Origin of the sequence: Sinorhizobium garamanticum (assembly GCF_029892065.1) — a bacterium.
Taxonomy (GTDB): Bacteria; Pseudomonadota; Alphaproteobacteria; order Rhizobiales; family Rhizobiaceae; genus Sinorhizobium; species Sinorhizobium garamanticum.
Genome location: NZ_CP120373.1, coordinates 4,029,660 through 4,087,330, shown reverse-complemented (window position 1 = coordinate 4,087,330; position 57,671 = coordinate 4,029,660). Strand labels below are relative to the sequence as shown.

Sequence of the window (57,671 nt, the reverse complement as noted above, 5' to 3'; positions counted from 1 at the left end):
GCGGCAAGAGCCAGCATGAGGTTCGCAAGCTGATCGCAGGGCCGACCGTGTTCATCTGCGATGAATGCGTGGAACTGTGCATGGACATCATCCGCGAAGAGAACAAGACCTCGATGGTCAAGTCGCGCGATGGCGTTCCCACCCCACAGGAAATCATCAAGGTTCTCGACGAATATGTCATCGGCCAGCAGCAGGCCAAGCGTATCCTGTCGGTCGCCGTGCACAACCACTACAAGCGCCTCGCGCATGCCGCGAAGAGCAGCGACGTGGAACTGGCGAAATCGAACATCATGCTCGTCGGACCGACCGGCTGCGGCAAAACCTACCTGGCGCAGACTCTCGCCCGGATCATCGACGTTCCCTTCACCATGGCCGACGCAACGACGTTGACGGAAGCGGGCTACGTCGGGGAGGACGTCGAGAACATCATTCTGAAGCTGCTGCAGGCGGCAGACTACAACGTCGAGCGCGCCCAGCGCGGCATCGTCTATATCGACGAGGTCGACAAGATTTCGCGCAAGTCGGACAATCCTTCGATCACCCGCGACGTTTCGGGCGAAGGCGTGCAGCAGGCCCTCCTGAAGATCATGGAAGGCACCGTGGCGTCTGTTCCGCCGCAAGGCGGCCGCAAGCATCCGCAGCAGGAATTCCTGCAGGTGGACACGACGAACATCCTCTTTATCTGCGGTGGGGCGTTCGCGGGCCTCGACAAGATCATTTCGGCCCGTGGTGAAAAGACGTCGATCGGCTTCGGCGCCACCGTCCGCGCTCCGGAAGATCGCCGCGTCGGCGAGGTATTGCGGGAGCTTGAGCCGGAAGATCTCGTCAAGTTTGGCCTGATCCCCGAGTTCATCGGCCGTCTGCCGGTTCTGGCGACGCTCGAAGATCTCGATGAGGATGCATTGATCCAGATTCTTTCGGAGCCGAAGAACGCCTTGGTCAAGCAGTATCAGCGTCTGTTCGAAATGGAGGACGTCGAGTTGACCTTCCACGAGGACGCTCTGCGCGAAATCGCTAAACGCGCCATCGTGCGCAAGACCGGTGCTCGCGGTCTGCGCTCGATCATGGAAAAGATCCTGCTCGACACGATGTTCGAACTGCCGACGCTCGAAGGCGTTCGCGAGGTTGTAATATCGGACGAGGTGGTCAAGGGCACCGCACGGCCGCTCTACATCTACTCGGAACGGTCCGAAGAGAAGACCAACGTTTCGGCCTAGTCTGCACATCTGATTAAGACGCGCGGCGGTGTAGTCGCTCTCTTTCACGATTGTTTGAAAAGCCCGCCGCGCGCGGGCTTTTCCGTATCGTGCACATAGCTGTTGAGATGAGGCGGCTGCCCGCTCGATTTAATGAAACGCTTGTTGCTAAACCGCGGCAACAACGCGATGATGCGACGATTCAGTGAAGGCTCGTTTGCTGCCTGTCGTTGATGTTTCAGCGTCCCCGCGCAAGGTACGCAACAGCGTCCGGGCATAGGGATCGGGAACTATCCGTGAAGGGGGAGGCTGCGCCGTACCTTGAAAAGGCCGCTCTTGCACTCCACCTTCATGAAGAAAAAATGACAGCCGGGAGTGCCTTAGAGGCTCTCGGGAACGGGCCCGAATTCGGGACGGAAAGGAAATGATATGACGAATAAAACGTCCTCGGCGACTGAAAGCGCGACCTATCCGGTTCTGCCGCTGCGTGACATCGTAGTCTTCCCGCACATGATCGTGCCGCTCTTCGTCGGGCGGGAGAAGTCGATCCGTGCGCTGGAAGAGGTCATGGGCACCGACAAGCAGATCATGCTTGCCACCCAGATCAACGCCACCGACGACGATCCGGAACCTTCCGCCATCTATCATGTCGGAACCATCGCCAATGTGTTGCAGCTGCTGAAGCTTCCCGACGGAACGGTCAAGGTTCTCGTCGAAGGCCGCGCGCGTGCGGACATCGATCGCTATACGCAGCGCGAAGAGTTCTATGAAGCGCAAGCCCATGTGCTCCACGAACCGGAAGAAGATCCGGTCGAGATTGAAGCGCTGAGCCGTTCGGTGGTGTCCGAGTTCGAGAGCTACGTAAAGCTCAACAAGAAGATTTCTCCTGAGGTCGTCGGCGTCGCAAGCCAGATTGAAGATTATTCGAAGCTTGCCGACACGGTTGCATCGCACCTCTCCATCAAGATCGTCGAAAAGCAGGAGATGCTGGAGACGACGAGCGTGAAGATGCGCCTCGAGAAGGCGCTTGGCTTCATGGAAGGCGAGATTTCGGTCCTGCAGGTCGAAAAGCGCATCCGTTCGCGCGTCAAGCGCCAGATGGAGAAGACCCAGCGCGAGTACTACCTCAATGAACAGATGAAGGCGATCCAGAAGGAGCTTGGCGACAGCGAGGACGGCCGCGACGAGATGGCCGAAATCGAAGAGCGCATTGCCAAGACCAAGCTCTCCAAGGAAGCGCGCGAGAAGGCTGATGCAGAACTGAAGAAGCTGCGGCAGATGAGCCCGATGTCGGCGGAAGCGACCGTCGTGCGCAATTATCTGGACTGGCTGCTCGGTATGCCGTGGGGCAAGAAGTCCAAGATCAAGACCGACCTTAACCACGCCGAGAAGGTGCTCGATACCGACCACTTCGGCTTGGACAAGGTCAAGGAACGCATCGTCGAGTACCTGGCGGTACAGGCGCGCTCCACAAAGATCAAGGGACCGATCCTGTGCCTCGTCGGTCCTCCCGGCGTCGGTAAGACTTCGCTCGCCAAGTCGATCGCGAAGGCAACGGGCCGCGAATATATTCGCATGGCGCTCGGTGGCGTTCGCGACGAGGCCGAGATCCGCGGCCACCGCCGCACCTATATCGGCTCGATGCCCGGCAAGATCGTCCAGTCGATGAAGAAGGCGAAGAAGTCCAACCCGCTCTTCCTGCTCGACGAGGTCGACAAGATGGGCCAGGACTTCCGCGGCGACCCGTCTTCGGCGCTTCTCGAAGTGCTCGATCCGGAACAGAACTCGACCTTCATGGATCACTACCTGGAAGTCGAATATGACCTCTCGAATGTGATGTTCATTACCACCGCGAATACGCTGAATATTCCGGCGCCGCTGATGGACCGCATGGAGGTGATCCGGATCGCCGGTTACACCGAAGAGGAAAAGCTGGAGATCGCAAAGCGGCACCTGCTGCCGAAGGCGATACGCGACCACGCGTTGCAGCCGAAGGAATTTTCGGTGACCGACGATGCGCTGATGGCTGTCATCCAGACCTATACGCGTGAGGCCGGCGTCCGTAACTTCGAGCGCGAACTGATGAAGCTCGCCCGCAAGGCTGTGACCGAGATCCTCAAGGGCAAGTCCAAGAAGGTCGAAGTGACGGCGCAAAACATCGCCGACTATCTCGGCGTGCCGCGGTTCCGCCACGGCGAAGCCGAGCGGGACGATCAGGTCGGCGTGGTCACGGGATTGGCCTGGACCGAGGTTGGCGGCGAATTGCTGACGATCGAAGGCGTCATGATGCCCGGCAAGGGCCGCATGACGGTGACCGGCAACCTGCGCGACGTGATGAAGGAATCGATTTCGGCGGCAGCGTCCTATGTCCGTTCGCGTGCGATCGATTTCGGCATCGAACCGCCGCTTTTCGACAAGCGTGACATCCACGTGCACTTGCCCGAGGGTGCGACGCCGAAGGACGGCCCGTCGGCGGGTGTCGCGATGGCGACTGCCATCGTCTCGGTGATGACCGGCATCCCGATCTCCAAGGATGTGGCGATGACCGGCGAAATCACCTTGCGCGGTCGCGTATTGCCGATCGGTGGCCTGAAGGAAAAGCTGTTGGCAGCTCTGCGCGGCGGCATCAAGAAGGTGCTGATCCCCGAGGAGAACGCCAAGGATCTCGCCGAGATCCCGGACAATGTGAAGAACAACCTCGAAATCATCCCGGTTTCGCGGATGGGCGAGGTGCTCGAACATGCCCTGACGCGTCGCCCCGAACCGATCGAATGGGACCCGGCGAACCAGCCGGCGCCGGTCGCGGCGGTCGATTCGCAGGACGAAGCGGGCGCTTCGATCGCGCACTGATCAAGTCCCGGAAGGGGCGCGGGACTGTGTCCCGCTTGCGCCCCTCGCCAGAAAAACAAGGAAGACCGGCACTTTGCCGGTCTTTTTTGTTGTAAAAACTCTCCGCAAGCCTTGCATTCCAAGGGATTAGGCGCAATTGGGAATGGCAAGACGTGGGCGATGCGCAAGCCGCCCCGGCTTAACAAGACAGTCGTTTCGAACCAATTGAAAGGGGTGGAAACATGAACAAAAATGAGCTCGTGTCTGCCGTTGCTGAGAAGGCCGGACTTTCCAAGACCGATGCGTCTTCTGCAGTTGATGCAGTTTTCGAGACCATCCAGGCTGAACTGAAGAACGGTGGCGACATCCGCCTCGTCGGTTTCGGCAACTTCTCCGTGACCCGCCGCGAAGCCTCGAAGGGCCGCAACCCGTCCACGGGCGCGGAAGTTGATATCCCGGCCCGCAACGTGCCGAAGTTCACGGCCGGCAAGGGCCTCAAGGACGCTGTCAACTAATCAGGTGTTTGCGGGTTCCAGAACCCGAGCGAACATCGCATTGCACCCTGTCTTGCCGTTCCCCTTGTGAGAACATAGGCAGCAGAGAGGTTCATGTTTCATCTGCCGCGGCGCCGCTTGATGGCGGAAGCAAGCAAGCAGATCAATTGAGGCCCGGTCCGTCCGGGCCTCTTTTCGTTTCTATCGCCGTGTCATTGAGCTGTTACACGACGGTTGCAAAAGCCTCCCATCCGGCGCGTGAAACGATCCAGCGATTCCGGATGCCAACAGCGGCACAGCGCAGGGGCTATTTGCCATGTGTCGCGACACGGAGGGACACATGAAGACATTTTCAATCACCACAGCATTGGCGGCAGCGCTCGCCGCATCGACGGCATCAGCCGTGCATGCAGAACAGGTTTTCAACCGCGTCGCATCCTTTGCCGTCATGGACAATCTGCCGGAAGGCGCAGATCGCAAGGCCGCGACCTCGGCCGAAATCATAACGGCAAGCGAAGATGGCAACACGCTCATCTATTCCGACAGCCCCGGAAAGCGCGTCGGCTTCGTCGACATCACCGATGCCAAAGCACCGAAGGCGGGCGGCATTGTGTCTTTCGATGGTGAGCCGACTTCGGTTGCAGTTGCTGGCGCGAAGGCGCTTGTTGCTGTCAACACGCGCGAAAGCTTTGCCAAGCCCTCCGGTCTCGTTGCTGTGGTCGATCTCGCGACGAAAAAGATTGACGCGACTTGCGACCTTGGCGGCCAGCCGGACTCGATTGCGATCAACAAGGACAAGACGCTCGCCACGATCGCGATCGAAAACGAGCGTGACGAGGAGGTGAACGACGGGCAGATTCCGCAAATGCCGGCCGGCGATCTGGTGATCCTCTCGTTGAAGGATGGTGTCGCCGATTGCTCGAGCATCAAGCGCGTGGCGCTGACTGGTCTCGCCGAGATAGCCGGGGAAGACCCGGAGCCGGAATTCGTCGCCTTCAACGGCAAGGACGAAATTGCGCTGACGCTGCAGGAAAATAACCACATCGTCATCATCGACGGCAAATCCGGTGCCGTGAAGACGCATTTCTCGGCCGGCACGGTCGATCTCAAGAACATAGATGTCAAGCGCGACGGTGCAATCTCGTTTACCGGCGAGCAGGCCGGCCGCAAGCGTGAACCGGATGCAGTGAAATGGCTCGACGATAACCGTCTGGTCGTCGCCAACGAGGGCGACTACGAGGGCGGCGCGCGCGGCTTCACGATCTTCGATACGACGGGCAAGGTACTGTTCGAATCCGGTGCAGCCTTCGAACATGCGATCGCGGCGATCGGCCACTATCCGGACAAAAGATCGTCTGCGAAAGGCGTCGAGCCGGAAGGCCTCGAAGCGGCACGCTTCGGTGACGACAATCTCTTCTTCGTGCTCTCGGAACGCGCCTCGATCGTTGGCGTCTACAAGGACACCGGCACGGAACCCGAGCCGCTCCAGCTTCTCCCGTCCGGCGTATCTCCCGAAGGCGCAGTCGCGATTCCGGGTCGTAACCTGTTCGCGACGGCGAACGAAGTCGATCTCGTCGAGGACGGTGGTGCGCGCGCCCATGTCATGATCTATGAACGGGCGGACGGCGACGCCGTCTATCCGCAGATCCGCTCCGCTCAGAAGGATGGGCTGCCCATCGGCTTCGGCGCGCTCTCAGGGCTCGCTGCGGTCGAAGACAAGCCCGGTTTCCTGCGTGCGGTCAACGACTCGGTCTTTGCCTCCCGGCCGACGATCTACACGATCGACGCCTCGCAGAAACCGGCCGTGATCACCGAAGCACTGCCGATCACCCGTGACGGTTCGTCGGCCCAGAAGCTCGACATCGAAGGCATCGCTAATGACGGCGAAGGCGGCTTCTGGCTCGCCTCCGAAGGCAACTCGGACAAGCTTTACAGCCACGCGATCTTCCACGTGAACAAGAAGGGCGAGATCAAGGAAGAGATCGCGCTGCCGGAAGAACTGCGCGCGAACGAGATTCGCTATGGCTTCGAAGGCATTGCGGCGGTCGGCGAGGGCGATAACCAAGTCCTTTGGATGGCAGTCCAGCGTGAATGGAAGGATGACGAGAAAGGTTTCGTCAAACTCGTCTCCTACAAGCCGGCGAGCAAGGAGTGGGGCGCCGTGCGCTATCCGCTCGACAAGGCGGAAGAAGGTTGGGTCGGTCTTTCGGAAATCACCGTCCATGGCGACTATGTCTATGTCATCGAGCGCGACAACCTGATCGGGCAAGCGGCCAAGCTGAAGAAGCTCTACCGCATTGCGCTTGCCGACCTGAAGCCGGCTGCACTCGGCGGCGAACTGCCGGTCGTCAAGAAGGAAGAGGTGCGTGATCTCATTCCGGAACTCAAGGCGCTGAACGGCTACGTCGTCGACAAGGTCGAGGGCTTCACGGTTGACGCGGCTGGAAACGGTTATGTCGTCACGGACAACGATGGCGTCGACGACTCCTCCGGCGAGACCCTGTTCTTCTCCATCGGCGCGATCAACGCAATGTAAGCGCAAACGCCTGGAGAAACGCAAGGGGCCAGGACATGACGTCCCGGCCCCTTCTGATTCTTCAAGCTTTTCAGTGTCGCTTGCCGCCGAGTCTAGGGCTGGATGAGGAAAAGTGTGCGCGGCTTTTCGCCCGGATCCCACTCTAGCGCGCGACGGCCACCTCTGCCTCTTCGGCCTCTTCCTTGCGTTTGCGGATTTCGTCGGTCTTTTCCACGAGCTTGCTGACGATGTCGTAAAGCTGGTCGAGTTGCTCGTCATCGAGCGCCGAGAAGATTTCCTCGATGAGTTGCTTGCGCGGATGTTCGGCCGCTTCGAGCACGATCCGGCCGGTCTCTGTGATCGAGACGATTTTCGCGCGGCGGTCCTCGGGGTCAGGCTTCCTCATCACCAGACGGTCGCGCTCAAGTCCGTCAATCGCCTCGGTGACGGTCCTCGGCGCGAAGTTGAGCGCACAGGCGATATCCGTGGATCGGCAAGGCCCCAGCTTGCTCAGAAAGAACAGGAACTTGCTTCGGGCAAGCGATACGCCTTCCTCCGTCATCGACTCGTTCACCAGGCGATGAACGCGATGATAAAGTTCGAACAGCTTGTCGGAAACTTCGAATGTCTTCTTCATGACCTTCATAGGTATATGTTGAGGTGCCATGTCAAATGGCAGTAACACTATTGATAGTTACAAATGGCACATTTGTCGACAAAAACCTCCTAATTCTTACGGCGTCCTTGTTCAGCAATAGGAAACGGTCCCGTTGTCGAGGGCGTTTGTATGCTCAGCTGGGCAACTGCCACCCGGATCGTGAAGGCTTGCAGCAGTCCGTCCAGAGGGAGGTGATTATCGCGGATGACGCCGACGATATTGGCAGTGTGATCACCTGTGGTCGACCGGTTGAGCGCCATTGACGGGCGAGGCGGCGCCGGGTCATGGTCGGCCATGCCCTTCCGCTTCGTCCACACCGCAGACCTCCATCTCGATTCACCCTTTCGCAGCCTGGCTCTCAGAAATGCGGAGCTCGCCGACCTCGTGCGCGGAGCCACCCGTGGCGCACTGACAAGCATCGTCGACCTATGTATCGCCGAAAGCGTCGACGCGCTGTTGATCGCCGGCGACCTCTATGACGGTAGCCAGACCTCCATGAATACTGCGCTTTTCCTCGCCGGCGAACTGCGTCGCCTGGACGAGGCCGGCATCCGGACGTTCCTCATTCGCGGCAACCATGACGCCCAGTCCCAGGTAACGCGCGAGTTGACGTTGCCACCGTCGGTTCACGTTTTCCAAGGGCAAAGCAAGCCCATGCTCGCCAAGACCTTGGCAAGCGGCAGGACGGTTCATATTCACGGGGTGAGCTTCGCCAATCCGCATGCTCCGGAGAGCCTGCTGCCGTCATTTCACCCGCCGATCGCCGACGCGATCAACATCGGCATGCTGCACACGAGCCTTTCCGGCTCGCCGGGGCATGATCGCTACGCCCCCTGCAGCGTCGCCGACCTCCAACGGCACGGTTTCGACTATTGGGCGCTCGGCCATGTCCACCAGCGCCAGGTACACAGCGAACAGCCCTTCATCGTCATGCCGGGCATGCCGCAGGGCCGCGAGATCAACGAAGCGGGCGCCAAAGGCGTGACCGTCGTCACGATCGACGATGACGGCCGTGTGGAAATAGAGGAGCGGCCGATCGGCGTGGCCGTGTTCGAGCGGCTCTCCGTGGATATCACGGGCGCGGTGGAGTGGCGCGATGTACTGGAACTGGCGACCCGTGCGCTTATTCGCCTTCGGCACGCGATCTCGGCGGAAAATCTCATCCTGCGCTTATCTCTGACGGGCACCTCTGCGCTTACCTGGCGCCTGAGAAGGGACGCGGATCTTTTGCAAACCGAGGTCACAAACATTTCTGCCGGGCTCAGCGGATGCTGGGTGGAGAAAATCGACCTTCTCTGCCGGGAACCGCGAGCGCAGGCCGATCGACCGTCCCGGGAGCCGGTGGAGGAACTTGCCTCCCTTGTCGAAAACGAAGTCCTGCCGGCCTTCGGCTTTCGCACGGAAATAAGAGCTGTCACAGAAGAACTCTTGCAGCATCTCCCGCCTGAGTTGCGACAGGCGCTGGCGCCCGATGAAGATGCGCTTGAAGAACTGGCGATGAATGTCGGCCTGATGGGGAGTGCTGACGTGCTGGCGCATCTCCACGGTGCCGCCGCCAAGGGTGGTGGCGACTAATGCGGCTTCAGCAACTCAATCTTGTGCGCTACGGAAAATTCACCGCGCGCAGTCTCGATTTCGGCAATGCCAAACCCGGGCAGCCGGACTTTCATCTGGTTTACGGTCCGAACGAGGCCGGCAAGTCGACCCTGTTTTCCGGCTTCCTCGATCTGCTTTTCGGGATTGAGCGCCTCAGCCCCTATGGTTTTCTGCACCCCTATCAGACGATGCGTGTCGGAGGCATCGTGGAAACCGGCGGCCGGCATCATCACGCCTATCGTATCAAGCGCAACGCAAACAGCTTGATCGGCCCTGACGAGCAGCCGTTGCCGGACAATATCTTTTCGGCCGCCCTCGGTTCTATCGATCGCACAACCTACCGCATGATGTTTTCGCTGGACGATGACAGCATCGAACAGGGTGGTGAAAGCATTCTGAAGAGCGAGGGCGAGCTTGGCTCACTGCTGTTTTCCGCGAGTTCCGGCCTGCCGGACAGCAGCGCCGCATTGGCGACGCTGCGGGCCGAGGCAGATGCCTTCTACAAGCCGCAAGGACGCAAGCACGAACTTGCCGAGCTGAGGGGAGCGCTGGAAGCGCTGAAGGCCGAGCGTAGCGCGATCGATATCAACGCCCGCGAATACGCGTCGCTTCGCAAGACCCTGGCAAGTGCCCGTGAGCGCCATGACAGCGCGTCGGCACGGCGCGCGGAACTGCGCGTTGCCCGGGACCGGACGCGCGCGCAGCTCGACTGCATGCCGCTTCTCGGTCGTCTTCGCAGCGTGCGGGAAGAACTCGCCCGACAAGACGCTCTACCGCTGCCGCCTTCGCAATGGTGGAGCGACCTTGCGGCGCTCCGCAAAACGGAAACGGAAATCGCTGCCCGGTTTTCGCAACTGAACGAGGAACTGCGCCACCGACGCGAGGAACTGGAGGGCCTGCCTCTGGACGAGCTGGCGCTGACGTTCGCCGAGCGATTCGACATGCTCCGCGAAACCGCGCTCGACGCCCGCTATCTGACGGCAGCGCGCGACATGCCGTCTCGCATCGAGGAGCTTGCCGTTACGTCAGCCGGTATTGATGCCTGTCTCGTCCGCCTCGGCCAGAAGGACCATCCCGATCCTGTCGCCCTTCTCCTGCCTGCGGCAGCCGGCGCCCGGCTGCAGGACCTCGTGCGGCGCCACGCGACGCTCGCCGAGCGGCTTTCGTCCGCGCGCGAGGAGGCCGGGAAAGCAAGGCGGCTGTGGCAGGAGGCTGACCGGGACCTCGCACGGCTCGACGGAAACGGGAGAGATCTCTGCCATCTCACGGAGCGCCTGCGGCTGGCGCGACAGAGCGACTGCCTGCTTCGGCAGGAGGCGGCAAGCCGGGAGATCGATCGGCTGGAGGCGGAGCTTTCCGACAAGCTCGACGACTTGCGGCCGTTCGAGGGAAGCGCCGACGAGCTTGCGGCGATCTGCGTCCCGGCGCCTGGTGTGGTGGAGGCCTGGCGGGCGGAAGCAGCATTGCAGGCGGAGCGGCGGCTGCGTCTCGATGCCAGGATTGCAGACGAGAGCGAACGCCAGGCCGGAGACGAAGCGCGTCTTGCGGCGCTCAACTCCTTCGGCGGCGCCGTGGACGAGCCGGCCGCGAGCGAGCTGCGCATGCGGCGCGATCTTGCCTGGCAGGAGCATCGGCTTCGGCTGGATGACGTCACGGCGAGCACCTTCGAGACGCTGCTGAAAGAGGACGACAGGGCGATCGCGTCCCGGTTGGGGCAGGCGGAACGGGTAGCGGAGTTGCGCGGCCTGACCTGTGCGATCACCGAACGACGCGCCCGCCTGGGCGAGCTTGAAGAGCAAAGACGCGTGGCGGTCAGCGTACGCGGGGAATTGGACGCGGTGGTGGGACGCGCCGCGAGCGCCTGCGGTTTACCTAACGTCACGCTGTTGCCGCAACTGGAAGCCTGGCTGGCGGCACGTGCCGCCGCGCTCGAAACACGGGCGGCTTTGCGAGCGACGCATCTGCAGCACGAGCGGGCGGCCAGCGAAGAAGCGACAACGGTTCGCGCACTGCAGGACGAGCTTGCGCGCATTGGAGTGACCGGAAATTTGCCATTGCGTCTCGACGGCCTGCTGGCCACCGCGGAGCGTGTCGTCTCCGAGGCGCAGACGGCCGCCGCCGCCCATCGTGCTGCTGTTGAGCAGCATCGCCGGGCCTCAGAATCGCTGGAAAACCGGGAGATCACGCTCGGAATCGCGGAGGCCGAAATGGCCGCCTGGCAGCGTGAATGGCACGAAGCGCTCGCAGGGACCTGGCTCGCCGGTGAGATCGAACAGCCAAATCCACAAGAGATCGGGCCGATGCTTGCGGTCCTGCAGGACTTCGACAAGCTGATGCAGCGCAAGGCCGATCTCGATCACCGAATCTCAGGCATGCTCAAGGACCAGATCGCGTTCGGCGAGGCGGTTTCGAACTTGGCCGAAGCGTTCAGGTTGCGAGATGGCGCCGATGACCCCTTGGTGCTCTTTGCCGCCTTGCGCGACCGGATCGGTAGCGCTCATCAGCAGCAGGAGCGCCGCAGGGCGGCCACTGCCAGCATCGAGCGAATGGACGAGGACCTGCTACGGCTGCACGCGGAAGAGCGGCTCCATATTTGCGCGAGGCAGGCCATGCTCGACTTCTTCGGCTGCACCACGCTCGATGAAGCCGGCGCATGCCTTGACGCAGTGCGCGAGCAGGAGAGGTTGCGGCAAAGGCTCGCGGAACTTGAGGACGATCTTGTCGCGCGGCTTGGCGTTGCCACATGTGATGAGGCCGAGGCGACGCTGGCAGCGGTCGACGAGACGGTGCTGCGGCACGAACTCGCCAGGTTGGAGGAGGCGATTGAGGCTGCTGATCGCGATGTCAGCGAATTGCATGCGGAGGTTCGGACTCGGGAAAAGGCGCTTGCGAATGTCGAAGGCGGGGACAGAGTCGCCGAATTGGAGCAGCGGCGCCGAACGCTGCTTCTCGACATCGAGAACAAGGCGATCGGCTATCTGCGATTGAGGGCAGGGGTGATTGCGGCGGAGCAGGCGCTACGCCTATTCCGCGAGCGCCACCGCAGCGCCATGATGCAACGGGCATCCCGGATGTTCATGCAGATCAGCGGCGGCGAATATTCCGGCCTCTCCACCCATGCGGACAAGGGGCAGGAATTTCTGATCGCCAATGTCGCCTCGGGCGGGTCGAAGCTCGCCGGCGATCTTTCGAAGGGTACGCGGTTCCAGCTCTATCTCGCTCTAAGAATCGCCGGCTACCACGAGGTTGCCGCCGCCCGGGAGGCGCTGCCGTTTATCGCCGACGACATCATGGAAACGTTCGACGACGATCGCGCCGGTCGTGCCTTCGAATTGATGGCGGACATGGCACGCGTCGGACAGGTGATCTATCTTACCCACCATGAACACCTTTGCGACGTCGCGCGTGACGCTTGTCCGTCGGTGACCATTCACAGGCTGTAGCGAAGCGCCGGGTTCACGCTGTCTTGGACCTTGGAACTACAACACGGAGGACCCCCGGATGGAAATCATGGAATGTGGATCGCGGCCTTCGGTGCGGGGCCCAACAGAGTATTTCACCGGATCGGTGCGGCAGGACCCGGTGCTGGAGGCACCTCAGCCAGCGCGCGTTCGCGTCGTCACGGTGACTTTCGAGCCTGGCGCACGTACGGCCTGGCACACGCATCCGCTTGGCCAGACCCCTCATCGTGACGGCTGGCCGCGGATTGGCGCAAAGCTGGGGCGGGACGCTACGCGAGATTCGCGCGGGCGACGTCGTCTGGTTTCCGCCGGGCGAAAAACACTGGCACGGTGCCGCGCCGGACACGGCGATGACCCATATCGCGATCCAGGAAGCGCTCGACGGCAAAGTGGTTGACTGGCTCGAACACGTTACGGTCGAGCAGTATAGCGGAGCGTGAGGAGGCGACGCAGACAGTGTCGCGCAAGAAATTAAGGTAGCTCTTTGAGAAAATGGTGGGCGATGAGAGACTCGAACTCCCGACATCCTCGGTGTAAACGAGGCGCTCTACCAACTGAGCTAATCGCCCTCTCGCGTTTCGAACAAGCGTGTCCGCCGCGTCGGTGGGCGTGATCTATGCGCAACCGGGAAAAACCGCAAGAGCATTTGCAAGGTTTTTTTCGATTTTTTTGTGAACGCGGGTTTCGCACCGGAGCCGTGTTGCTATCGCTTGTGGACAACTTCGCGCGGGATGGGCGGTTGACTTAAGCCAGGGGCATGGCTTCCGTGTGCGTCGTCATCACGCAAAGAAAGCACGCAATGATGTCCGGCGGGTGCGGGTTGCCCGATGCCGTCTCGGCTGGTGCCTGATTCCGTGTCGCCAAGCGGGCTGTGGATCAAAATCCGCTCCGTCACGGATTTGTCTTCAAACACGCTTGACACCCAAATGCGAACCGCTTAGTTAGCCGCTCATCGAACGGCAGGGCCGCTTTGATGCGGGGCGAACGAAAGTCGCTCCAGCCAAGCAAGATGATGCGGGTGTAGCTCAGTCGGTTAGAGTGCCGGCCTGTCACGCCGGAGGTCGCGGGTTCGAGCCCCGTCACTCGCGCCACTCTTGAAAGGCAAAGCAGCGGCATTCTCAAAATGTGCCGATGATGTAATAATGGCCGCATGGCCATGATGCGCGGGTGTAGCTCAGTCGGTTAGAGTGCCGGCCTGTCACGCCGGAGGTCGCGGGTTCGAGCCCCGTCACTCGCGCCATTTCTCCTGTCTTTCGATGCGATCTGGTGGTGCGGATTTGGGTGTTTTCGCATTGCGGCAATCTGTCTCGGTGCGCGATCGTCCGTGGCAAAGCTCGTGCATTCGCGCAAATGCGCGCTTTGTCGCTACTACGCCGAATAATGCCGCTCCATCCTGTGCCGCCAACCGGTTTAAATGCCCCTTGAAGGCTTGCGCGCGGGCGCGGGCTGCGCTAACCACTCTGGCGTTGCAACATATTTTTCGGCCTGCGAGATTTGTTGTTTTAGCGCTTCTTCTCCGGCGCTTTCCCGCAGGCAGGGACGGATAACAATGACTGAACTTCTCGGTTCCTATGTTCCGATCGCGATTTTCATTGGAATCGCGCTTGTGATCGGCCTCGCACTCTTGGTCGCCCCCTTTGCTGTCGCCTTCAAGGCGCCCGATTCGGAAAAGCTGTCGGCCTACGAATGCGGCTTCAACGCGTTTGACGACGCCCGCATGAAGTTCGACGTCCGTTTCTATCTCGTGTCGATCCTCTTCATCATCTTCGACCTGGAAGTGGCGTTCCTCTTCCCCTGGGCTGTCTCGTTCCGGGAAATGGGCTGGTTCGGCTTCTGGTCGATGATGGTCTTCCTCCTGGTGCTGACGGTCGGCTTTATCTATGAATGGAAGAAGGGAGCGCTGGAATGGAACTAACATCCGGCACCGCGCTCGTTGCGCCGCAGCCGAAGGGGATCATCGATCCCTCGACCGGCAAGCCGATCGGCAGCAATGACGCTTTCTTCGGCGAGATCAACAACGAGCTCGCCGACAAGGGCTTTCTCGTTACCTCGACCGACGAGCTGATCAACTGGGCCCGCACCGGATCGCTGATGTGGATGACCTTCGGTCTTGCCTGTTGCGCCGTCGAAATGATGCAGATGTCGATGCCGCGCTATGACGCCGAACGTTTCGGCTTCGCGCCGCGCGCCTCGCCGCGCCAGTCCGACGTCATGATCGTCGCCGGCACGCTCACCAACAAGATGGCGCCCGCGCTTCGCAAGGTCTACGACCAGATGCCGGAGCCGCGCTATGTCATCTCGATGGGCTCCTGTGCCAACGGCGGCGGCTACTATCACTATTCCTATTCGGTCGTGCGCGGTTGCGACCGCGTCGTACCCGTCGACATCTACGTGCCAGGCTGTCCTCCCACGGCAGAAGCGCTGCTCTACGGCGTGCTTCTGCTGCAGAAGAAGATCCGCCGCACCGGCACGATCGAGCGCTAAGGGCAGGAGTCTTAAGATGAGTGAAGCCCTGAACGAGCTTGCCTCCTATCTGCGCGAGATGCGGGGTGCGCTGATCGCCGATTCGGCGATCAAGTACGGCGAGTTGACCCTGACGGTGAAGGCCGAGCACCTCATTGCGCTCTTGAGTTTCCTGCGCGACGACGTGCAGTGCGGTTTTGTCAGCCTGATCGATGTCTGCGGTGTCGACTACCCGCAACGGCCGGATCGTTTCGACGTCGTCTATCATCTGCTTTCGCCGCGCCAGAACCTGCGTGTTCGTGTCAAGGTCGCGACCGCCGACGGCGACCCCGTACCTTCTGCCACTTCGGTCTATCCGGGTGCGGATTGGTTCGAGCGGGAAGCCTATGACATGTACGGCATCCTCTTCACCGGGCATCCGGATCTGCGCCGCATCCTGACGGACTACGGTTTCGAAGGTCATCCGCTGCGCAAGGACTTCCCGCTGACCGGTTTCGTCGAGGTGCGCTACGACGACGAGGCCAAGCGGGTCGTCTACGAGCCCGTCGAGCTGAAGCAGGAATTCCGCAACTTCGATTTTCTTTCGCCGTGGGAGGGGACGGAATACGTCCTGCCCGGCGACGAGAAGGCGAAGTCACGGTGATTTAAGTCGGCCCGTGGCGGTCCAGCGAGGACGCCATCCGGCCTGGAGCAATCGGTATGACCGAACATAACGTCCGCAACTTCAACATCAACTTTGGTCCGCAGCATCCGGCGGCGCACGGCGTTCTGCGTCTCGTGCTTGAGCTCGACGGTGAAATCGTCGAGCGCGTCGATCCGCATATCGGCCTTCTGCATCGCGGCACCGAGAAGCTGATCGAGGCCAAGACCTATCTGCAGGCCATACCCTATTTCGACCGGCTCGACTACGTCGCGCCGATGAACCAAGAGCATGCCTTCGCGCTTGCAGTGGAGCGGCTCACGGGGACGGAAGTGCCGATCCGCGGCCAGCTTATCCGTGTTCTTTACTCGGAAATCGGCCGCATCCTTTCGCATCTCCTCAACGTGACAACGCAGGCGATGGACGTCGGTGCGCTGACGCCGCCGCTCTGGGGTTTCGAAGAGCGCGAGAAGCTGATGGTCTTCTACGAGCGCGCCTGCGGCGCCCGCATGCACTCGGCCTATATTCGGCCGGGCGGCGTGCACCAGGATCTGCCGCATCAGCTCGTCGAGGATATCGGCAAGTGGATTGATCCGTTCCTGAAGACCGTCGACGATATCGACGAACTCCTCACTGGAAACCGCATCTTCAAGCAGCGCAACGTCGATATCGGCGTCGTCAAGCTGGAGGATTGCTGGGCCTGGGGCTTCTCCGGCGTCATGGTGCGCGGCTCGGGTGCCGCCTGGGACCTGCGTCGCGCACAGCCATATGAATGCTATTCCGATCTCGAGTTCGATATCCCGATCGGCAAGAACGGCGACTGCTACGACCGCTACCTGATCCGTATGATCGAGATGCGCCAGTCGGCGAGGATCATGCGCCAATGCGTGAACCGTCTGCTCGGCGACGCTAAGGTCGGGCCGGTCTCTTCGATGGATGGCAAGATCGTGCCGCCGAAGCGCGGCGAGATGAAGCGCTCGATGGAAGCATTGATCCATCACTTCAAGCTCTACACCGAGGGCTACCACGTGCCGGCCGGCGAAGTCTACGCCGCGGTCGAAGCGCCCAAGGGGGAGTTCGGCGTCTATCTAGTCTCCGATGGTTCGAACAAGCCTTACCGGTGCAAGATTCGCGCCCCGGGCTACGCGCATCTGCAGGCCATGGACTTCATCTGTCGCGGACACCAGCTCGCCGACGTCTCGGCCGTGCTGGGCTCCCTGGATATCGTTTTTGGCGAGGTAGACCGCTAATGCGTCTGGCGCCGCTTGCCGTTCTCGGGCTTCTTGCGTTCACTTCTGCAGCCCTGGCCCAGGAGAACGTGACCAGTGCGTCGTCCGAGGCTTTGCGCGGCGGCTCCATATCCGCGCTCCTGTCGAGGGGCTATGAGATCAAGGCCGCGGTCGCCAACGGCACGCGCTACATCGTATTTTTGCAGAAAGACCAGTCAGCCTATGCCTGCGAATTCGTCTCGGTAGCGAAGTCGCGGTGCGGTTCGATTAACTGATAAGGTGTCCACTAGAATGTCCGTTCGTCGACTAGCCGAAGACACTGTCCAGCCAGCGAGCTTTGCGTTCAACAAAGAGAATGCTGCCTGGGCCAAGGCAACGATCAAGAAATATCCGAAGGGCCGCGAGCAGTCGGCGGTCATTCCCTTGCTGATGCGCGCTCAAGAGCAAGACGGCTGGGTAACGAAGGCGGCGATCGAGTCGATCGCAGACATGCTTGGCATGCCCTATATCCGCGTTCTCGAAGTTGCGACTTTCTACACGCAGTTCCAGCTGAAGCCGGTCGGCACGCGCGCGCACGTGCAGGTTTGCGGAACGACGCCGTGCATGCTGCGCGGCGCCGAGGACCTGATCAAGGTCTGCAAGAGGAAGATCGCTTCGGAGCCCTTCACTCTGAACGAAAGCGGCACTCTCTCGTGGGAAGAGGTCGAATGTCAGGGTGCCTGCGTCAACGCACCGATGGTGATGATCTTCAAGGACACGTTCGAAGACCTGACGCCTGAGCGCTTGGAACAGATCATCGACACTTTCGAAGCAGGTAAGGGGGCAGAGGTCACGCCAGGCCCGCAGATCGATCGCGTCTATTCCGCGCCCATTGGCGGTCCGACGACATTGTTGGCGCTGGATTCGGCGACTACAAATAGCCCCGCACAGGCTAACCCTGGTCGGCGGAAGAAGGCCTCGAGCGAGCCGGCCGTCAGCATACCGCCGGCGAATGCTGCGCGGGCGAAGACCGCAAGCGCCGTTACCAATCCGACATTGAAGACGCCGGTGACCGCGAGGAAAGAGGCGGCCGCCATCGCCAAGATCGAAGGTGAGACCGTCGACAAGTCCAAGCCGGCCAAGCCTGCGGTAACGGGCCGGCCGTCTCTCGAGGACAAGAACCGCCCGGCCGGTATCGAGAAGCCGGCGACGGTCGACGATCTCAAACTGCTCTCGGGCGTCGGCCCCAAGATCGAAGGCACCCTGCACGAACTCGGCATCTACACCTTTGTGCAGATTGCCTCCTGGAAGAAGGCCGAGCGCGAATGGGTCGACGGATATCTGAATTTCAAGGGCCGCATAGAGCGCGATGACTGGGTCAAGCAGGCCAAGGCGCTCGCCAAGGGCGGCGAAGCCGAATACATCAAGGTTTTCGGCAAGAAGCCGCGGTAAAGAGGTGAACCATGCTAAGAGATGAAGACCGCATCTTTACCAATCTCTACGGCCTCAAGGACAAGTCCCTGAAGGGCGCGATGGCGCGCGGACACTGGGATGGCACCAAGCAAATCCTGGAAAAGGGCCGCGACTGGATCATCAACGAAATGAAGGCTTCCGGCCTTCGCGGGCGCGGTGGCGCCGGCTTCCCGACCGGGCTGAAGTGGTCGTTCATGCCAAAGGAAAGCGACGGACGGCCGCATTATCTGGTGGTCAACGCCGACGAGTCGGAGCCCGGCACCTGCAAGGATCGCGACATCATGCGCCACGATCCGCATACGCTGATCGAAGGCTGTCTGGTCGCGAGCTTCGCCATGGGCGCCAACACCGCCTACATCTACGTGCGCGGCGAATATATCCGCGAGCGCGAGGCGCTGCAGGCGGCGATCGACGAATGCTATGACGCGGGTCTGCTCGGCAAGAACAACAAGCACGGCTGGGACATGGACATCTACGTCCACCACGGCGCCGGCGCCTATATCTGTGGTGAAGAAACCGCATTGCTCGAAAGCCTCGAGGGCAAGAAGGGGCAGCCGCGCCTGAAGCCGCCGTTCCCGGCAAATATGGGTCTCTACGGCTGCCCGACCACCGTCAACAATGTCGAATCGATCGCGGTAGCGCCGACCATCCTGCGTCGCGGCGCCAGCTGGTTCTCCTCCATCGGCCGCCCGAACAATGTCGGCACGAAGCTGTTCATGATCTCCGGTCACGTCAACAAGCCGTGCACCGTCGAAGAGGCGATGGGCATCACGTTCCGCGAGCTGATCGAAAAGCATGCGGGCGGCATCCGCGGCGGATGGGACAACCTCTTGGCCGTCATTCCGGGCGGTGCATCGTGCCCGGTCGTCAAGGCTGAAGACATCATCGACTGCCCGATGGACTTCGACGGCCTGCGCGAGGTCAAGTCGTCGTTCGGTACCGCCGCCGCGATCGTCATGGACAGGTCCACCGACATCATCAAGGCGATCGCCCGCATCTCGGCATTCTTCAAGCATGAGAGCTGCGGCCAATGCACTCCGTGCCGCGAGGGTACCGGCTGGATGTGGCGCGTGATGGAACGCATGGTGCAAGGTCGCGCTCAGAAGCGCGAGATCGACATGCTTTTCGATGTGACGAAGCAGATCGAGGGCCACACCATCTGTGCGCTTGGCGATGCGGCCGCCTGGCCGGTCCAGGGCCTCATCCGCAACTTCCGTCCGGAGATCGAAAAGCGCATCGACGAATACACACGCAACGCCACGTCACACGGCGCGGTGCTCGAAGCAGCGGAGTAACGACCGATGGCCGGGACACGTAAGGATGGACAGAGCATGGAAAAGGCCGACGTAGTCGTTCCATTTGCGCGATCCCTCGGCGTCGACCCGGCCGATCCGTTCGGCATGGCCGAATGGATGAAAAACATGCCGAACCTTCCGCTGCACCCGCTGATGGCGCATCCGACGGCAGCTGTCGCCGCCGCAACGGCACTTGGTTTTGGCCTCTCGAGCCACATCGCCGGTATCATGTTCGGCGCCATGCAGGGCGCTGTCGGTGCGATGCAGAAGGGCACCTCGGTTCCGCAACAGCCACAGGCCACATCGCCGAAGCCAACGCCTGCACCGGCTAAGCGGGTGGTACAGCAAGCTCCGGAAGCCTCGCCGGCTCCCGTTGCGGCGCGGTCTTCCAAGGCGTCCAAGCCGAAGGCGAAGGCGCCGGCCAAGGCAGAAAAGCTGGTCGGTGCCGATGACCTCAAGCGGATTTCCGGCATCGGTCCGAAGCTTGAGCAGCTCTTGAACGCCAGGGGCATTCGCCGCTTTGCCGACATCGCCGCCTGGAACGAGGCGGAAGTGGCACGGCTGGATAAGGAACTCGGCTTCGATGGCCGCATCCTGCGCGACGATTGGGTGGGGCAGGCGAAGGCGCTCAAGGGCGCGTGATGAAGGATTAAGAGGCGATGACCCTCGGCGGCCATCGCCAGCAAGCGGCGTGGCTGTAAAGGAATTGTCTGCCGCCGAGAGGCAGGCGGACGGAAGACAGGATTGAGTGCGAAGATGGCAAAGCTGAAAGTCGACGGAAAAGAGATCGAGGTCCCGGATCATTTCACCCTGCTTCAGGCGTGTGAAGAGGCCGGCGCCGAGGTTCCGCGCTTCTGTTTCCATGAGCGGCTTTCGGTGGCCGGCAACTGCCGCATGTGTCTGATCGAAGTGAAGGGCGGACCGCCGAAGCCGGCAGCCTCCTGCGCCATGGGCGTGCGCGATCTGCGTCCCGGCCCGAACGGCGAGGTGCCGGAAGTCTTCACGACCACGCCGATGGTCAAGAAGGCGCGCGAAGGCGTGATGGAGTTCCTGCTGATCAACCATCCCCTCGACTGCCCGATCTGCGACCAGGGCGGCGAGTGCGACTTGCAGGACCAGGCCATGGCCTTCGGCATCGACAGCTCGCGCTACCAGGAAAACAAGCGCGCGGTCGAGGACAAGTACATCGGCCCGTTGGTCAAGACGGTGATGAACCGCTGCATCCACTGCACGCGCTGCGTCCGCTTTACGACGGAAGTCGCGGGCATTGCCGAGCTCGGCCTCATCGGTCGCGGCGAGGACGCCGAGATCACCACCTATCTCGAGCAGGCGATGACCTCCGAACTGCAGGGCAACGTCGTCGACCTCTGCCCGGTCGGCGCCCTGACCTCGAAGCCCTTCGCCTTCACGGCCCGTCCTTGGGAGCTGAACAAGACCGAGTCGGTCGACGTCATGGACGCACTTGGCTCGGCGATCCGCGTCGACACGCGCGGCCGCGAAGTGATGCGCATCATGCCGCGCGTCAACGAGGACATCAACGAGGAGTGGATCTCCGACAAGACGCGCTTCATCTGGGATGGTTTGAAGACACAGCGTCTCGACCGTCCCTACGTCAAGAAGGATGGCCGTCTACAGCCCGCAAGCTGGAGCGATGCGTTCCAGGCGATCAAGGCTGCCGTGGCAAACACCTCGGGCGACAAGATCGGTGCGGTCGCCGGCGACCTCGCTTCCGTCGAGGAGATGTACGCTCTGAAGGAGCTCGTCGCGTCGCTCGGCTCTGAGAATATCGACTGCCGACAGGATGGTGCCGCGCTCGACCCGTCGCTCGGCCGCGCCAGCTACATTTTCAACCCGACGATCCAGGGCATCGAAAGCGCCGATGCGCTGCTTATCATCGGCTCCAATCCGCGCTTCGAAGGGTCCGTGCTCAATGCGCGTATCCGCAAGCGCTACCGCATGGGTAATTTCCCGATCGCCGTGATCGGCGAACAGAGCGAGCTGCGCTACGAATACGAATATCTCGGCGCGGGAAGCGAAACGCTTGCCGAACTCGTTTCCGGCAAGGCCAAGTTCTTCGCGACCTTGAAGAAGGCTGAACGGCCGCTGATCATCGTCGGCCAGGGCGCGCTGGCAGGAGAGGGCGGCGCCGCTGTCCTCGCCAACGCGGCAAAGCTCGCGGTTGCGGTTGGCGCGGTTAACGCGGACTGGAACGGCTTTGCCGTACTTCATACCGCCGCCTCGCGCGTCGGCGGTCTCGATCTTGGCTTCGTCCCAGGCAAGGGCGGCAAGTCGGCCGCGGAGATGGTCGCCGGCGCCGACGTGCTGTTCCTGCTCGGCGCGGATGAGATCGACCTTTCGACGCGCAAAACCGGCCTCACCGTCTATATTGGTTCGCATGGCGACAACGGCGCACATGCAGCCGATGTCATTCTGCCGGGCGCGACCTATACCGAAAAGTCTGGGACCTGGGTGAACACCGAAGGCCGGGTACAGATTGGCAGCCGCGCGGGCTTCGCCCCGGGCGATGCGCGTGAGGACTGGGCCATCATCCGTGCGCTCTCCGATGTGCTCGGCCGGAAGTTGCCCTTTGATTCGCTTGGTGAATTGCGTGCGAAACTCTACGCGGCGCATCCGCATTTCGCCGAGATCGATGCAATCGCAGCCGGCAACAGCGATGAAATTGCCGCACTCGCGCAAAAAGCAGGTGAGATGGCGAAATCCGCGTTTGCGTCTCCGGTCAAAGACTTCTATTTGACGAACCCGATAGCGCGCGCTTCCGCCGTTATGGCCGAATGCTCGGCTTTGGCACGCAACAATTTCAAAGCTGCGGCGGAATGAGCGCGAGGGAATAGAGTATCATGGACGCTTTCGTTTCGACCTATCTCTGGCCTGCGATCATCATGATCGCCCAGTCGTTGCTGCTTCTGGTCGCGCTGCTGGTCTTCATCGCTTACATTCTGCTCGCCGACCGCAAGATCTGGGCTGCCGTGCAAATGCGCCGCGGCCCGAATGTGGTCGGTCCTTGGGGATTGTTCCAGTCCTTCGCCGACCTCCTGAAGTTCGTGTTCAAGGAGCCGGTCATTCCGGCTGGTGCGAACAAGACGATCTTCCTTCTTGCGCCACTGGTCTCGGTCACGCTTGCGCTTGCTGCCTGGGCGGTCATTCCGCTCAACGCGAACTGGGTGATCGCGAACATCAACGTCGGCATCCTCTTCGTCTTCGCCATATCTTCTCTCGAAGTTTATGGCATCATCATGGGCGGCTGGGCGTCTAACTCGAAGTATCCCTTCCTCGGCGCCTTGCGCTCCGCCGCGCAGATGGTGTCCTACGAAGTCTCGATCGGCTTCGTCATCGTGACGGTTCTGCTTTGCGTCGGCTCGCTCAACCTGACGGATATCGTCACTGCGCAGACCGACGGCCCCGGAACGATGATCGGCCTGCCGGCGTCGTTCCTCGACTGGCATTGGCTGTCACTCTTCCCGATGTTTATCGTGTTCTTCATCTCGGCTCTTGCCGAGACGAACCGTCCGCCCTTCGATCTGCCCGAAGCCGAATCCGAACTCGTCGCCGGCTTCATGGTCGAATACGGCTCGACTCCGTATATGATGTTCATGCTCGGCGAATACGCGGCGATCTGCCTGATGTGCGCGCTGACGACGATCCTGTTCCTCGGCGGCTGGCTTCCCCCGCTCGACGTGTGGTTCCTGAACTGGGTCCCGGGCATCGTCTGGTTCGTACTGAAGGCCTCGTTCGTGTTCTTCATGTTCGCGATGGTCAAGGCTTTCGTGCCGCGTTACCGCTACGACCAGTTGATGCGTCTCGGCTGGAAGGTCTTCCTTCCGCTCTCACTCGGCATGGTCGTCATAGTCGCATTCGTTTTGAAGCTGATGGGGTGGGCTTGATGTCCGCACGAGCTTCGCTGCATACCGCTGGCGTCTCTGAAGCCGGCAAGTTTGGAGGTAAATGATGGCCGGTCTTTCGCAAGCCGTCAGCTCGCTGTTCCTCAAGGAATTCGTCGGCGCGTTCTTTTTGTCCATGCGCTATTTCTTCAGGCCAAAGGCGACGCTGAACTATCCCTTCGAAAAAGGACCGGTCAGCCCGCGTTTCCGCGGCGAGCATGCGCTTCGCCGTTATCCGAACGGGGAAGAGCGCTGCATCGCCTGCAAGCTGTGCGAGGCGATCTGTCCTGCCCAGGCAATCACCATTGAGGCCGGCCCGCGCCGCAATGACGGCACGCGCCGCACGGTGCGCTACGACATCGACATGGTGAAGTGCATTTATTGCGGGTTCTGCCAGGAAGCTTGTCCGGTCGACGCCATCGTCGAAGGACCGAACTTCGAATTCGCCACCGAAACGCGCGAAGAGCTTTACTACGACAAGGAAAAGCTCCTCGCCAACGGCGACCGGTGGGAACGGGAAATCGCGCGCAACATCGCGATGGACTCGCCCTACCGCTGAGGCTATCTGCGTGACGCTGTATCGCGCCGCTTAAGAGGGGCGCATGTGAAACAGGTATTGGGCTCTGGCCGGACCATGTCCGGCTTTGCCCGTGGAGTGGGGGCAGGCGCCTTCACGCCGAGCAAGACGAAAAAGGCACCGATCATGGGTCTGCAGGTTCTTTTTTTCTATCTCTTTGCCTTCATTGCGGTGGCATCGGCATTCATGGTCATTGCATCGAAGAACCCGGTTTATTCGGTTCTGTTCCTGATCCTGACCTTCTTCAACGCGGCGGGGCTCTTCCTGCTGACGGGGGCCGAGTTCCTGGCAATGATCCTGCTCGTCGTCTATGTCGGCGCGGTGGCGGTTCTGTTCCTGTTCGTCGTCATGATGCTCGACATCGATTTCGCAGAGTTGCGCGCAGGTGTGCTTGAATATGCGCCGATCGGCGCGCTGATCGGATTGATCCTTGCGGCCGAACTCATCATCGTCGTGGGCGGCACGACGTTCTCGCCGGAAATCGCCAAGGGTATCGCGATGCCGATCCCGCCGGTAAACGAACGCACCAATACAGCCGCCCTCGGCGACGTTCTCTACACGCATTACATCTACTTCTTCCAAATCGCGGGGCTCGTGCTGTTCGTCGCCATGATCGGCGCCATCGTGCTGACGCTGCGCCACCGCGAGAACATCAAGCGCCAAAGCATTCCGCGGCAGGTTGCCCGCGCACCCGAGACAGCCGTCGAAGTGATCACGGTCAAGCCGGGACAGGGCATCTAATCGGACGCTAGGTCGAGGACTACACGCATGGAAATCGGAATTTCCCACTATCTGACCGTTAGCGCCATTCTATTCACGTTCGGCGTCTTCGGCATCTTTCTCAATCGGAAGAACGTCATCATCATCCTGATGTCGGTCGAGCTCATCCTGCTTGCGGTCAATATCAACATGGTGGCGTTCTCGGCCTTCCTGAACGACATCACCGGCCAGGTCTTCGCGCTGTTCATTCTGACGGTGGCGGCCGCCGAAGCGGCCATCGGACTTGCAATTCTCGTCGTCTTCTATCGCAACCGCGGCTCGATCGACGTCGAAGACATCAACACGATGAAGGGCTGACAGGGCTATGGACACCATCATCAAGGCTATCGTCTTTCTGCCTCTGATCGGCTTCCTGATCGCCGGCCTCCTCGGCACGCAGATCGGCGCCAAGGCATCCGAATACGTGACCAGTGGTCTGATGCTCATCGCGCTCGCGCTGTCCTGGCTCGTTTTCTTCAACGTCGCGCTTGGCGAAGAGGAAATGATCAAGGTCTCGGTGTTGCGCTGGATCCAGTCCGGTGGCTTCGATGTCGAATGGGCTTTCCGCGTCGACACGCTGACGGCGGTCATGTTCGTCGTCGTGAATACGGTTTCGTCGCTGGTGCACGTCTATTCGATCGGATACATGCACCACGATCCGAACCGTCCGCGCTTCTTCGCCTATCTGTCGCTCTTCACCTTCGCGATGTTGATGCTGGTAACGGCCGACAACCTCTTGCAGATGTTCTTCGGCTGGGAGGGCGTCGGTCTGGCGTCGTATCTGCTGATCGGATTCTGGTACAAGAAGCCTTCGGCCAACGCTGCGGCGATCAAGGCCTTTATCGTCAACCGTGTCGGCGACTTCGGCTTCTCGCTCGGCATCTTCTTGGTCTTTGTCCTTTTCGGCTCGATCAACCTCGAGACCGTCTTTGCTGCCGCGCAGAGCTATCTGCCGGCTGAAGGTGCCGAGGCAGCGGCTGCCGGGGCAGGCGCAGGAGAGGCGGTCATCAACCTCTTCGGCATGCAGCTCGACAAGGCGCATGCCCTGACAGCCACCTGCCTGCTGCTCTTCATGGGCGCGATGGGCAAGTCGGCGCAGTTCCTGCTGCACACCTGGCTACCGGACGCCATGGAAGGCCCGACACCGGTGTCGGCCCTCATCCATGCCGCAACCATGGTCACCGCCGGTGTCTTCCTCGTCGCCCGCATGTCGCCGCTCTTCGAGCTGTCGCCGGATGCGCTGACCGTCGTCACCCTGATCGGTGCGATCACCGCCTTCTTCGCCGCGACGGTCGGCCTCGTGCAGAACGACATCAAGCGCGTCATCGCGTATTCGACCTGCTCGCAGCTCGGCTACATGTTCGTGGCACTCGGCGTCGGCGCCTATGGCGCTGCCATCTTCCACCTCTTCACGCACGCCTTCTTCAAGGCGCTCCTGTTCCTTGGCGCCGGTTCGGTGATCCACGCCGTCGATGGCGAGCAGGACATGCGCTACATGGGCGGGTTGCGCACGCACATCCCCGTCACCTACTGGATGATGTTCGTCGGCACGATCGCGCTGACCGGCGTCGGTATTCCGGGAACCGCCATCGGCACGGCCGGCTTCTTCTCGAAAGATGCGATCATCGAGTCCACCTTTGCCTCGCATGGCGCTGTCTCCGGCTTCGCCTTTATCCTTCTGGTAATCGCCGCTCTGTTCACGAGCTTCTATTCGTGGCGTCTGACTTTCATGACCTTCCACGGCAAGCCGCGGGCTTCTTCGGACGTCATGCATCACGTCCATGAATCGCCGCAGGTGATGCTGGTACCGCTCTATATCCTGGCCGCCGGCGCGCTCTTCGCGGGATTCCTGTTCCACGATTATTTCTTCGGCCATTACTATGTCGAGTTCTGGAGGGGCTCTCTCTTCACGCTGCCGGAAAATGAAATTCTCGAGGAATACCACCACGTTCCGCTGTGGGTGCGGTGGAGCCCGTTCGTGGCCATGGCGCTTGGTCTCTACACCGCCTGGTACATGTACATCCGCTCGCCGGAGACGCCGAAGTACCTCGCGGAGCAGCACCGTGGCCTCTACCAGTTCCTGCTCAACAAGTGGTATTTCGACGAACTCTACGATTTCCTTTTCGTCCGTACCGCCAAGCGTCTCGGAACCTTCCTCTGGAAGGAGGGTGACGGCCGGGTGATCGACGGCTTCGGACCGAATGGTGTTGCGGCGCGTGTTCTCGATGTGACCGATCGCGTCGTGCGGCTGCAGACCGGTTACCTTTATCACTACGCGTTCGCCATGCTGATCGGCATCGCTGCGCTCGTTACATGGATGATGCTCGGGAGTTCCTTCTGATGACCGATTGGCCCGTACTTTCCGCGGTCACCTTCATGCCGCTCGTCGGCGTTCTGCTTCTCTTGCTGACAAGGGAAGACAGCGTCTACGGACGCCGCAACATCCTGAACGTATCGCTGCTGACGACGATCTTCACCTTCGCCGTGTCGCTCTACATCTGGTATCAGTTCGACGCCTCGAACCCGGGCTTCCAGATGATCGAGAAGCGCGAGTGGCTTGGCTCCGGCATCTCCTATCACCTGGGCATCGATGGCATCTCCGTCCTGTTCGTTCCGCTGACCGCGCTCTTGATGCCGTTCTGCGTGCTGGCGAGCTGGCTGACGATCGAGAAGCGCCTGAAGGAATACATGATTGCGTTTCTGATCCTGGAAACGCTGATGCTCGGCGTCTTCGTCTCGCTCGACATCGTGCTCTTCTACGTGTTCTTCGAAGCGGGCCTCATTCCGATGTTCATCATCATCGGCGTCTGGGGCGGCAGGGATCGCGTCTATGCGAGCTATAAGTTCTTCCTCTACACGCTGTTAGGCTCGGTGCTGATGCTGCTCGCCATCATGGCGATGTACTGGCAGGCCGGCACGACCGACATGACCGAACTGCTCACCTACAAGTTCCCGCGCGAGATGCAGACCTGGTTGTGGCTCGCCTTCTTCGCCTCCTTCGCGGTGAAGATGCCGATGTGGCCGGTTCACACCTGGCTTCCGGACGCGCACGTTCAGGCCCCGACCGCCGGCTCGGTCATTCTGGCCGGCATCCTCTTGAAGCTCGGCGGCTACGGCTTCCTGCGCTTCTCGCTGCCGATGTTCCCGCTCGCTTCGGATTATTTCGCGCCGTTCGTCTTCACGCTGTCGATCATCGCGATCATCTACACCTCGCTGGTGGCGATGATGCAGACCGATATCAAGAAGCTGATCGCCTATTCCTCGGTGGCGCACATGGGCTATGTGACCATGGGCACGTTTGCCGCGAATACGCAGGGCGTACAGGGCGCCATCTTCCAGATGCTGTCGCACGGCGTCGTCTCGGGCGCTCTCTTCCTCTGCGTCGGCGTCGTCTATGACCGCCTGCACACCCGCGAGATTGCCGCCTATGGCGGCCTCGTCAACAACATGCCGAAATACGCGGTCGCCTTCATGGTCTTCACCATGGCGAACGTCGGCCTTCCCGGCACCTCGGGCTTCGTCGGCGAAGTGCTGACGCTGGTGGGTGCCTTCCGCGCCAATACCTGGGTCGCCATGTTTGCGACCAGCGGCGTCATCCTCTCGGCCGCCTATGCGCTCTGGCTATATCGCCGGGTGATTTTCGGTGCGCTCGAGAAGGAAAGCCTGAAGGCGCTCCTCGATCTGTCGGCACGTGAGAAGCTTATCCTCTATCCGCTGGTGATCCTGACGATCTTCTTCGGTATCTATCCGGCACCGGTATTCGATGCGACAGCGGCCTCCGTGGATCTGCTCGTCAACAACTACTCCGCAGCCCTGCAGGCAGCGCAAGACGTTGCGCTTTCGGTGCAATGACCACAGGACGTGACTGGACATGACTGCTGAAACCCTCTTTGCAAGCCTGCAACTCTCGGTTCCCGAGCTGATCCTCGCGGCCGGCGCGATGGTGCTGTTGATGATCGGCGTCTTTTCGAGCGAAAGGTCGTCCACACCAACCGTAACCGGACTTGCCGTCGCACTGCTAATCATTGCCGGCCTGTGGCTCGTCCTGAATACGGGCGAGGGTGAGGCCTATGGCGGCGCCTTCCTTTCCGATCCTTTCGCCAAGTTCATGAAGGTCCTGGCGTTGATCGGCTCGATTACGGCAATGGTGATGACCGTCGGCCATGCCCGTTCGACCCAGATCGACCGCTTCGAGTTTCCGGTGCTGTTGGTGCTGGCGACACTCGGCATGCTGCTGATGATCTCCGCCAACGATCTCATCTCGCTCTACCTGTCGCTGGAACTGCAGTCGCTGGCGCTCTATGTCGTGGCGGCGATCAATCGTGATAGTATCCGTTCGACCGAAGCCGGCTTGAAATACTTCGTTCTCGGTGCCCTGTCGTCGGGCATGCTGCTCTACGGCATGTCGCTCGTCTACGGCTTCACCGGTCATACCGGTTTCGACGAGATCGCTGTGGCACTGACGACGGAAGGTCGCTCGCTGGGCCTCGTTTTCGGCCTGGTCTTCATCCTCGCGGGCCTTGCCTTCAAGATTTCCGCAGTTCCGTTCCACATGTGGACGCCGGACGTCTATGAGGGTGCACCGACCCCGGTCACCGCCTTCTTCGCGGCCGCACCGAAGGTCGCGGCGATGTCGATCCTCGTTCGCATCGTCATCAACGCCTTCGAACCGGTGGTCGCCGATTGGCAGCAGATCATCGTCTTCATCTCGATCGCTTCCATGCTGCTCGGCGCTTTCGCGGCAATCGGTCAGAGGAACATCAAGCGGCTGATGGCCTACTCCTCGATCGGTCACATGGGCTATGCGCTGGTCGGTCTTGCGGCCGGTTCGATGGCCGGCGTGCGCGGCGTGATCCTCTATATGCTGATCTACATGATCATGACGCTCGGCACCTTCGCCTGCATTCTCGCCATGCGCCGCAAGGAAGGTGAGCACGTCGAGAATATCGACGACCTTGCTGGCCTCTCGCAGACCAATCCGTTTATGGCAACGGCTCTGACGATCCTGATGTTCTCGCTAGCAGGCATCCCGCCGCTCGCAGGCTTCTTCGCGAAGTATTTCGTGTTCGTCGCCGCAATCGAGGCGCATCTCTACGCGCTCGCGATCATCGGCGTACTCGCGTCTGTCGTCGGTGCCTATTATTACCTGCGCGTCATCAAGGTCATGTGGTTCGATGAAGCCAAGGGTGAATTCGCGCGCACTGCCGGCGAGCTGCGCCTTGTCTTCGGCCTCTCCGGTCTGTTCGTTCTCGGGTACGTGCTGATCGGCGGACCGCTTGGAAGCGCCGCGGAAGTTGCGGCCCGGACCTTCTTTTGACCGGCGGGAGGGGCGGCGGCCGGATTTCGCCTGACGACTTCCGGCACGTCGCGCTCGCCGAGACCGTCTCGACCAACAGCGAGTGCCTGGAGAAGGCGCGCGAGGGTGATCCGGGCAATCTCTGGATCACTGCCGGGCGCCAGACGGGTGGTCGCGGCCGCCGTGGCCGGGCATGGGTTTCCGAACCCGGCAACCTCTACGCATCGCTGCTTCTCATCGATCCGGCGCCGATCGCGCGCTTGCATTCACTGCCGCTTGCCGTCGCCGTGGCAGCGCACCGGGCGATCCGGACCGTAATGCCGCCGGCCGCGGCGCCGGTTGAGATCAAGTGGCCGAACGACATCCTCGTCGATGGCAAGAAGGTCTGCGGCATTCTCCTCGAAGGAGAGGAGCTTGCCGATGGCCGCCGGGCGCTGGTTATCGGATTCGGAGTGAATGTCGGTATCGCGCCGGAAGGGGCGCTCTATCCTGCGACGTCTCTTCGTCGTGAAGGAGCGTCGGCGTCGCCGGAAGAGCTGTTTGCCCACCTGTTTCTCGCCGTGGCCGAGATGCTCTCGCTCTGGTATCGCGGCGCGGGCATCGCCAAGGTCATCGAGCTCTGGCGTGCAGCGGCGCGCGGGATCGGCGAGGTGATCACCGTGAACCTGCCGGATCGGTCGCTTTCGGGCCGCTTTGTCGGTATTGATCACGACGGCAGGTTGTTGCTCGACACTGGCTCCGGCACGCAGCAGGCGATTGCCGCCGGTGATGTATTTTTTGGATGATTGAAGAATAGGGGCGCGCAAAGATATGGCGCAAGAAGAAGAACTGGTGTTCTTGCCGCTTGGCGGCGTCGGCGAAATCGGCATGAATCTCGGCCTTTATGGCTATGGCCGGCCGGGCAACCGCCAGTGGATCATGGTTGATTGTGGTGTGACCTTTCCCGGCCCGGAACTGCCCGGCGTCGAACTGGTCCTGCCGGACATCGCCTTCCTCGCTGAAGAGCGCCGCAATCTGAAGGCGATCATTATCACCCATGCGCATGAGGACCACTATGGTGCTTTGAACGACCTTTGGCCGGGGCTCAACGTTCCGGTCTATGCCTCGCCCTTCACCGCCGGCATGCTTGAGGCGAAGCGCGATTTCGAAAAGAGCCGCGGCGAAATTCCGATCACGATCTTCAAGCAGGGTGACCGGATCAATGTCGGTCCCTTCAGCATCGAGGCAATTGGCGTCAATCACTCGATCCCGGAACCGATGTCGCTCGTCATCCGCACGCCCCTCGGCACCGTTGTCCACACGGGTGACTGGAAGATCGATCTCGAACCGTCGCTCGGCCCGATCACGAACGAGGCGCGCTTCCGCCAGGTTGGCGAAGAAGGCGTGTTGGCGCTCGTCTGCGACTCCACCAACGCGCTTCGCGATGGGGTTTCGCCTTCCGAACAGCAGGTTTCCGAAAGTCTGGCCAAGATCATCGGCAATGCTGAAGGTCGTGTCGGCATCACTACGTTCTCCTCGAACGTCGGCCGCATTCGCTCTGTCGCCGAAGCGGCGGAGGCAGCGGGCCGGGAGGTGCTGCTGCTCGGCAGCTCGATGAAGCGCGTCGTCGACGTGGCGAGGGACCTCGGTCTGATGGAAGGGCTGAAGCCGTTCCTGGCAGAGGACGAATTCGGCTATATTCCGCGCGATAAGGTCGTCGTGATCCTGACCGGCAGCCAAGGGGAGCCGCGGGCAGCACTTGCCAAGATTGCCCGGGATGAGATGCGCAACGTGGCGTTTTCCGCCGGTGACACGATCGTGTTCTCGTCGCGCACCATTCCGGGAAACGAGAAGGCGATCAACGATATCAAGAATGGTCTGATCGAGCAGGGCATTCACATCATTACCGACAGCGAGGCGCTGGTGCATGTTTCCGGCCATCCCCGGCGCAACGAGCTGCAGCAGATGTATCAGTGGGTCAAGCCGCAGGTTGTCGTGCCCGTCCACGGCGAGGCAGCCCACCTGACGGCGCATGCAGAACTGGCGCTGCACTCCGGGATCCCCAGTGTGCCACGGCTGCGCAATGGTAAAATCCTTCGCCTGGCGCCCGGCCCGGCGGAGGTGATCGACGAAGCGCCGCACGGTCGCATCTACAAGGATGGAACGCTGATCGGCGATTTCGATGAGATGGGCATCGGCGAGCGGCGCAAGCTTTCCTTCGCCGGTCACGTCTCCGTCAACGTCGTGCTCGACAACCGGTATGATTTCCTCGGTGATCCGGTTGTCGTGCCGATCGGACTTCCGGAGTTCGATGACGAAGGCGAGGACATGAATGACACGCTCTACGACGCGGTGCTCGGCGCAGTGGAAAGCATTCCTCGGGCAAAGCGGAAGGATCTTGCGATGCTGCAGGAAGCGGTTCGCCGCGCCGTGCGCAGCACCGCCAATCAGGTCTGGGGCAAGAAGCCGGTCGTCACGGTCTTTGTTACCAAAGTCTGATTTTCTCGTCTGAGGACGCGACGTAAACCACTGCGGAGCCTCGGCCTTCGAGGGAAGGGAGCATTCGATGTTGGGAAGGGTAAATCACGTGGCGATCGCCGTGCCGGATTTGGCCGCGGCGGCTGAAAGCTATCGTTCGATGCTCGGTGCGAACGTCACCGAGCCGCAGGCGCTTCCCGAACACGGTGTCACGGTCGTGTTCGTAACACTCCCCAACACGAAGGTGGAACTGCTGGAACCGCTGGGCGAAGCATCCCCGATTGCTGCCTTCCTTGCGAAAAACCCCGCAGGCGGCATGCATCACATCTGCTATGAGGTGGCGGACATCATAGCGGCTCGCGACCGGTTGAAGGAGGCGGGCGCACGGGTGCTGGGCGATGGAACGCCGAAGATCGGCGCCCATGGCAAACCGGTCCTGTTCCTGCACCCCAAGGACTTTCAGGGCACCTTGATCGAACTGGAAGAGGTGTGACAGTCGGGCGCGGCCGACTTATTTGCCGGTCGGGCCGAGTGGCGTTATAAGGCGGACGCGATGGCCTTGCGGTAATTCGGCGTGCCGGCGCTACTGCATGTTTCCTTAAATCGTACTCGATTTAAGGATAAAAACATGCAGCAATTCAAAGTGCTACAGCGTCCTTTGCGCATCTGATCAGAGGCGCGGCGCTGTAGGGCCATCCAGCGATAAGAATTGAGACCCGCAATGTCCGTTTTTTCGACCCTTGCCATCTACTTCATCATCTGGTGGCTGACGCTGTTTGCCATTCTGCCGCTGGGAGTGCGCACGCAAGCGGAGGAAAACGATGTCGTGCCCGGCAGTGTCGAAAGCGCTCCGGCGCGGTTTCGCGCTCTGCGCGTCGTGCTGCTGACGACCACCATTGCTGCTGCCATTCATCTCGGTTGGTACATCGTTTCGGTCAAACTGGGATACGGGATCGATTCCATCCCGCGGTTCGCACCCAAATTTTACTGAACGGCTGCCACGTCCCACAGCGCAGCTCGCAGGATGTGTAAAGGACGCTGCGGCACTTCGATTTGCTGATGGGCAAAAATCGTGCCACCGGGCAAAAGCCCGCCGCCGAATTTGCAGCCGAATAATTGCCTTCTCGCGATTCCGGGACGTGCAGGCGGCATTCAGGCCGGGACATCGGCCGTAAGAGAATGCTCCTCGCCTTGACAGCCAGAGAATTGACATATTCCAAAGGTGCTTCGGTGAAGCGAAAATCGCGAAAAGCAAAAAAAAACAAGGCGTAAAGCCTTGTTTTTTAAGTTTCGCGTGATCTTTAATCCGTTTCCGGCGGCAGCGAACGAGCGCGCCTAAGATCTTATCCTCCCAAGACTTGACCGCGAATTTCGGCAAGAATTTGGTCTTCTTGCCTGTTTTGTGAGCCGAAATTAGCTCAAACATTGGGCGCTGTCATCTGCTTTTTTTGCATTTTTGCTACAGTCTGGCAATTTTTTTCCGTTGACAGGAGCCGCCCCCGTCCTGTTACTACCGTGCTCTTTTGACGCAGGCTAAGTCTGCGCATTTCCTGTCAAATGCCATCTGTTATGTGGTTTTCTTCCCGCTGCGGCAGGGTTTTCATCTGCGCGCGAAGCGGTTATGAACGCTGAGCTCGAAATGCTTTCCGCCGGCCGTGTCGGAGGAGAAACTCAAGAGTACGATCGCAATAAGGCAAAGCCGCTTCTCCTTGCTCAGGCGAAGACGGCGGCCGAAGCACAACGTCATTTCGCCCGAATCCGTCGATAGTGCGAAGTCCACCAAGTTCCGGAACCCGTCATGCGCCTGTCCCGCTTTTTCATGCCCATCTTGAAGGAAAACCCGAAGGAAGCGGAAATCGTTTCCCACCGCCTCATGTTGCGGACGGGCATGATCCGCCAGCAATCTGCCGGCATCTATACCTGGCTGCCGCTTGGCAAGCGCGTGCTTGACAAGGTCAACGCGATCATTCGCGAAGAGCAGAACCGCTCCGGCGCGATCGAGCTCCTGATGCCGACGCTGCAGTCGGCGGAGCTGTGGCAGGAGAGCGGACGCTACGATGCCTATGGCAAGGAAATGCTGCGCATCAAGGACCGGCAGGACCGGCCGATGCTCTATGGCCCGACGAACGAGGAGATGATCACGGATGTGTTCCGCTCCTACGTGAAGTCCTATCGTGACCTGCCGCTCAATCTCTATCATATTCAGTTGAAGTTCCGCGATGAGATCCGTCCGCGCTTCGGCACGATGCGCTCGCGCGAGTTCCTGATGAAGGACGCCTATTCCTTCGATCTTGATCGCGAAGGGGCGGAGCACGCCTATAACCGGATGTTTGCCGCCTATCTGCGCACCTTTGCGCGCATGGGCCTGCGTGCCATCCCGATGCGCGCCGATACCGGTCCGATCGGTGGCAATCTCAGTCACGAGTTCATCATCCTTGCCGATACCGGTGAGTCCGAAGTCTTCTGCCACAAGGACTTCCTTGGTTTCGACATTCCGGGAGAGGATACGAATTTCGACGATGTCGCCGGCCTGAAGGCGATTTTCGAGAAGTGGACGTCGCGTTATGCGGCAACCTCGGAAATGCATGACGAGGCGGCGTTCAACGCTGTTCCCGAGGGCGAACGCCTGTCGGCGCGCGGCATCGAGGTCGGCCACATCTTCTACTTCGGCACAAAATATTCCGAAGCGATGGGCGCGAAGGTGCTCGGGCCGGACGGCAAGGAGCACACCGTGCACATGGGTTCCTATGGCATCGGTCCGACCCGCCTCGTGCCGGCGATCATCGAGGCCTCGCACGACGAAAACGGCATCATCTGGCCGAAGTCGGTCGCCCCGTTCGATGTCGTCGTCATCAACATGAAAGCGGGTGATGCCGCTTGCGATGCGGCCAGCGGCACGCTCTACTCTCGACTCGGGAAGGCTGGATTCGACGTGCTTCTGGACGATACCGATGATCGCGCCGGCGCGAAGTTTGCGACCGCCGACCTTATTGGTGTTCCGGTTCAGATCATCGCCGGACCGCGTTCGGTTGCGAACGGCGAAGTCGAGGTCAAAGAGCGCAAGACCGGCGAGCGCGAGACGATGACGATCGAAGCCGCGATCAACAAGCTGGTTGCGACGAGATAAAGGACGAAGGAAGCGAAGATGACCGCGGCGACGGAAGACCAGGTGCAGGCTGCCGCTCAGTCTGGTGTGCCTTCCAGCCGTCCCTTTTGCGCGTTCGAGCGCATGGTGGCCTGGCGCTATCTGCGCTCGCGACGGAAGGAAGCCTTCATCTCGGTCATCGCCGGCTTTTCCTTCATCGGCATCATGCTGGGCGTGGGGACGCTGATCATCGTCATGGCGGTGATGAACGGATTCCGTACCGAGCTTATTTCGCGCATCCTCGGCATGAACGGCCATATCATCGTTCAGCCGCTCGATGGACCGCTCACCAACTATGCCGATCTCGCCACCAAGTTTTCCGCGGTCCCCGGCGTCACCATGGCGATCCCAATGGTCGAAGGGCAGGTTCTCGCCCAAGGGCTGGGTGACGCGTCAACAGGAGCCCTCGTTCGCGGTGTCCGTGCCGACGACCTCTCGAAGATGAAATCCATCTCGGAGCACATTCAGCAGGGCGATCTTGTCGGCTTCGCGTCGGGCAGCGGCGTCGCCATCGGTTCGCGTATGGCCGAACAACTGGGCATCCGTGTCGGTGGCACGATCACGCTGACTTCGCCGAATGGCGATGTGACGCCGATGGGCATGAATCCGCGCGTCAAGGCCTATACCGTCTCGGCGATCTTCGAAATCGGCATGTCGGAATATGACGCAACGATCGTCTTCATGCCCCTCGAGGAGGCGCAGCTTTACTTCAATGCTGAGGGCCTCGTCCAATCAATCGAAATTTTCGCCGAGCGTCCGGACGCGGTCGATTCCTTGCGCAAGCCCATTGAAGATGCCGCCGGCCGGCAGATCTTCATCACCGACTGGCGCGACCGCAACAAAACCTTCTTCTCCGCGCTCGAGGTCGAGCGCAACGTGATGTTCATGATCCTGACGCTGATCGTGCTGGTGGCGGCGTTGAACATCATTTCCGGCCTCATCATGCTGGTGAAGGACAAGGGCAGCGACATCGCGATCCTGAGAACGATGGGCGCGACGTCCGGATCGGTAATGCGAATCTTCTTCATGACCGGCGCCGCCATCGGCGTCGCCGGCACGATCGCCGGCGTGCTCCTTGGTGTCGTCGTCTGCCTCAACGTCGAGTCGATCCGCCAGTTCTTCTCCTGGGTCTCGGGGACGACGCTCTTCAACCCGGAACTTTATTTCCTGAGTCAGCTTCCTGCGGATATGAATGCCGACGAAACGGTCGCAGTCGTCATCATGGCGCTTGCCCTTTCCTTCCTTGCCACGATCTTTCCAGCCTGGCGCGCCTCGCGCCTCGATCCGGTGCAGGCCCTGCGGTACGAATAACAAGGACAAGAACGCAAAATGAATGCGCGTGTGGCACTGCAGCTCTCCGGCATCGAGCGGCACTACGGAGAGGGTGAAACCTACCTGCCGATCCTCAAAGGTGTCGATTTCACACTGCGAAGCGGCGAGACCGTCGCGCTCGTGGCGCCTTCGGGAACCGGCAAGTCGACGCTCTTGCATGTCGCAGGCCTGCTCGAACATCCGGACGCGGGCGAAGTCGTCGTGAACGGTTTGGCTTGCAACGGGCTCAGCGATGATCGGCGCACCGCGATCCGGCGCAAGGAGATCGGCTTCGTCTATCAGTTCCATCACCTGCTGCCGGAATTTTCCGCGCTGGAAAACATCATGATGCCGCAACTAATCGCCGGCCTGCCGAAGGCGGAAGCAGCGGAGAGAGCCGCCGCTTTGCTCGATTATATGCGCATCGGCCACCGTGCCAGCCATCGACCGGGCGAACTCTCCGGCGGCGAGCAGCAGCGCGTTGCGATCGCCCGCGCCGTGGCCAATGCGCCTCTCGTTCTCCTGGCTGATGAGCCGACCGGCAATCTCGATCCCGAGACCGCTGGCTATGTTTTCGAGGCGATGGAGGCCCTGGCACGCCAGTCGGGCCTTGCCGCACTGATTGCGACGCACAACCATGAACTCGCCTCCCTGATGGATCGCCGTGTGACGATCGAGGATGGGAAGGTCGTTGAACTGAAGTAGGCTTAAGGCGCTATCGAGCGGGATGCGGGAAAAGTGCGCGCGGTTTTCTGCCCACATCCGCGTCTCAACTTATTAGAGTCAATCACGATGAATTTCGGCCGATTCGACCCAAAATCACCGTGATCTCGTCACGGAACGATGAGCCCGCCTCGATAATCGAGCTCGTAGGCCTCTTCGCCATCGACGAAAATGACCTCGCGTCCGGAAAAATGATCGGTCGCGCCGCGGCTGCTGTCGACGTAACAACCGTAGGCGTGCTGATATTCCGTGCCGCCGAGGAAATGGCGCTTGTCGCGATACATGGTCTGTAGTGCAGCTTTAATAACGGTGCCGGCTCGTTCCGCATCGATCAAGTCCCGACGGATAATGCGACCGAAGTAGTTCATCGCCCAGCGCGGTTTGCCATCATGCCAGACTGCTTCCTGGCCGGCAAAATCCGTTCCGCCAAAATAGCTGTCGAGATAGCGCCACGCGCCGCGCTGGTGACCGATATCGCGCGAGCCGAGCCTGCAGGCGGGCAGGGCCGCGCCGTCGCCGACATATGTCCTCGATTTTGCCTCGACGATGAAGTCGGTGAGTTCCTTGATGCTGAACATGAGCGTGCTCCCATTTTCGTGAGCGAGGATGCCGTAACATCGCCAGCTTGTAAAGAACAAAAAGGGAACAAACGTCGATGCACCAGGCCTCCGAACCCTGACGGCGCCCAGCCACAGGCGCGTTAACCATCACCTTTGAATTGCGGGATCTTTTATGCAGGCTTACTTGACTATGGAACAAAAAAAGAACAAAAGAAAAACAATAGCGGAAAGGAGCCATCTAATGACTGATTTCGTTCGTGATCTCGCCGCCTTCGCCTCCATGAGCCTGTTCATCGCCAGCATTTCGGTGATTGCGCTCGGATTGTGATCCTTCTGCGCCGGCGCGGCTTCGCATGGCGCGGCGGCGTCGGATCTGTGCTACCTCGGATGCAATGTTGAAAAAGACGGCGGTCCCGGTCGTTGCGCTGGACATCAAGGACCGGAAACGGGATATCCTCTGCTCCGAACGGGAATCGGAGTGTAACGATGGCGAATGACCAGAGCCTTGGGCAGGGCGCAGCTGCGACGGATCCGCAGTTTGTTCACTTGCGCGTGCATTCGGCCTTCTCGCTGCTCGAGGGTGCGTTGCCGCTGAAGAAAGTCATCGGCAAGGCTGTTGCGGATGACCAACCGGCCATTGGCATTGCCGACACCAACAATCTTTTTGCTGCGCTCGAATTTTCACAAAAGGCGGCGGATGACGGCTTGCAGCCGATCATTGGCTGCCAGTTGTCGATCGACATGGAAGACGAGGCGGAAGCAGAACGGCGCGGCCATCATCATCAGCTTGCAAAGCTGCCGTCGCTCGTGCTGATCGCCGCAACGGACGCCGGCTATGTACGGCTCGTCGACCTCGTCAGCCGCGCCTATCTCGACGGCGAGGGCAGCCAGGCGGCGCGAATAACGCGGTCATGGCTGGCTGAGGGCGGGACCGATGGCCTGATCGCGCTGACGGGGGCGGCAAGCGGCCCGATCGACTTGGCATTGAGGGCGGGCTCGACGGTTCTGGCAGAGACCCGCCTGAAGGCGTTGATCGAGCTCTTCGGCGACCGGCTCTATCTGGAACTGCAGCGGCACGGCAACTATGACCGGCGCCACGAGAGCCGCATGATCGAACTCGCCTATCGCTTTGATGTACCGCTGGTGGCGACCAACGAGGCGTTCTTTCCTGCGCCGGCTGACTATGATGCGCACGACGCTCTGATGGCGGTCGCGCACAACGCGATGGTTTCGGATGACAGCCGGTTCCGGCTGACACCGGACCACTATCTGAAAAGCCGCAAGGAGATGGCGGCGCTCTTCGCCGATCTTCCGGAAGCCCTGGAGAACACGATCGAGATCGCCCGGCGCTGCTCCTTCATGCTGAAGACCCGTGGGCCGATCCTGCCGCGCTTCACCGGCGCTTCGGAGGACCCGGAGGAAGCAGAACGTGCGGAGGCGGCGGAGCTCCGCCGGCAGGCGGAGGAGGGGCTTGAGGTCCGCCTGGCGAAGCTCGGCATGGCCCCCGGCTACAAGGAAGAGGATTACCGCGAGCGGCTGGCCTTCGAACTAGGCGTCATCGAACGGATGAAGTTCCCGGGCTACTTCCTGATCGTTTCGGACTTCATCAAATGGGCCAAGCAGCACGACATTCCCGTCGGCCCGGGCCGCGGCTCGGGTGCGGGATCGCTGGTGGCCTATGCGCTGACGATCACCGACGTTGATCCGATGCGTTTCTCGCTGCTGTTCGAGCGCTTCCTCAATCCCGAACGCGTGTCGATGCCGGACTTCGATATCGACTTCTGCCAGGACCGGCGTGAAGAGGTCATCCGCTACGTCCAGGGCAAATACGGTCGCGAGCAGGTGGCGCAGATCATCACCTTCGGATCGCTGCAAGCGCGCGCGGCGTTGCGCGATGTCGGCCGCGTGCTCGAAATGCCCTATGGCCAGGTCGACAAGATCTGCAAGCTGGTGCCGAACAACCCTGCCAATCCGACGCCGCTTTCGAAAGCGATCGAGGAGGAGCCGCGGCTGCAGGAGGAGGCGGAAAAGGAGCCGGTCGTGGCTCGCCTTCTCGATATCGCCCAGAAGATCGAGGGCCTCTACCGCCATGCCTCGACGCACGCCGCCGGCATCGTCATCGGCGATCGGCCGCTCTCGAAGCTGGTGCCGATGTACCGCGATCCGCGCTCGGACATGCCGGTGACCCAGTTCAACATGAAGTGGGTGGAGCAGGCCGGCCTCGTCAAATTCGACTTCCTTGGCCTGAAAACGCTGACGGTGCTGAAGACCGCGGTCGATTTTGTCGCCAAGCGTGGCATCCATATCGATCTTGCGAGCATTCCGCTTGACGATGTGAAGACCTACGAGATGCTTTCCCGCGGCGAGACGGTCGGCGTGTTCCAGGTGGAAAGCGCCGGCATGCGCAAGGCGTTGATCGGCATGCGGCCGGACTGCATCGAGGACATCATCGCCCTCGTTGCGCTCTACCGCCCAGGCCCGATGGAAAACATTCCGGTCTACAACGCCCGCAAGCACGGCGAGGAAGAAATCGAGTCGATCCATCCGAAGATCGATTATCTGCTGAAGGAGACGCAGGGCGTCATCGTCTACCAGGAGCAGGTGATGCAGATCGCCCAGGTGCTCTCGGGCTATTCGCTCGGCGAGGCCGATCTGTTGCGCCGCGCCATGGGTAAGAAGATCAAGGAGGAGATGGACAAGCAGCGCGCCCGCTTCGTCGAAGGGGCCGTCAAGAACGACGTGTCGAAACCGCAGGCCGATCTGATCTTCGACCTGCTTGCGAAGTTCGCCAACTACGGCTTCAACAAGTCGCATGCGGCCGCCTACGCCATCGTCTCCTACCAGACCGCCTATATGAAGGCGCATTATCCGGTCGAGTTCCTCGCTGCGTCGATGACGCTCGATATGTCCAACACGGATAAGATCAACGATTTCCGCCAGGACGCCATGCGCCTCGGTATAGAAGTGATCGCGCCGTCGGTGCAGACCTCGTTTCGCCATTTCGAGACCGGCGACAACCGCATCTACTATTCACTTGCCGCCATCAAGGGCGTCGGTGAGTCGGCCGTCGAGCATATCGTTGCGGTTCGTGGCGAACGGCCCTTCGCGAGCCTCGAGGACTTCTGCCTCCGGATCGACCCGAAGCTCCTGAACAGGCGTGTTTTCGAAAGCCTGATCGCCGCAGGCGCTTTTGATTGCTTCGGCTACGACCGGGCCGAACTCATCGGCGGTCTTGATCGGGTCCTGGGCTTTGCCCAGCGCGCGCAGGAAAACAAGGTGAGCGGCCAGAGCGATATGTTCGGGGCCGGTGCCGCCACTGGACCGGAGAGGATCGCGCTGCCGGCCTACACGCCTTGGCTTGCCTCCGAGAAGCTGCACCGGGAGTATCAGGTGCTCGGCTTCTATCTTTCTGCCCATCCGCTCGATACTTACAACAAGCTGCTGGCGAAGATGCGCGTGCAGACATTTGCGGATTTCGCAGCGGCGGTGAAGCAAGGGGCGACCGCCGGCCGGCTCGCTGGAACGGTAACCTCGAAGCAGGAGCGCAAGACGCGCACCGGCAACAAGATGGGGATCGTCGCCTTCTCCGACGCATCGGGCCAGTTCGAGGCCGTTCTCTTCTCGGAAATGCTGAACCAGTATCGCGATCTACTGGAGCCGGGCAAGTCGCTGGTCATGACGGTGGCCGCCGAGGAGCGGCCGGAAGGGATCGGCCTCCGCATTCAGACTTTGCGATCTCTCGAAGAGGAATCGCTTCAGATGCAGAAGGCGCTCAGGGTTTTTGTCCGGGACGCCGGTCCGCTGCGCTCCATCGCCTCCCATCTCAACACGAAGGGTGATGGTCTCGTTTCCTTCGTGGTCATCAAGGAAAACGGTCAGCGGGAGATCGAGGTCGAGCTCAACGAGAAATACCGCATTTCGCCCGAGATTGCCGCGGCGCTCCGCTCGGCCCCCGGCGTCGTCGATGTCGAGCTTGTCTAAAGCGGGATGAGGAAAAGCGTGCGCGGTTTTCCGCCCGGAATTGCGCAGTATTAGCAGTATTAAAGGCGTGCGGCGGGGCGCTGTCAGTGCGGCAGCGAGCGTGTGATGGTGATGAAATCCGTTCCCTCGCCGGTTTCCTGCCCGCTCTCCGAATCAGAGATCGATAGCGACGATCCATTGACGAGAAGGCCTACGATCCGGGCCCGCACATCGGCGGAGACGATGATCCGGTCCAGCGTTGCCTGAAGCGCATTGGACGCCGAAGGATCGGCATCGACGGAAACGCCGAGACGTTTTTTCATCGACGCGGACAAGTGGTTTTCCAGGGAAACGCCAAACCACTTGCCGGTGCCGCTTGCGGGATCGTGATCCTGGAACTGCAGGAAATGCGTTCCCAATGCGGCTTCCGGCTGCTCGATGTCGACGTCGGCCGAGAAGAGCGGTTGGAACCGTTGACGCACGAGCAAGATGCCGTTCGACGGCTTTTCGCGGCCGGCCTTGCGGAACACCTTGTCGATCAGTTCCGGCGTTATTTTGCCGTCGGGTGGAAGACCTTCGGCAGACTGGAAGGCGCGCACGGCGTCAGACGTGGCGGGACCGGTCCAGCCATCCGGGACGCCGGCATCAAAGCCGAGGCTGTTTAGCAGCATCTGCAACTCGCGGACGGTGTCGCGGGTGCTGCGCCGCGTGATCAAGATGCGGATCGGTGCCGGCGATTGGGCGGAAGCGGTCGGCACGGAGGCCGTCTTGATCATTGCCACTTCGAGTGGATTGTTCTCCTTCTGGCTGAGCGCCGGACGCAGGGGAACGTCCGAAAGCGGAGCCGGCTTTTCCTCAAGTGTTTGGTTCGGTTGGAAAAGCGAGTCGCTTGAAATCTCGGCAGGAACCACCTGTCGATCAGATATCAGAACGTGCATTCCGTGCCTGGTCATCTTGAACAGTTTCGCCGCAAATTTGCTGGGCAACCGCACGCAACCGTGCGAGGCCGGGTATTTCGGTACGTGGCCCGAGCCATGGAGCGCAATTCCGGACCAAGTCAGTCGCTGCATGAACGGCATCGGCGCGTTCGAATAGATGTTGGACTTGTGGTGGCGGCGCTTTTCGAGGATCGAGAAGATCCCCGTGGGCGTCGAATGGCCGGCTTTCCCGGTCGATACCTTCGAGGTAGCGATGACGGTATTACCGTCATAGACGACGATCGATTGCTGCTGCGTCGAGACGATCACCTGCAGCGGTGCATCGCTGGCGGCAATGACGGACGACGCCGACGCCAGCAGGAGGGCGAACCCGCCTCCGAGAGTGAAACGCAAAACCATACTCTCATTCCAACGCAAGAACTGTCGAACGAGCGTATCCGCCAATATTTAAGGAATTCGATCACTGCGAGCGGCGCCGTGCATCTTTCAGGCGCACAAGATCGCTGTAGGAATTTGAATTGCTGCGCGTTTGTGAATCGGCTCCGACTTACGGAAACATGCAGTAGGCGACCGCATTACTGATCGCGACGCCGGTGGCTGAAAGTGTAGCCGGTCTCGACGGTCGTCTTGCCGAACTTGTCGCGCAGCTTGTTGATGGCGTCCTCGGCAGCCGCGCGCCTCGTCGCTGCCGGATCCACCAGATCCGGCGGATCGGCGAAACCGGGATCGGACAGGTCGCTGACGCCGATGCCGATTAGCCTGTATCGCGTTCCGTCGACTTCCTTTTCCAGAAGCTGGAGGCCGGTGCGGAAGATACGATCTGCCAGACGTGTCGGGCTGTCGAGCCGCCTGTTACGCGTGCGAATCTTGAAGTCGGCGGTCTTGAGCTTGAGGACGACGGTTTGTCCGGCAAGCTCTGCTTTGCGCAGCCGCAACGCCACCTGTTCGCTGAGCCGCCGCAGATGCGGGACCAGTTCCTCCGGGCGCGAGAGGTCGTCGTTGAACGTGGTTTCTGACGACACGCTCTTGGCTTCCCCGTCGGTCTCCACGATCCGCTCGTCCTGGCCGCGCGAGAGGCGGTAGAGCCTTTGGCCCATCGTGCCGTAGCGGCGCATCAGGTCGGCCTCCTCCATCATCTGCAACTGGCCGATGGTGCGGATGCCGTCCCGTTCGAGCGTCGCGGCAAAGGCCTTGCCGACGCCCCAGATCATTGTGACCGGACGCTCCTTCAGAAAGTCCACGGCCTCGGCCTGACCGATAACAGAGAAACCGCGCGGCTTCTGTAGGTCGGACGCAACCTTGGCGAGGAACTTGCAGTAGGACAGACCGATCGAGACGGTGATGCCGATCTCCTGCTCTACCCGCCCCGCAAACCGGGCAAGTGTGCGGGCCGGGGGATCATGGTGGAGCCGCTCGGTGCCGCTGAGATCGAGAAAAGCTTCGTCGATCGAAAGCGGCTGCACAAGCGGCGTCAACTCCAGCATCAGCGATCGTACTTCGCGCCCGACGCGGGAATATTTCTCCATGTTCGGCTTGATCACGACCGCATGCGGACAGGCTTCCAGCGCCTTGAACATCGGCATGGCGGAGCGCACGCCGTGAATGCGGGCGATATAACAAGCGGTTGAAACGACCCCGCGTTTGCCGCCTCCGATGATCACTGGCTTATCGGCGAGTTCCGGATCGTCGCGCTTTTCGATCGAAGCGTAGAAGGCATCGCAGTCGATATGCGCCAAGGTCAGCTTGAAGAGCTCGGGGTGGCGAAGAAGTCGCGGGCTGCCGCAGGAAAGGCACCGCCGCACCGCGACGGTTTGTTCCCTGAAGCAGTCTCGGCAGAAGCCAGGAATCGATGCAGCGCTGTCGGGCATATCCGGAACAAATGTTGAACGCGGCGACTTTACGCTCTACGCTACTGAGTCTCAAGGCGGCACTCGGAGGCTACTTTGGATATCGCCCTGCAATTTGCGCCGGTCACGGCCAATCGCTGGCCGGATTTCGAGGCGCTCTTCGGTCCGAAGGGAGCGTTCTGCGGCTGCTGGTGCGTCGCCTTGCGCCTGCCTTATGCAATCCGCGGCAACATGACGATCGACCAGCGAAAGGACTTCATGCGCGCGCGAATCGAAGCAGGGCCGCCGCCGGGTATCCTCGGCTACTCAGAGGGAAAGCCGGTAGCCTGGGTTCAGGTCGGGCCGCGTCATGACGTGCCGCAGTTCAATTCGCCGCGGACGTGTTCGCGGCCGCTCGAAGAGCGTGAGGCGGAAGACGCAAGCGTCTGGGCGGTCAGTTGCTTCTTCCTGTTGTCGCCGCTGCGCGGCAAGGGGTTGAGCCACCACATGCTTGCAGCCGCGATCGATCACGCGCGAAAGGGAGGTGCATGCTATCTCGATGCGTGCCCAATCGACCATACCAAGCAGCCGAAGTCGGTAACGCTCTGTATCGGTTCGACGGCGATCTTCAATGCTGCGGGCTTCGAGATGGTCGCTCGGCGCAAGGACGGCCGGCCGCTGATGCGACTGGATCTGAGCCGATGAGTGCAATAACTGGCACCACCTACGCATTGAATTTGGCGATCGTGGCGATCGGCGAACGAGCGGCGCGCCGACAGAACCGATCGAGATGCTGCGCCAGGTCAGTTCTGCGCCGTCGGAAGTCCGAAATGAAAGCGGACCAGCCGCGCAGCCTCCGCCCAATCCGTAACGGCATGGATGCTTGCGTCTGGTACAGGGGCGAGAGCGCGAAATTCGGCGTTCGCCATCAGGTTTATGAGAAGGCAGGAAGGGGCGTGATCCCTTACCGAGTGAAGATTGCGCAGGATGTCGTCGATGAAGACGATAGGGAGTTCCCGGTCGCCGTGCAGGTGCTTTACAAGCGGGCCCTTTGGTTCCTCGGAGGCGAGCAGCGGGTAGGGGAGGCCGAGGGCATCGAGCAGTGCACGCCGCTTGGCCGCGTGCCGCGGTGGCATCGCGGTCAGAAACACGATATCCGCCTCGGCGGAGAGTTCCGCAAGCGTGTTGACCACCAGCGTGGCCGGCGTCTGCCACTGCTCCTGCGCATCGTAAAAGGCGTCGAGCAGCGCCCTCACAGTGGCCTCGCTCGCTGCTTCGCCGTTTTCCAGATCGACGATGTTGCCGGTCAGGCGGAAAGAACTGGGCAACAGCCTGTGCTGACGGCTTTCGAGGAAGAGTTTGAACGGTGTCAGGAATTCAAGGACGACTTCATCGATATCGCTGACGATCAGGGGTCTGTGCCCCAGACGAACGACGTCGTCGGGTCGGTCGGCGGCCATGCTCAGCTATCCTCGAGATCCGACGCACCGGAGAGAAGCTGGTGTGCCCGGACCACTTCTTCCGGCCGCGTTTGCGTCGCTGCGCAGAAAGCCATTAGCGTCGGTTCGTGGTCCATCAGGAAAGCGACCAAGCCGCCCATAAAGCCCGGCTCGCCGATTGCCGTGCGCAGTGAACCGGGGTCGGTGCCGGTCAGGGCGAGGAAACGGGACAGAAGCTCCGGTTCGTCTGCGAGCCAGGCGAGGATGGCGATTGCCGTTTCGTCAGCGCTCTTCATGGTGTCGAATCTCTCGTCATCTTGCGCCCGGAATTACCTATTTTTCAACCAAATAGCGCTAGCCTCGCGACTGAAGAAATGGGCCGAGTCGTTGATTGTGCAACTTATATGTCTAGAGCGGGATGAGGAAAAGTGTTTGCGGTTTTCCGCTCGCATCCCGCTCTCACTTATTAGAATCGATCACAACGTGATCTCATGGACTTGCAAGGCGGCGGCGGACAGCAAGGTATCGACATGCCCAAACAGGTGATGATTGTTGAGGACAACGAGCTGAATATGAAGCTCTTCCGCGACCTGATTGAGGCTTCTGGCTATCAGACGATCCAGACGCGGAACGGCATGGAGGCGCTCGAGCTTGCGCGCAAGCACCGGCCCGATCTGATCCTGATGGACATCCAATTGCCCGAGGTTTCCGGCTTGGAAGTCACGAAGTGGCTCAAGGAGGACGATGAGCTGCACGTCATTCCGGTCATTGCCGTAACCGCATTCGCCATGAAGGGCGACGAGGAGCGTATTCGCCAGGGTGGTTGCGAAGCCTACGTCTCCAAACCGATTTCGGTTCCGAAATTCATCGAAACAATCAAGACCTATCTTGGCGATGCCTGAGTGGCGGGAAACTTGAGATGACAGCACGTATCCTCGTCGTCGATGACGTACCAGCCAACGTGAAGCTCCTCGAGGCGCGGCTGCTGGCTGAATATTTCGACGTCCTGACGGCAGGGGACGGGCAATCTGCCTTGGCGATCTGCGAAAAGACGCCCGTAGACCTGGTGCTGCTCGATATCATGATGCCGGGCATGGATGGGTTCGAGGTTTGCGAGAGGCTGAAGGCGAACGGCCGGACCGCACATATTCCAGTGGTAATGGTAACGGCGCTCGACCAGCCGTCCGATCGGGTGCGTGGACTGAAGGCCGGTGCCGACGACTTCCTCACCAAACCGGTCAACGATCTGCAACTGATGTCGCGGGTCAAAAGCCTGGTACGGCTGAAGAATGTCAGCGATGAATTACGCCTTCGCGCGCAAACGGCACATACGATCGGTCTGCAGGACCTTGCGCGCCCAGATCGCCCGGATGAGCCGGGTCACATTCTCCTAGTCGACGCGCGCGCCTCGTCGCAGGAGCGGCTTCTGCGGGCGCTGAAACCGATCGCCGACGTCTCGGTCATTTCGGATCCTCACGCGGCCTTGTTCGAGGCAGCCGAAAGCAATTTTGATCTCGTCATCGTCAACGCCAACTTTGACGACTACGATCCGCTGCGCTTGTGCTCGCAATTGCGTTCGCTGGAGCGCACACGCTTCATACCGATCCTGCTGGTCACGGAGCAGGGGCGTGACGAGATGGTCGTTCGGGCGCTCGAACTTGGCGTCACAGACTATGTCATGCGCCCCGTTGATCCCAATGAGCTTGTCGCTCGCTCGCTGACGCAGATCCGCCGCAAACATTGCAATGACCGGCTGCGGGCGAGCGTCCAGCAGACGATCGAACTGGCAATCACAGACGATCTCACGGGCCTGCATAATCGGCGTTACCTGGACAATCATCTCAAGCTGCTGATGGACCGGGCCGCCGCTCGCGGTCGGCCGCTTTCCATCTGCATCACTGATATCGACCGGTTCAAACACATCAACGATACCTACGGCCACGATGCGGGCGACGAAGTGCTGCGCGAATTTGCCGACCGCGTGCGTGCGACTGTCCGGGGTGCGGATCTCGCGTGCCGGTTTGGCGGCGAGGAATTCGTGATCGTCATGCCGGACACAACCCCGGAAATGGCGGCAATCGTCGCCGAACGCCTTCGTCTGATGGTTGAGAGCCGAGCATTCGCTATTCCTCAGGCCGATACGGTTCACGTCGTCACGGCCTCCCTTGGCATCTCCAGCCTGAGAGCCGAGGGTGATACGCCGGAAGCCTTGTTGAAGCGCGCCGACATGGCGCTCTACCAAGCCAAAAACAACGGGCGCAACAGGGTGGTGGCGGCGGCCGCCTAACCTTGAGGGCAGCAAGTAATGCGGTCACTCGACCGCGATTAGAATGCTCTTTTCAGGCTCTTGTTAAGTTTCTTTAAAGTTGTATTCTCCGCTGCGTCGCTGGTGCTGGGGCAAAGCATTTCCATAAGCGGCAGATTCGGCATTGTCCGAATACGAGACAGAATTAACCAAACGCCGAGCAACCTTGCTCCGGCGATTAAGAATTCGTTGATTTTTTTTTATTTTCAGGCAATGCTGATACTCATGGAAGCGTGACTTCCATCACCAATCGGTTACCCCATGATGCTCAGGTCCGCCGCATCTCCTGGGTCGTGGGGTCGGTCGGCTGGTTCTCGATGCTTGCGGATTCCTCGTGCCGCAGTCGGAAGCCAGTCGACCCCCATTCAAAACGCCGCTTCGCAAGAGGCGGCGTTTTTCGTTCCAGTTCAGCTAGATAGAGCTGTCCGGCGTCGGGAACAGCGCACCATTGGGCCGTCGTCGAAGACAACAAGGCAAAAGAAAAAGCGCCGGACCTCGCGGTCCGGCGCCTTAAAACAGACTGGAACTCTGATCTTACTTGATCTTCGTTTCCTTGAATTCGACGTGCTTCTTCGCGACCGGGTCGTATTTGGTCTTCGTCATCTTTTCCGTCATCGTACGGCTGTTCTTGGTCGTGACGTAAAAGAAACCCGTGTCGGCTGTCGACAGCAGCTTGATCTTGATGGTGGTAGCTTTCGCCATGGTCGTCCTGCCTTTATAAAAATGAAAGCCGTGGACAACCGGTTGCGGGCCACGGACAAGGTTGGCGCGAAACTACAAATCGCGACCGAAAAGTCAAGGCCGTTTTGGTTTCAAAACGATCCGAGCCACCGAAAGCGCAACATAAAGCCCGAAGAATGCTGCGATCGCCCAGGCGAAACCGTCGTTGCCGGTAACGTCCATTGCGGCGCCGATCACCTGCGGACCCGCAACGGTGCCGACGGCGTAGGAGAAAACAAAGGCCGCATTGGCCGCAGCGAGGTCGGCGCCCTGAAGCCGAGAACCCAGGTGGCTCAGCCCGACTGTGTAGAGGCCGGAAACGCATCCGCCCCAGAACAACAGCACAAGGGCCATCAGGACCCAGCTTTCGACCAGCATTGGGAGACAGAGGGCGCCGATGAGGCCAATCACCGTCATCGCGGATAGGAGCGTGCGGCGATCTTTCACGCGGTCGGACAACATCCCGAGCGGGATCTGGAAGATGAAGTTCCCGACTCCCATGACCGTCAGCAGCAGCGCTGCCTGCGATTCGGTAAAGCCAGCCCGCGTGCCGAAAATCGGGAACAACGAGAGACCGCCCGATTCGACGGCGCCAAAAATGAAGACCGCGGCGGTTGCCGTGGGCACGAGGAACACATAGCGCATGAAATGGCGCTCGGGTTTCTCGCCGAGAACGGGGCTTTCGTTGCGCGCCAGAAAGATCGGTATGGCCGCAAGCAGGATCACGCCGGCACCGACGGCGAAGGGCAATATCCCCTCGCTGCCGAGGATCGAAAAGAGCAGGGGACCGCTCGCAAAACCGAGCGAAAGCACGGTACCGTAGATCCCGAGCACGAACCCGCGCCGGTTGGGCGGTGCCGTGGCATTGATCCAGAATTCCGAGAGGATGAAAAGCACGGTGATCGCGCCGTGGAAGACGACACGCAAGGGAAACCACAGCCAGAAATTCGTGATGTAGTAAAAGCCGAGCGCGCTCACCGCGGCAAACAATATCGCCAGGAGCATTGTCGGAGCGACACCGTGACGGTGCGCGAACTTCGTCGTGAACGGGGCGGCCGCCATGGAGGCGAAGCCGGCCATTGCCGAGTTGAGCCCGATCAGTGTCGAGGGGATTCCGCGCTTCTCCATGATGATGCTGAGCAGCGGGAGGCCCAGGCCGATGGCAATGCCGACCGCCGTGATTGCGGCTACGGCCGCAATCAGCGAAAGCCAGTGAATTTCGTCAACCGGTGCAGGCGTACCGGACGGCGGCTTTGACATTCGAAAAGAACCCTTAGAGGAGCGTGCGGACAAAGCGCCCACGGCGCATGAAGTAAAACGGCACCGACCTTTCACGAGGAAGGGAGGGATCCGATTCGAGGCTGCTCCTCAGGTCCGCAAGGATCGTGACGGTGATCTCCGGTATCTGGAGGGGCGGAAGGTCGTTCACGTCGATCCACTGCAAGTCCTGAAGCTCCCGGCTTTCCAGAATCAGCGAAGCGTCGATGTAGGCCTCATCCGCGAAAACCGCGAAGAAACGTGTGTCGAACCGCCTCGAGTGTCCCGGAGGAGTGATGGCCCGAGCCATATAGCGTAAGTTTGCAAGATCGGGAAGGAAGGGAAGGCCGGCGTTCGGCTTGAGGTTTGGCTTGCCGACGCGGACGCCGGCCTCTTCGTAAAGCTCCCTCACGGCGGCCAGAGCGAGCGCCCGCGCCCGGGCTTCGGTCAGCGGTCGCCCTTCGACCGACTTTAGCGATTGCAGAACGGCCGGATGGAGATCGCCCGCAAAAGCCAGCCGATGGTCGGAGGGATCGCGCCGGCCGCCGGGGAAGACATAGACGTCCGGCATGAAGGCATGGGCGCTGTGGCGCTTTCCCATGAGCACATGAACGCGCGCGCCTGACCGGTCTAGGATCATGATGGAAGCGGCGTCCCGCGGTCTTACGGGCCTGCCTCTGGGGGATTCGGACTGCGGCGAAGCTGCGCTGCCGCTACGGCGCTCCGGCGTCATGCCGAGGCGTCTCGCGCCGGAAGCACGTCTTCCGGGCCATCCTCCTTGCCGCCGAACCCATGCATTTTGAGAGCCCATTGCAGTCCGATGACGGCACCCTTTACCGGCTGCAGCAGCGCAACGGAACTGGCAAGCGTGACCGGTGCCCAGATCGCCAGATGCCGCCAGGTCGAAAGCGGGAGCACGAGGTCAGTCATCATGTAGCCTGCGAGCACGGCGTGGCCGACGATCGTGACGACGATATAGGGCGGGAAGTCATCGGCGCGATGATGGTCCATGCGCTCGCCGCACGCAGCACAGGCATCGACAGACTTGATGAAGGCCCGGAACAGGCGCGCATCGCCACAGGCAGGGCACCGGCCGAGGAAACCGCGCTTGATCGAGCGCATGACGGGACGGTCTCCGTCCTCCATTTCCGCGAGATGGAGCTCTTCGGTGGCCGATGTCTTCATATCGATATCCTTCTTGCCCCGACTCCGCAGTCCTGTCGGCTATCGCCTGCCTCGCGGTGCCCGCGTTCCCGGTCGCTTGCCTGCGCCCGGTCGGTCGCGGCGACCGGCCTTATGGAAGGAGCGTGTTGCGGTCGGCATCTTTCGCCCTTCGCTCAACATCTCGAAGCGGAGCGCACCGGCGAGCGGCACGGCCTCTTCCAGTTTGACGCGTACCGGATCTCCAAGACGATAGCCGAGCCCCGACTTTTCGCCGGACAGGGCCTGGTGGGCCTCGTCATAGATGTAATAGTCGCGTCCGAGCGTAGATATAGGGATAAAGCCGTCGGCACCATAGGCAGGTAGGGTGACAAAAAGTCCCGCCTTGGTGACGCCGGAGACGCGCCCGTCGAATTCCTCGCCGATGCGTCCGTGCAGGTGATGCGCGATCAACCGATCGATCGTATCGCGCTCGGCCGCCATCGCGCGCCGCTCGAAGGTGGAAATCTCGGCGGCGATATCGTCGAGCGCACCTTCCTCTTGCGGCGTCGTGCCGCCCGCGCCGAGGCCGAGCGCGGTGACCAGGGCGCGATGCACGACCAGATCGGCATAGCGGCGGATGGGAGAGGTGAAGTGGGCATACTTCATCAGGTTCAAGCCGAAATGGCCGATGTTTTCCGGGCTGTAGATCGCCTGGCTTTGCGAACGCAGCACCATTTCGTTGACCATGGTCTCGTAAGGTTTGCCCTCTGCCTTGGAGAGTACCCCGTTGAAGTGGTTGGAACGCATGTTGCCGCCCTTGACGAGCGAGATGTCGAGCGTCGCCAGGAATTCGCGAAGCGTCTCCTGTTTTGCAAGCGACGGCTGATCATGAACGCGATAGATAAGCGCCTGCTTCTTCTGCTCCAGCGTCTCTGCCGCGGCGACATTGGCCTGGATCATCATTTCCTCGATCAACCTGTGCGCGTCGAGGCGTTCCGGCACGAAGACGCGGTCGACTGTGCCGTCGGGTTTCAAGATGATCTTGCGCTCCGGCATGTTGAGCTCAAGCGGCTGACGCCGGTCGCGTCCGCGCGTGAGCGTGCGGTAAGCCTCCCAGAGCGGCTTGAGGATCGTTTCCAGGATCGATCCGGTCTTGTCGTCCGGCGCCCCGTCGATCGCGGCCTGGGCTTGGCTGTAGGAAAGCTTGGCGGCGCTGCGCATCATGATTCGGTGGAACGTGTGTCCGGCCTTGCGACCCTCTTTCGAGAAGCGCATCCGGACAGCGAGCGCGGGACGGTCGACGCCTTCCTTCAGCGAACATAGATCATTGGAAATGCGCTCGGGCAGCATTGGCACGACCCGGTCGGGAAAATAGACCGAGTTCCCGCGCTTCAACGCTTCGAGGTCGAGAGCGGACTTCGGCTGGACATACCAGGAGACATCGGCAATCGCGACGGTGACGATCACGCCGCCCGGATTGTCGGGCGAGGGATCGGGCTCCGCGTAGACGGCGTCGTCATGGTCCTTGGCGTCGGCCGGATCGATGGTGATCAGTGGCAACGAGCGCCAGTCCTCGCGGTGTTCCATCGTCGCCGGGCGTGCTGCCTCGGCCTCGTTCAGCACGCGCTCGGGAAAGACGTGGGGAATTCCATGCGCATGGATGGCGATCATCGAGATTGCCTTCTCCGACGCAACGGAGCCGATAACGTTCTGCACCTGGGCGCGGGGCAGTCCATACCGCCCGAGGCGGGCTAGATGCACCTCCACCAGATCGCCGTCCTGAGCGTTACCGGTGAAATCCGGGTCAACCAGGATTTCTTCGCCGCGCTTGTCGATCGGCATCAGCCGCCCACCGCCGCCATGAGTCGGGCGAAAGACGCCGAGGACCGCGTCCTTGCGCTTGTCGAGGACCTTGATGATGCGCGCCGTATAGGCGGGACCGCCGCGGTCCTTCGAGGGAAATATCTTCGCCAATACCCGGTCGCCGAGACCGCCGACGGGCGCCTTGCCTTTTGCCTTGCCGACAGCGGATTGCTTGATAAGAACCGCGGGCGCGACGCCGTCGTCATCCAGCCACTCCGCCGGCCGGCCGATCAATTCGCCATCGATGTCGCGTATCGTGATATCGAGGACGGTGACGGGCGGCAGGGCACCCGGACGGACGAGCGATTTGCGCTTCTTTTCGACCAGTCCATCCTCTTCCAGCGAGCGCAGCAGTGCCTTCAGTTCGACACGTGCCTCTCCTTTCAGGCCGAAGGCCTTGGCGATTTCCCGCTTCGAGGCCTGCTGCGGGTTCTCGGCGATGAAACGCATCAGCACATCGCGCGGCGGAACCGCGCCGTGAATGATCGTTTCCCGTTCGGCGGCAGGTGTCGTCTTGGCCGCGCGGCCGTTCTTCTTGCCTGCGCCCTTTCCGGGCCGTGCGGTCGGGTCGCGCGGGATTCTGGTCAACGTCAGTCCTTCTTGGCCTTCGCGGCCGCTTTCGATTTCGCCTTGGCGGCGGTCTTTGGCTTGGCGGTCTTTGCCGCGCCGTTCGTAGCAGTCTTGGCGGCCTTTACCGTCGTTGACTTCGCTTTGGGCGCCTTGCCTTTCGTCGTGCCGCCCTTGGCGGCGCGTTCGGCAATGAGCGCCAGCGCCTCTTCGACGGTCACGGATTGCGGATCCTTGCCCTTCGGCAGCGTGGCGTTGACCTTGCCCCAGTTTACATAGGGACCGAACCGCCCGTCGCGCACCGTAATCGAGCCGCCGTTCGGGTGTTCTCCGAGCTCCTTGAGCGCCGTGGCCGCGGTACGTCCGCGGGAGCCGTTGGCGCCCTTCGACTGCTTGTCCGCGAGCACCGAAACCGCGCGGTTAAGCCCGATCGCGAATACATCCTCGATCGAATCCAGATTGGCGTAGATGCCGTTGTGCAGCACGAAGGGTCCGTAGCGGCCGAGGCCGGTGGAGATCATCTTGCCGGTTTCCGGATGCGCGCCGATGTCGCGCGGCAGTGACAACAGCGCAATGGCCTTTTCATGGTCGATCGATGCCGGTGTCCAGCCCTTGGGCAGGCTGGAGCGCTTTGCGTCCTTGCCTTCACCACGCTGGACATAGGGTCCGAAACGCCCGCTGCGCAACGTGACTTCCTCCCCGGTATGCGGATCCTTGCCGAGGCTCAGCGGCTCGTTAGACACCGACGCTTCCGCGTCGCCATTGCTTTCGGAGGAGAGCTGGCGCGTGTAGTTGCATTCCGGGTAATTGGAGCAGCCGACGAACGCACCGTATTTCCCGAGTTTCAGCGAGAGTTTTCCGGTCCCGCAGACCTGGCAGATGCGCGGATCGCCGCCGTCCTCTCGCTTCGGGAACACGAGCGGCGCCAGTTCCTCGTTGAGGGCATCGAGCACGTTGGTGACGCGCAGTTCCTTGGTATCCTCGATCTGAGAGAAGAAATCCTTCCAGAACTCGCGCAGGACGTCCTTCCAGTTGAGGTCGCCGGCGGAAATCTGATCGAGCTTCTCCTCCAGAGACGCGGTGAAATCATATTCCACATAGCGCGTGAAGAAGCTTTCCAGGAAGGCTGTCACGAGGCGGCCCTTGGCCTGGGGCACCAGCTTGCGCTTGTCGGTCGTCACATAGTCCCGGTCGAGGAGCGTCGTAACGGTTGCGGCATAGGTCGAAGGACGGCCGATGCCGAGTTCTTCCATCTTCTTGATCAGCGTCGCTTCCGAGTAGCGCGGCGGCGGCTCGGTGAAGTGCTGGGTGGCATTGATCTTCTGCTTGGCGAGGCTCTCCCGCGCGTTGATTTCCGGCAGCCGGCCGTCCTCGTCGCCGTCATCGGGCTGCTCGCCGTCTTCCTTCATGTCCGTGTAGGCGGCGATGAAGCCGTCGAAACGGATCACTGAACCGGTGGCCCTGAGACCAGCCCTCTCGCCGGCATTGTCGGCGATGATCTCGGCAGTCGTCCGCTCGATTTCGGCCGAAGCCATCTGGCTCGCGATGCCGCGCTTCCAGACGAGATCGTAAAGTTTGAGCATGTCGCCGTCGAGGAAGCGGCGCACCTGGTCGGGTACACGGTTGAAATCCGTCGGGCGGATGGCCTCGTGCGCTTCCTGGGCGTTTTTCGCCTTGGTGGAGTAGAAGCGGGGTTTCTCCGGCAGATACCGGTCACCGAACTGGCTGCCGATCGCCAGACGCGCAGCGTCGATCGCCTCGGGCGCCATCTGCACGCCGTCGGTACGCATATAGGTGATGAGACCGACGGTCTCTCCGCCGATGTCGACGCCCTCGTAAAGCTTCTGCGCCACCTGCATGGTACGCGAGGCTGAGAAGCCAAGCTTGGAAGAGGCTGCCTGCTGCAAAGTCGAGGTGGTGAAGGGCGGCCCCGGATTGCGCTTGACCGGCTTTGCTTCGACACTCTCGACCACATAGCTCGCGCCATCGAGCAGGGCCTTCAGCCGGTTGGCCTCGTCGCCATTGCCGATCGCTTTGGGCTGCAGCCGCTTGCCGTCGGCCGAGACGAGACGTGCTTCGAATTCGTCGCCGCGCGGCGTCTTCAGGAGCGCCGAGAGATTCCAGTATTCCTCGGTGACGAAGCGCTCGATTTCGGCCTCGCGATCGCAGACGAGACGCAGCGCCACCGATTGCACACGGCCGGCCGAGCGCGCGCCCGGCAACTTGCGCCAGAGGACCGGGGAAAGATTGAAGCCGACAAGATAGTCGAGGGCGCGCCTGGCGAGGTAAGCATCGACCAGCGAAATGTCGATAGCACGAGGCTCGGCCATTGCATCGAGCACGGCCTTTTTTGTGATCGCATTGAAGACGACGCGGCTGACCGGCTTGTCGCCGATCACCTTCTTCTTCTTGAGAAGGTCCAGCACATGCCAGGAGATTGCCTCACCTTCGCGGTCCGGGTCGGTTGCGAGAATCAGCCCGTCCGACGATTTCACGGCGTCGGCGATATCCTTCATGCGTTTCGCTGAAGCGCCGTCGACCTCCCAGGACATCTCGAAGTCTTCGTCCGGGCGCACCGATCCATCCTTGGCCGGCAAGTCCCGCACGTGGCCGAACGAAGCAAGCACCTTGTAGCCTGGGCCCAGGTACTTGTTGATCGTCTTGGCCTTGGAAGGCGATTCCACCACTACAACATTCATCGTCATTCTCTGAGACAATCTCTTTTGGCAGAGCGCAAATGCGGCGCGCCGGATATTGACGCCACGAAATGGACAGGGATTCGGGCGCGGTCAAGGGGTTTCATTGAAAATAGCAATATCGCCACAGACTGCAACCAAACGGCAAATTCCGAGTTTTCTCAACCAAAGGTCGTTTCTTTCTGCAGGTCTGCGTGTATTTCGACGGTGCGCGAGCCTGTACTGGCGGGTCAGTCTTTGGGGACAAGAGACACCAGGTTTGCCCCATGCCGGCAGAGCTGGCCCGCGAGATCCAGTTCCAGAAGCACGAGGTGAACCTGCGAGGCCGAGAGCGCGGTGTGGCGGATGATATCATCGATCTCAACCGGCGTCGGCCCGAGCGCCTCGATGATGCGGTTGCGC

Annotated in this window: 47 protein-coding genes, 3 tRNA genes and 1 pseudogene (2 of these 51 cut by a window edge); 37 read left to right on the top strand and 14 right to left on the bottom strand. The window is 61.0% G+C overall.

Annotation, left to right across the window (positions count from 1 at the left end; genetic code table 11):
• The 4 genes from clpX to PZN02_RS19325 all read left to right on the top strand — a co-directional run.
• Positions 1-1,217, top strand: the 3' portion of a protein-coding gene (gene clpX / locus PZN02_RS19340) for an ATP-dependent Clp protease ATP-binding subunit ClpX (RefSeq protein ID WP_280659506.1). The gene continues 61 nt to the left of window position 1, outside the view; only the last 1,217 of its 1,278 coding nucleotides appear in the window; its start codon lies beyond the left edge, outside the window; the stop codon is at positions 1,215-1,217.
• 408 nt (positions 1,218-1,625) lie between these two features.
• Positions 1,626-4,046 carry an endopeptidase La gene (lon, locus tag PZN02_RS19335; protein ID WP_280659505.1) on the top strand — a complete coding sequence of 807 codons (2,421 nt, stop codon included), beginning with the start codon at positions 1,626-1,628 and terminating at the stop codon, positions 4,044-4,046.
• Positions 4,047-4,267: 221 nt separating this feature from the next.
• Complete coding sequence (gene hupB, locus PZN02_RS19330) at positions 4,268-4,540, top strand: DNA-binding protein HupB (protein WP_136504269.1); 273 nt, start codon at positions 4,268-4,270, stop codon at positions 4,538-4,540.
• A 319-nt stretch (positions 4,541-4,859) separates the two neighbouring features.
• Positions 4,860-7,055 (top strand): esterase-like activity of phytase family protein, encoded by a 2,196-nt coding sequence (locus PZN02_RS19325; RefSeq protein ID WP_280659504.1) that lies wholly within the window; start codon positions 4,860-4,862, stop codon positions 7,053-7,055.
• Between the two features lie 142 nt (positions 7,056-7,197).
• Here PZN02_RS19325 and PZN02_RS19320 read toward each other — a convergent pair whose 3' ends face one another.
• Positions 7,198-7,671, bottom strand: a complete 474-nt coding sequence (locus tag PZN02_RS19320; protein ID WP_280659503.1) for a MarR family winged helix-turn-helix transcriptional regulator — start codon at positions 7,669-7,671, stop codon at positions 7,198-7,200.
• Between the two features lie 315 nt (positions 7,672-7,986).
• Here PZN02_RS19320 and PZN02_RS19315 point away from each other — a divergent pair, with 315 nt between their 5' ends.
• From PZN02_RS19315 to PZN02_RS19305, 3 genes and pseudogenes are all read left to right on the top strand, one after another.
• The gene (locus PZN02_RS19315) at positions 7,987-9,267 is read left to right on the top strand and encodes a metallophosphoesterase family protein (protein WP_280661552.1); all 1,281 of its coding nucleotides are present in this window, start codon (positions 7,987-7,989) and stop codon (positions 9,265-9,267) included.
• Positions 9,267-12,731, top strand: a complete 3,465-nt coding sequence (locus PZN02_RS19310) for an AAA family ATPase (protein ID WP_280659502.1) — start codon at positions 9,267-9,269, stop codon at positions 12,729-12,731. The genes PZN02_RS19315 and PZN02_RS19310 overlap by 1 nt, the downstream gene beginning before the upstream one ends.
• 58 nt (positions 12,732-12,789) lie before the next feature.
• Positions 12,790-13,189 (top strand): annotated as a pseudogene (locus tag PZN02_RS19305) ((R)-mandelonitrile lyase).
• Positions 13,190-13,242: 53 nt separating this feature from the next.
• Here the strand turns inward: PZN02_RS19305 and PZN02_RS19300 are convergent.
• Positions 13,243-13,318: transfer RNA gene (locus PZN02_RS19300), tRNA-Val, on the bottom strand.
• A gap of 445 nt (positions 13,319-13,763) precedes the next feature.
• Between PZN02_RS19300 and PZN02_RS19295 the strand changes: the two genes are divergently transcribed.
• The 25 genes from PZN02_RS19295 to PZN02_RS19175 all read left to right on the top strand — a co-directional run bounded on the left by PZN02_RS19295 (position 13,764) and on the right by PZN02_RS19175 (position 37,977).
• A tRNA-Asp gene (locus PZN02_RS19295) sits at positions 13,764-13,840 on the top strand.
• A 72-nt stretch (positions 13,841-13,912) separates the two neighbouring features.
• Positions 13,913-13,989 (top strand) — tRNA-Asp (locus tag PZN02_RS19290).
• A 309-nt stretch (positions 13,990-14,298) separates the two neighbouring features.
• Entirely contained in the window at positions 14,299-14,664 is a 366-nt protein-coding gene (locus tag PZN02_RS19285; protein WP_136504274.1) for an NADH-quinone oxidoreductase subunit A, read from the top strand.
• On the top strand, positions 14,655-15,233 hold the full coding sequence (locus PZN02_RS19280) for a NuoB/complex I 20 kDa subunit family protein (RefSeq protein ID WP_280659501.1): 579 nt from the start codon (positions 14,655-14,657) through the stop codon (positions 15,231-15,233). Before PZN02_RS19285 ends, PZN02_RS19280 begins: the two co-directional genes overlap by 10 nt.
• Before the next feature lie 16 nt (positions 15,234-15,249).
• Positions 15,250-15,855, top strand: coding sequence for an NADH-quinone oxidoreductase subunit C (locus PZN02_RS19275; protein WP_280659500.1), 606 nt, complete (start codon positions 15,250-15,252; stop codon positions 15,853-15,855).
• Between the two features lie 56 nt (positions 15,856-15,911).
• Positions 15,912-17,102, top strand: a complete 1,191-nt coding sequence (locus PZN02_RS19270) for an NADH-quinone oxidoreductase subunit D (protein WP_280659499.1) — start codon at positions 15,912-15,914, stop codon at positions 17,100-17,102.
• The gene (locus PZN02_RS19265; RefSeq protein ID WP_280659498.1) at positions 17,102-17,356 is read left to right on the top strand and encodes a hypothetical protein; all 255 of its coding nucleotides are present in this window, start codon (positions 17,102-17,104) and stop codon (positions 17,354-17,356) included. The genes PZN02_RS19270 and PZN02_RS19265 overlap by 1 nt, the downstream gene beginning before the upstream one ends.
• Positions 17,357-17,372: 16 nt before the next feature.
• The gene (locus PZN02_RS19260) at positions 17,373-18,512 is read left to right on the top strand and encodes an NADH-quinone oxidoreductase subunit E (RefSeq protein ID WP_280659497.1); all 1,140 of its coding nucleotides are present in this window, start codon (positions 17,373-17,375) and stop codon (positions 18,510-18,512) included.
• Positions 18,513-18,523: 11 nt separating this feature from the next.
• Positions 18,524-19,828: an NADH-quinone oxidoreductase subunit NuoF gene (gene nuoF / locus PZN02_RS19255; RefSeq protein ID WP_280659496.1), complete on the top strand. Its 1,305-nt coding sequence runs from the start codon at positions 18,524-18,526 to the stop codon at positions 19,826-19,828.
• A 6-nt stretch (positions 19,829-19,834) separates the two neighbouring features.
• A complete protein-coding gene (locus PZN02_RS19250) occupies positions 19,835-20,470 on the top strand; it encodes an NADH:ubiquinone oxidoreductase (RefSeq protein ID WP_280659495.1) in 636 nt (211 codons plus the stop codon).
• A 114-nt stretch (positions 20,471-20,584) separates the two neighbouring features.
• A complete protein-coding gene (nuoG, locus tag PZN02_RS19245) occupies positions 20,585-22,666 on the top strand; it encodes an NADH-quinone oxidoreductase subunit NuoG (RefSeq protein WP_280659494.1) in 2,082 nt (693 codons plus the stop codon).
• Positions 22,667-22,686: 20 nt separating this feature from the next.
• Positions 22,687-23,730, top strand: coding sequence for an NADH-quinone oxidoreductase subunit NuoH (gene nuoH, locus PZN02_RS19240; protein ID WP_280659493.1), 1,044 nt, complete (start codon positions 22,687-22,689; stop codon positions 23,728-23,730).
• Between the two features lie 64 nt (positions 23,731-23,794).
• Complete coding sequence (gene nuoI, locus PZN02_RS19235) at positions 23,795-24,286, top strand: NADH-quinone oxidoreductase subunit NuoI (RefSeq protein ID WP_012707628.1); 492 nt, start codon at positions 23,795-23,797, stop codon at positions 24,284-24,286.
• Between the two features lie 144 nt (positions 24,287-24,430).
• Positions 24,431-25,045 (top strand): NADH-quinone oxidoreductase subunit J, encoded by a 615-nt coding sequence (locus tag PZN02_RS19230; protein ID WP_280661551.1) that lies wholly within the window; start codon positions 24,431-24,433, stop codon positions 25,043-25,045.
• 27 nt (positions 25,046-25,072) lie between these two features.
• On the top strand, positions 25,073-25,381 hold the full coding sequence (gene nuoK, locus PZN02_RS19225) for an NADH-quinone oxidoreductase subunit NuoK (RefSeq protein WP_136504285.1): 309 nt from the start codon (positions 25,073-25,075) through the stop codon (positions 25,379-25,381).
• Between the two features lie 7 nt (positions 25,382-25,388).
• Entirely contained in the window at positions 25,389-27,404 is a 2,016-nt protein-coding gene (gene nuoL / locus PZN02_RS19220) for an NADH-quinone oxidoreductase subunit L (RefSeq protein WP_280659492.1), read from the top strand.
• Positions 27,404-28,915 carry an NADH-quinone oxidoreductase subunit M gene (locus tag PZN02_RS19215; protein WP_280659491.1) on the top strand — a complete coding sequence of 504 codons (1,512 nt, stop codon included), beginning with the start codon at positions 27,404-27,406 and terminating at the stop codon, positions 28,913-28,915. The genes nuoL and PZN02_RS19215 overlap by 1 nt, the downstream gene beginning before the upstream one ends.
• Before the next feature lie 19 nt (positions 28,916-28,934).
• Complete coding sequence (gene nuoN, locus PZN02_RS19210; RefSeq protein WP_280659490.1) at positions 28,935-30,380, top strand: NADH-quinone oxidoreductase subunit NuoN; 1,446 nt, start codon at positions 28,935-28,937, stop codon at positions 30,378-30,380.
• Positions 30,377-31,144 (top strand): biotin--[acetyl-CoA-carboxylase] ligase, encoded by a 768-nt coding sequence (locus tag PZN02_RS19205; RefSeq protein WP_280659489.1) that lies wholly within the window; start codon positions 30,377-30,379, stop codon positions 31,142-31,144. Before nuoN ends, PZN02_RS19205 begins: the two co-directional genes overlap by 4 nt.
• A gap of 25 nt (positions 31,145-31,169) precedes the next feature.
• The gene (locus tag PZN02_RS19200) at positions 31,170-32,837 is read left to right on the top strand and encodes a ribonuclease J (protein ID WP_280659488.1); all 1,668 of its coding nucleotides are present in this window, start codon (positions 31,170-31,172) and stop codon (positions 32,835-32,837) included.
• A 67-nt stretch (positions 32,838-32,904) separates the two neighbouring features.
• Positions 32,905-33,309 (top strand): methylmalonyl-CoA epimerase, encoded by a 405-nt coding sequence (gene mce / locus PZN02_RS19195; RefSeq protein WP_280659487.1) that lies wholly within the window; start codon positions 32,905-32,907, stop codon positions 33,307-33,309.
• A 228-nt stretch (positions 33,310-33,537) separates the two neighbouring features.
• Positions 33,538-33,807 carry a DUF1467 family protein gene (locus PZN02_RS19190; RefSeq protein ID WP_280659486.1) on the top strand — a complete coding sequence of 90 codons (270 nt, stop codon included), beginning with the start codon at positions 33,538-33,540 and terminating at the stop codon, positions 33,805-33,807.
• 807 nt (positions 33,808-34,614) lie between these two features.
• A complete protein-coding gene (gene proS / locus PZN02_RS19185; protein WP_280659485.1) occupies positions 34,615-35,943 on the top strand; it encodes a proline--tRNA ligase in 1,329 nt (442 codons plus the stop codon).
• Between the two features lie 18 nt (positions 35,944-35,961).
• Complete coding sequence (locus PZN02_RS19180) at positions 35,962-37,272, top strand: lipoprotein-releasing ABC transporter permease subunit (RefSeq protein ID WP_280659484.1); 1,311 nt, start codon at positions 35,962-35,964, stop codon at positions 37,270-37,272.
• 18 nt (positions 37,273-37,290) lie between these two features.
• Positions 37,291-37,977 (top strand): ABC transporter ATP-binding protein, encoded by a 687-nt coding sequence (locus tag PZN02_RS19175; protein WP_280659483.1) that lies wholly within the window; start codon positions 37,291-37,293, stop codon positions 37,975-37,977.
• A 128-nt stretch (positions 37,978-38,105) separates the two neighbouring features.
• Here the strand turns inward: PZN02_RS19175 and PZN02_RS19170 are convergent, their stop codons facing one another.
• A complete protein-coding gene (locus PZN02_RS19170) occupies positions 38,106-38,573 on the bottom strand; it encodes a DUF5680 domain-containing protein (RefSeq protein WP_280659482.1) in 468 nt (155 codons plus the stop codon).
• A gap of 154 nt (positions 38,574-38,727) precedes the next feature.
• Between PZN02_RS19170 and PZN02_RS19165 the strand changes: the two genes are divergently transcribed.
• The gene (locus tag PZN02_RS19165) at positions 38,728-38,883 is read left to right on the top strand and encodes a hypothetical protein (protein WP_280659481.1); all 156 of its coding nucleotides are present in this window, start codon (positions 38,728-38,730) and stop codon (positions 38,881-38,883) included.
• A 158-nt stretch (positions 38,884-39,041) separates the two neighbouring features.
• Positions 39,042-42,536, top strand: a complete 3,495-nt coding sequence (gene dnaE / locus PZN02_RS19160; protein ID WP_280659480.1) for a DNA polymerase III subunit alpha — start codon at positions 39,042-39,044, stop codon at positions 42,534-42,536.
• A gap of 83 nt (positions 42,537-42,619) precedes the next feature.
• On the opposite strand, the gene PZN02_RS19155 is transcribed toward dnaE, so the two are convergent.
• On the bottom strand, positions 42,620-43,846 hold the full coding sequence (locus tag PZN02_RS19155; RefSeq protein WP_280661550.1) for a L,D-transpeptidase family protein: 1,227 nt from the start codon (positions 43,844-43,846) through the stop codon (positions 42,620-42,622).
• Between the two features lie 182 nt (positions 43,847-44,028).
• On the bottom strand, positions 44,029-45,321 hold the full coding sequence (locus PZN02_RS19150; RefSeq protein ID WP_280659479.1) for a DNA polymerase IV: 1,293 nt from the start codon (positions 45,319-45,321) through the stop codon (positions 44,029-44,031).
• Between the two features lie 75 nt (positions 45,322-45,396).
• Here PZN02_RS19150 and PZN02_RS19145 point away from each other — a divergent pair, with 75 nt between their 5' ends.
• On the top strand, positions 45,397-45,984 hold the full coding sequence (locus tag PZN02_RS19145) for a GNAT family N-acetyltransferase (protein WP_280659478.1): 588 nt from the start codon (positions 45,397-45,399) through the stop codon (positions 45,982-45,984).
• Between the two features lie 98 nt (positions 45,985-46,082).
• On the opposite strand, the gene PZN02_RS19140 is transcribed toward PZN02_RS19145, so the two are convergent.
• Entirely contained in the window at positions 46,083-46,739 is a 657-nt protein-coding gene (locus PZN02_RS19140; RefSeq protein WP_280659477.1) for a hypothetical protein, read from the bottom strand.
• 2 nt (positions 46,740-46,741) lie between these two features.
• Entirely contained in the window at positions 46,742-47,014 is a 273-nt protein-coding gene (locus PZN02_RS19135) for a DUF3572 domain-containing protein (protein WP_280659476.1), read from the bottom strand.
• Positions 47,015-47,248: 234 nt separating this feature from the next.
• Here PZN02_RS19135 and PZN02_RS19130 point away from each other — a divergent pair, with 234 nt between their 5' ends.
• The gene (locus PZN02_RS19130; protein WP_037382972.1) at positions 47,249-47,620 is read left to right on the top strand and encodes a response regulator; all 372 of its coding nucleotides are present in this window, start codon (positions 47,249-47,251) and stop codon (positions 47,618-47,620) included.
• A 17-nt stretch (positions 47,621-47,637) separates the two neighbouring features.
• Positions 47,638-49,005 (top strand): PleD family two-component system response regulator, encoded by a 1,368-nt coding sequence (locus tag PZN02_RS19125; protein ID WP_280659475.1) that lies wholly within the window; start codon positions 47,638-47,640, stop codon positions 49,003-49,005.
• A gap of 552 nt (positions 49,006-49,557) precedes the next feature.
• Here the strand turns inward: PZN02_RS19125 and rpmG are convergent.
• From rpmG to dprA, 7 genes are all read right to left on the bottom strand, one after another.
• Positions 49,558-49,725: a 50S ribosomal protein L33 gene (rpmG, locus tag PZN02_RS19120; protein WP_006727600.1), complete on the bottom strand. Its 168-nt coding sequence runs from the start codon at positions 49,723-49,725 to the stop codon at positions 49,558-49,560.
• Positions 49,726-49,818: 93 nt separating this feature from the next.
• Entirely contained in the window at positions 49,819-51,003 is a 1,185-nt protein-coding gene (locus PZN02_RS19115) for an MFS transporter (RefSeq protein WP_280659474.1), read from the bottom strand.
• Positions 51,004-51,016: 13 nt separating this feature from the next.
• Positions 51,017-51,733: an NUDIX hydrolase gene (locus PZN02_RS19110; RefSeq protein ID WP_280659473.1), complete on the bottom strand. Its 717-nt coding sequence runs from the start codon at positions 51,731-51,733 to the stop codon at positions 51,017-51,019.
• Positions 51,730-52,185, bottom strand: a complete 456-nt coding sequence (locus tag PZN02_RS19105; protein WP_280659472.1) for a DUF983 domain-containing protein — start codon at positions 52,183-52,185, stop codon at positions 51,730-51,732. The genes PZN02_RS19110 and PZN02_RS19105 overlap by 4 nt, the downstream gene beginning before the upstream one ends.
• 39 nt (positions 52,186-52,224) lie before the next feature.
• The gene (gene rnr, locus PZN02_RS19100) at positions 52,225-54,594 is read right to left on the bottom strand and encodes a ribonuclease R (RefSeq protein WP_280659471.1); all 2,370 of its coding nucleotides are present in this window, start codon (positions 54,592-54,594) and stop codon (positions 52,225-52,227) included.
• Positions 54,595-54,596: 2 nt separating this feature from the next.
• Positions 54,597-57,272: a type I DNA topoisomerase gene (topA, locus tag PZN02_RS19095; RefSeq protein WP_280659470.1), complete on the bottom strand. Its 2,676-nt coding sequence runs from the start codon at positions 57,270-57,272 to the stop codon at positions 54,597-54,599.
• Between the two features lie 227 nt (positions 57,273-57,499).
• A protein-coding gene (gene dprA / locus PZN02_RS19090; protein ID WP_280659469.1) for a DNA-processing protein DprA crosses the window boundary here: on the bottom strand, positions 57,500-57,671 show its final stretch. The gene runs 980 nt beyond the window's last position; only the last 172 of its 1,152 coding nucleotides appear in the window; the start codon falls outside the window, past its right edge; it ends in the stop codon at positions 57,500-57,502.

Excerpts from the sequence above, each read along its gene's own strand:
- PZN02_RS19170 (WP_280659482.1), bottom strand. The coding sequence starts at position 38,573 with ATGTTCAGCATCAAGGAACTCACCGACTTCATCGTCGAGGCAAAATCG.
- PZN02_RS19260 (WP_280659497.1), top strand. The coding sequence starts at position 17,373 with ATGTCCGTTCGTCGACTAGCCGAAGACACTGTCCAGCCAGCGAGCTTT.
- PZN02_RS19320 (WP_280659503.1), bottom strand. The coding sequence starts at position 7,671 with ATGAAGAAGACATTCGAAGTTTCCGACAAGCTGTTCGAACTTTATCAT.
- PZN02_RS19125 (WP_280659475.1), top strand. The coding sequence starts at position 47,638 with ATGACAGCACGTATCCTCGTCGTCGATGACGTACCAGCCAACGTGAAG.
- nuoH (WP_280659493.1), top strand. The coding sequence starts at position 22,687 with ATGGACGCTTTCGTTTCGACCTATCTCTGGCCTGCGATCATCATGATC.
- topA (WP_280659470.1), bottom strand. The coding sequence starts at position 57,272 with ATGAATGTTGTAGTGGTGGAATCGCCTTCCAAGGCCAAGACGATCAAC.
- PZN02_RS19280 (WP_280659501.1), top strand. The coding sequence starts at position 14,655 with ATGGAACTAACATCCGGCACCGCGCTCGTTGCGCCGCAGCCGAAGGGG.
- nuoG (WP_280659494.1), top strand. The coding sequence starts at position 20,585 with ATGGCAAAGCTGAAAGTCGACGGAAAAGAGATCGAGGTCCCGGATCAT.
- PZN02_RS19270 (WP_280659499.1), top strand. The coding sequence starts at position 15,912 with ATGACCGAACATAACGTCCGCAACTTCAACATCAACTTTGGTCCGCAG.
- hupB (WP_136504269.1), top strand. The coding sequence starts at position 4,268 with ATGAACAAAAATGAGCTCGTGTCTGCCGTTGCTGAGAAGGCCGGACTT.
- nuoK (WP_136504285.1), top strand. The coding sequence starts at position 25,073 with ATGGAAATCGGAATTTCCCACTATCTGACCGTTAGCGCCATTCTATTC.
- PZN02_RS19135 (WP_280659476.1), bottom strand. The coding sequence starts at position 47,014 with ATGAAGAGCGCTGACGAAACGGCAATCGCCATCCTCGCCTGGCTCGCA.
- rpmG (WP_006727600.1), bottom strand. The coding sequence starts at position 49,725 with ATGGCGAAAGCTACCACCATCAAGATCAAGCTGCTGTCGACAGCCGAC.
- PZN02_RS19115 (WP_280659474.1), bottom strand. The coding sequence starts at position 51,003 with ATGTCAAAGCCGCCGTCCGGTACGCCTGCACCGGTTGACGAAATTCAC.
- PZN02_RS19265 (WP_280659498.1), top strand. The coding sequence starts at position 17,102 with ATGCGTCTGGCGCCGCTTGCCGTTCTCGGGCTTCTTGCGTTCACTTCT.
- PZN02_RS19130 (WP_037382972.1), top strand. The coding sequence starts at position 47,249 with ATGCCCAAACAGGTGATGATTGTTGAGGACAACGAGCTGAATATGAAG.
- proS (WP_280659485.1), top strand. The coding sequence starts at position 34,615 with ATGCGCCTGTCCCGCTTTTTCATGCCCATCTTGAAGGAAAACCCGAAG.
- PZN02_RS19150 (WP_280659479.1), bottom strand. The coding sequence starts at position 45,321 with ATGCCCGACAGCGCTGCATCGATTCCTGGCTTCTGCCGAGACTGCTTC.
- PZN02_RS19285 (WP_136504274.1), top strand. The coding sequence starts at position 14,299 with ATGACTGAACTTCTCGGTTCCTATGTTCCGATCGCGATTTTCATTGGA.
- lon (WP_280659505.1), top strand. The coding sequence starts at position 1,626 with ATGACGAATAAAACGTCCTCGGCGACTGAAAGCGCGACCTATCCGGTT.
- PZN02_RS19200 (WP_280659488.1), top strand. The coding sequence starts at position 31,170 with ATGGCGCAAGAAGAAGAACTGGTGTTCTTGCCGCTTGGCGGCGTCGGC.
- PZN02_RS19175 (WP_280659483.1), top strand. The coding sequence starts at position 37,291 with ATGAATGCGCGTGTGGCACTGCAGCTCTCCGGCATCGAGCGGCACTAC.
- PZN02_RS19180 (WP_280659484.1), top strand. The coding sequence starts at position 35,962 with ATGACCGCGGCGACGGAAGACCAGGTGCAGGCTGCCGCTCAGTCTGGT.
- PZN02_RS19250 (WP_280659495.1), top strand. The coding sequence starts at position 19,835 with ATGGCCGGGACACGTAAGGATGGACAGAGCATGGAAAAGGCCGACGTA.
- PZN02_RS19230 (WP_280661551.1), top strand. The coding sequence starts at position 24,431 with ATGGGTCTGCAGGTTCTTTTTTTCTATCTCTTTGCCTTCATTGCGGTG.
- PZN02_RS19310 (WP_280659502.1), top strand. The coding sequence starts at position 9,267 with ATGCGGCTTCAGCAACTCAATCTTGTGCGCTACGGAAAATTCACCGCG.
- PZN02_RS19275 (WP_280659500.1), top strand. The coding sequence starts at position 15,250 with ATGAGTGAAGCCCTGAACGAGCTTGCCTCCTATCTGCGCGAGATGCGG.
- PZN02_RS19215 (WP_280659491.1), top strand. The coding sequence starts at position 27,404 with ATGACCGATTGGCCCGTACTTTCCGCGGTCACCTTCATGCCGCTCGTC.
- nuoL (WP_280659492.1), top strand. The coding sequence starts at position 25,389 with ATGGACACCATCATCAAGGCTATCGTCTTTCTGCCTCTGATCGGCTTC.
- PZN02_RS19165 (WP_280659481.1), top strand. The coding sequence starts at position 38,728 with ATGCAGGCTTACTTGACTATGGAACAAAAAAAGAACAAAAGAAAAACA.
- PZN02_RS19190 (WP_280659486.1), top strand. The coding sequence starts at position 33,538 with ATGTCCGTTTTTTCGACCCTTGCCATCTACTTCATCATCTGGTGGCTG.
- PZN02_RS19110 (WP_280659473.1), bottom strand. The coding sequence starts at position 51,733 with ATGACGCCGGAGCGCCGTAGCGGCAGCGCAGCTTCGCCGCAGTCCGAA.
- mce (WP_280659487.1), top strand. The coding sequence starts at position 32,905 with ATGTTGGGAAGGGTAAATCACGTGGCGATCGCCGTGCCGGATTTGGCC.
- PZN02_RS19315 (WP_280661552.1), top strand. The coding sequence starts at position 7,987 with ATGCCCTTCCGCTTCGTCCACACCGCAGACCTCCATCTCGATTCACCC.
- nuoI (WP_012707628.1), top strand. The coding sequence starts at position 23,795 with ATGGCCGGTCTTTCGCAAGCCGTCAGCTCGCTGTTCCTCAAGGAATTC.
- nuoF (WP_280659496.1), top strand. The coding sequence starts at position 18,524 with ATGCTAAGAGATGAAGACCGCATCTTTACCAATCTCTACGGCCTCAAG.
- dnaE (WP_280659480.1), top strand. The coding sequence starts at position 39,042 with ATGGCGAATGACCAGAGCCTTGGGCAGGGCGCAGCTGCGACGGATCCG.
- nuoN (WP_280659490.1), top strand. The coding sequence starts at position 28,935 with ATGACTGCTGAAACCCTCTTTGCAAGCCTGCAACTCTCGGTTCCCGAG.
- PZN02_RS19325 (WP_280659504.1), top strand. The coding sequence starts at position 4,860 with ATGAAGACATTTTCAATCACCACAGCATTGGCGGCAGCGCTCGCCGCA.
- PZN02_RS19140 (WP_280659477.1), bottom strand. The coding sequence starts at position 46,739 with ATGGCCGCCGACCGACCCGACGACGTCGTTCGTCTGGGGCACAGACCC.
- PZN02_RS19105 (WP_280659472.1), bottom strand. The coding sequence starts at position 52,185 with ATGAAGACATCGGCCACCGAAGAGCTCCATCTCGCGGAAATGGAGGAC.